The 57,671-nt window shown below is 42.1% G+C and carries 49 protein-coding genes and 2 pseudogenes (1 of these 51 running past the window's edge); 47 read left to right on the top strand and 4 right to left on the bottom strand.

Annotated elements, in window-relative coordinates:
- The 28 genes and pseudogenes from ABHC48_RS16005 to ABHC48_RS15870 all read left to right on the top strand — a co-directional run.
- Positions 1 to 3,624: the 3' portion of a SpaA isopeptide-forming pilin-related protein gene (locus tag ABHC48_RS16005; RefSeq protein WP_195700046.1), read on the top strand. Its footprint begins 1,638 nt before the window's first position; 3,624 of the gene's 5,262 nt are visible here — the last part of the coding sequence; the start codon falls outside the window, past its left edge; the stop codon is at positions 3,622 to 3,624.
- Positions 3,625 to 3,692: 68 nt separating this feature from the next.
- Complete coding sequence (locus tag ABHC48_RS16000) at positions 3,693 to 3,836, top strand: hypothetical protein (RefSeq protein WP_181975997.1); 144 nt, start codon at positions 3,693 to 3,695, stop codon at positions 3,834 to 3,836.
- Positions 3,826 to 4,104, top strand: a complete 279-nt coding sequence (locus ABHC48_RS15995; RefSeq protein WP_117639995.1) for a hypothetical protein — start codon at positions 3,826 to 3,828, stop codon at positions 4,102 to 4,104. Before ABHC48_RS16000 ends, ABHC48_RS15995 begins: the two co-directional genes overlap by 11 nt.
- Complete coding sequence (locus tag ABHC48_RS15990) at positions 4,105 to 4,668, top strand: PcfB family protein (protein WP_117639997.1); 564 nt, start codon at positions 4,105 to 4,107, stop codon at positions 4,666 to 4,668.
- Entirely contained in the window at positions 4,665 to 7,616 is a 2,952-nt protein-coding gene (locus ABHC48_RS15985) for a DUF4368 domain-containing protein (protein WP_195700045.1), read from the top strand. The genes ABHC48_RS15990 and ABHC48_RS15985 overlap by 4 nt, the downstream gene beginning before the upstream one ends.
- Positions 7,613 to 7,957, top strand: a complete 345-nt coding sequence (locus tag ABHC48_RS15980; RefSeq protein ID WP_117814583.1) for a TnpV protein — start codon at positions 7,613 to 7,615, stop codon at positions 7,955 to 7,957. Before ABHC48_RS15985 ends, ABHC48_RS15980 begins: the two co-directional genes overlap by 4 nt.
- Before the next feature lie 157 nt (positions 7,958 to 8,114).
- Positions 8,115 to 8,474, top strand: coding sequence for a PadR family transcriptional regulator (locus ABHC48_RS15975; protein ID WP_117805437.1), 360 nt, complete (start codon positions 8,115 to 8,117; stop codon positions 8,472 to 8,474).
- Positions 8,471 to 8,929: a DUF1700 domain-containing protein gene (locus ABHC48_RS15970; protein WP_117814584.1), complete on the top strand. Its 459-nt coding sequence runs from the start codon at positions 8,471 to 8,473 to the stop codon at positions 8,927 to 8,929. Before ABHC48_RS15975 ends, ABHC48_RS15970 begins: the two co-directional genes overlap by 4 nt.
- A gap of 2 nt (positions 8,930 to 8,931) precedes the next feature.
- Positions 8,932 to 9,372 (top strand): hypothetical protein, encoded by a 441-nt coding sequence (locus ABHC48_RS15965; protein WP_117814585.1) that lies wholly within the window; start codon positions 8,932 to 8,934, stop codon positions 9,370 to 9,372.
- Positions 9,373 to 9,724: 352 nt separating this feature from the next.
- Complete coding sequence (locus ABHC48_RS15960; protein WP_117814586.1) at positions 9,725 to 10,084, top strand: DUF3847 domain-containing protein; 360 nt, start codon at positions 9,725 to 9,727, stop codon at positions 10,082 to 10,084.
- Positions 10,050 to 11,546 carry a MobQ family relaxase gene (gene mobQ / locus ABHC48_RS15955; RefSeq protein ID WP_117950457.1) on the top strand — a complete coding sequence of 499 codons (1,497 nt, stop codon included), beginning with the start codon at positions 10,050 to 10,052 and terminating at the stop codon, positions 11,544 to 11,546. The genes ABHC48_RS15960 and mobQ overlap by 35 nt, the downstream gene beginning before the upstream one ends.
- On the top strand, positions 11,543 to 13,414 hold the full coding sequence (locus tag ABHC48_RS15950) for an AAA family ATPase (protein ID WP_117814655.1): 1,872 nt from the start codon (positions 11,543 to 11,545) through the stop codon (positions 13,412 to 13,414). The genes mobQ and ABHC48_RS15950 overlap by 4 nt, the downstream gene beginning before the upstream one ends.
- 142 nt (positions 13,415 to 13,556) lie before the next feature.
- Positions 13,557 to 13,715 (top strand): transposon-encoded TnpW family protein, encoded by a 159-nt coding sequence (locus ABHC48_RS15945; protein ID WP_006428300.1) that lies wholly within the window; start codon positions 13,557 to 13,559, stop codon positions 13,713 to 13,715.
- A gap of 41 nt (positions 13,716 to 13,756) precedes the next feature.
- Positions 13,757 to 14,608, top strand: a pseudogene (locus tag ABHC48_RS15940) (TraG/TraD/VirD4 family protein); the annotation flags it as partial.
- A gap of 127 nt (positions 14,609 to 14,735) precedes the next feature.
- Positions 14,736 to 14,951 (top strand): Maff2 family mobile element protein, encoded by a 216-nt coding sequence (locus ABHC48_RS15935; RefSeq protein WP_005334815.1) that lies wholly within the window; start codon positions 14,736 to 14,738, stop codon positions 14,949 to 14,951.
- A gap of 19 nt (positions 14,952 to 14,970) precedes the next feature.
- Positions 14,971 to 15,843, top strand: a complete 873-nt coding sequence (locus ABHC48_RS15930; protein ID WP_055055578.1) for a VirB6/TrbL-like conjugal transfer protein, CD1112 family — start codon at positions 14,971 to 14,973, stop codon at positions 15,841 to 15,843.
- 22 nt (positions 15,844 to 15,865) lie between these two features.
- The gene (locus ABHC48_RS15925; protein WP_005334813.1) at positions 15,866 to 16,255 is read left to right on the top strand and encodes a PrgI family protein; all 390 of its coding nucleotides are present in this window, start codon (positions 15,866 to 15,868) and stop codon (positions 16,253 to 16,255) included.
- Positions 16,170 to 18,677: a DUF87 domain-containing protein gene (locus ABHC48_RS15920; protein ID WP_347505821.1), complete on the top strand. Its 2,508-nt coding sequence runs from the start codon at positions 16,170 to 16,172 to the stop codon at positions 18,675 to 18,677. Before ABHC48_RS15925 ends, ABHC48_RS15920 begins: the two co-directional genes overlap by 86 nt.
- Positions 18,661 to 19,119, top strand: coding sequence for a hypothetical protein (locus tag ABHC48_RS15915; RefSeq protein WP_003864573.1), 459 nt, complete (start codon positions 18,661 to 18,663; stop codon positions 19,117 to 19,119). Before ABHC48_RS15920 ends, ABHC48_RS15915 begins: the two co-directional genes overlap by 17 nt.
- Positions 19,120 to 19,170: 51 nt before the next feature.
- Complete coding sequence (locus tag ABHC48_RS15910) at positions 19,171 to 21,414, top strand: CD1108 family mobile element protein (protein WP_195700324.1); 2,244 nt, start codon at positions 19,171 to 19,173, stop codon at positions 21,412 to 21,414.
- A gap of 26 nt (positions 21,415 to 21,440) precedes the next feature.
- Entirely contained in the window at positions 21,441 to 21,749 is a 309-nt protein-coding gene (locus ABHC48_RS15905; RefSeq protein ID WP_117698765.1) for a DUF4315 family protein, read from the top strand.
- A complete protein-coding gene (locus ABHC48_RS15900; RefSeq protein ID WP_117698766.1) occupies positions 21,724 to 22,458 on the top strand; it encodes a CD1107 family mobile element protein in 735 nt (244 codons plus the stop codon). The genes ABHC48_RS15905 and ABHC48_RS15900 overlap by 26 nt, the downstream gene beginning before the upstream one ends.
- A 72-nt stretch (positions 22,459 to 22,530) precedes the next feature.
- The gene (locus ABHC48_RS15895; RefSeq protein WP_195700323.1) at positions 22,531 to 24,642 is read left to right on the top strand and encodes a DNA topoisomerase 3; all 2,112 of its coding nucleotides are present in this window, start codon (positions 22,531 to 22,533) and stop codon (positions 24,640 to 24,642) included.
- 28 nt (positions 24,643 to 24,670) lie between these two features.
- Positions 24,671 to 25,720 carry a DUF5688 family protein gene (locus tag ABHC48_RS15890; protein ID WP_117698768.1) on the top strand — a complete coding sequence of 350 codons (1,050 nt, stop codon included), beginning with the start codon at positions 24,671 to 24,673 and terminating at the stop codon, positions 25,718 to 25,720.
- 82 nt (positions 25,721 to 25,802) lie between these two features.
- Positions 25,803 to 27,824: a YodL domain-containing protein gene (locus ABHC48_RS15885; protein ID WP_195700322.1), complete on the top strand. Its 2,022-nt coding sequence runs from the start codon at positions 25,803 to 25,805 to the stop codon at positions 27,822 to 27,824.
- The gene (locus ABHC48_RS15880; RefSeq protein ID WP_055055570.1) at positions 27,821 to 28,081 is read left to right on the top strand and encodes a transposon-transfer assisting family protein; all 261 of its coding nucleotides are present in this window, start codon (positions 27,821 to 27,823) and stop codon (positions 28,079 to 28,081) included. The genes ABHC48_RS15885 and ABHC48_RS15880 overlap by 4 nt, the downstream gene beginning before the upstream one ends.
- A complete protein-coding gene (locus ABHC48_RS15875) occupies positions 28,071 to 28,955 on the top strand; it encodes a YodL domain-containing protein (RefSeq protein WP_117528490.1) in 885 nt (294 codons plus the stop codon). The genes ABHC48_RS15880 and ABHC48_RS15875 overlap by 11 nt, the downstream gene beginning before the upstream one ends.
- A 3-nt stretch (positions 28,956 to 28,958) precedes the next feature.
- Positions 28,959 to 29,234, top strand: a complete 276-nt coding sequence (locus ABHC48_RS15870) for a molecular chaperone (protein ID WP_148463081.1) — start codon at positions 28,959 to 28,961, stop codon at positions 29,232 to 29,234.
- Between the two features lie 198 nt (positions 29,235 to 29,432).
- Here ABHC48_RS15870 and ABHC48_RS15865 read toward each other — a convergent pair whose 3' ends face one another.
- Positions 29,433 to 29,606 carry a hypothetical protein gene (locus ABHC48_RS15865; protein WP_178090696.1) on the bottom strand — a complete coding sequence of 58 codons (174 nt, stop codon included), beginning with the start codon at positions 29,604 to 29,606 and terminating at the stop codon, positions 29,433 to 29,435.
- A 57-nt stretch (positions 29,607 to 29,663) separates the two neighbouring features.
- Here ABHC48_RS15865 and ABHC48_RS15860 point away from each other — a divergent pair, with 57 nt between their 5' ends.
- Both ABHC48_RS15860 and ABHC48_RS15855 read left to right on the top strand, forming a co-directional pair.
- Entirely contained in the window at positions 29,664 to 29,867 is a 204-nt protein-coding gene (locus tag ABHC48_RS15860) for a hypothetical protein (RefSeq protein WP_178090698.1), read from the top strand.
- Between the two features lie 381 nt (positions 29,868 to 30,248).
- Complete coding sequence (locus tag ABHC48_RS15855) at positions 30,249 to 30,509, top strand: hypothetical protein (protein ID WP_347505809.1); 261 nt, start codon at positions 30,249 to 30,251, stop codon at positions 30,507 to 30,509.
- A 267-nt stretch (positions 30,510 to 30,776) separates the two neighbouring features.
- On the opposite strand, the pseudogene ABHC48_RS15850 reads toward ABHC48_RS15855, so the two are convergent.
- Positions 30,777 to 30,929: pseudogene (locus tag ABHC48_RS15850) on the bottom strand (IS5/IS1182 family transposase); the annotation flags it as partial.
- Between the two features lie 432 nt (positions 30,930 to 31,361).
- On the opposite strand from ABHC48_RS15850, the gene ABHC48_RS15845 reads away from it, so the two are divergent.
- The 17 genes from ABHC48_RS15845 (at position 31,362) to ABHC48_RS15765 (ending at position 55,575) form a co-directional block, all read left to right on the top strand.
- Complete coding sequence (locus ABHC48_RS15845) at positions 31,362 to 32,858, top strand: sugar ABC transporter ATP-binding protein (RefSeq protein ID WP_178090702.1); 1,497 nt, start codon at positions 31,362 to 31,364, stop codon at positions 32,856 to 32,858.
- On the top strand, positions 32,858 to 33,847 hold the full coding sequence (locus ABHC48_RS15840) for an ABC transporter permease (protein ID WP_195700321.1): 990 nt from the start codon (positions 32,858 to 32,860) through the stop codon (positions 33,845 to 33,847). Before ABHC48_RS15845 ends, ABHC48_RS15840 begins: the two co-directional genes overlap by 1 nt.
- Before the next feature lie 62 nt (positions 33,848 to 33,909).
- Positions 33,910 to 34,902: a sugar ABC transporter substrate-binding protein gene (locus ABHC48_RS15835; RefSeq protein WP_148463708.1), complete on the top strand. Its 993-nt coding sequence runs from the start codon at positions 33,910 to 33,912 to the stop codon at positions 34,900 to 34,902.
- A gap of 95 nt (positions 34,903 to 34,997) precedes the next feature.
- Positions 34,998 to 36,035 carry an ABC transporter permease gene (locus ABHC48_RS15830; RefSeq protein ID WP_148463709.1) on the top strand — a complete coding sequence of 346 codons (1,038 nt, stop codon included), beginning with the start codon at positions 34,998 to 35,000 and terminating at the stop codon, positions 36,033 to 36,035.
- Positions 36,036 to 36,062: 27 nt separating this feature from the next.
- Positions 36,063 to 36,890, top strand: coding sequence for a sugar phosphate isomerase/epimerase family protein (locus tag ABHC48_RS15825; protein ID WP_148463710.1), 828 nt, complete (start codon positions 36,063 to 36,065; stop codon positions 36,888 to 36,890).
- Positions 36,891 to 36,898: 8 nt separating this feature from the next.
- On the top strand, positions 36,899 to 38,425 hold the full coding sequence (gene xylB, locus ABHC48_RS15820; protein WP_148463711.1) for a xylulokinase: 1,527 nt from the start codon (positions 36,899 to 36,901) through the stop codon (positions 38,423 to 38,425).
- 21 nt (positions 38,426 to 38,446) lie between these two features.
- Entirely contained in the window at positions 38,447 to 39,457 is a 1,011-nt protein-coding gene (locus tag ABHC48_RS15815; protein WP_148463712.1) for a dihydroxyacetone kinase subunit DhaK, read from the top strand.
- 14 nt (positions 39,458 to 39,471) lie between these two features.
- Complete coding sequence (locus ABHC48_RS15810) at positions 39,472 to 40,086, top strand: dihydroxyacetone kinase subunit L (RefSeq protein ID WP_148463713.1); 615 nt, start codon at positions 39,472 to 39,474, stop codon at positions 40,084 to 40,086.
- Positions 40,087 to 40,092: 6 nt separating this feature from the next.
- Positions 40,093 to 40,767, top strand: a complete 675-nt coding sequence (locus ABHC48_RS15805; protein ID WP_148463714.1) for a class II aldolase/adducin family protein — start codon at positions 40,093 to 40,095, stop codon at positions 40,765 to 40,767.
- 2 nt (positions 40,768 to 40,769) lie between these two features.
- On the top strand, positions 40,770 to 42,293 hold the full coding sequence (locus ABHC48_RS15800) for an FGGY-family carbohydrate kinase (RefSeq protein WP_178090777.1): 1,524 nt from the start codon (positions 40,770 to 40,772) through the stop codon (positions 42,291 to 42,293).
- A 13-nt stretch (positions 42,294 to 42,306) separates the two neighbouring features.
- Entirely contained in the window at positions 42,307 to 43,752 is a 1,446-nt protein-coding gene (locus ABHC48_RS15795) for a hypothetical protein (protein WP_148463716.1), read from the top strand.
- 68 nt (positions 43,753 to 43,820) lie between these two features.
- Positions 43,821 to 44,717: a MurR/RpiR family transcriptional regulator gene (locus ABHC48_RS15790; protein ID WP_178090778.1), complete on the top strand. Its 897-nt coding sequence runs from the start codon at positions 43,821 to 43,823 to the stop codon at positions 44,715 to 44,717.
- 68 nt (positions 44,718 to 44,785) lie between these two features.
- A complete protein-coding gene (locus ABHC48_RS15785) occupies positions 44,786 to 45,229 on the top strand; it encodes an RpiB/LacA/LacB family sugar-phosphate isomerase (RefSeq protein WP_148463718.1) in 444 nt (147 codons plus the stop codon).
- A 3-nt stretch (positions 45,230 to 45,232) separates the two neighbouring features.
- Positions 45,233 to 46,003, top strand: coding sequence for a triose-phosphate isomerase (tpiA, locus tag ABHC48_RS15780; RefSeq protein ID WP_148463719.1), 771 nt, complete (start codon positions 45,233 to 45,235; stop codon positions 46,001 to 46,003).
- Positions 46,004 to 46,207: 204 nt separating this feature from the next.
- Positions 46,208 to 47,197 (top strand): site-specific integrase, encoded by a 990-nt coding sequence (locus ABHC48_RS15775; RefSeq protein WP_148463720.1) that lies wholly within the window; start codon positions 46,208 to 46,210, stop codon positions 47,195 to 47,197.
- 867 nt (positions 47,198 to 48,064) lie between these two features.
- Positions 48,065 to 53,086, top strand: a complete 5,022-nt coding sequence (locus tag ABHC48_RS15770; protein ID WP_243284595.1) for a DEAD/DEAH box helicase family protein — start codon at positions 48,065 to 48,067, stop codon at positions 53,084 to 53,086.
- Positions 53,087 to 53,154: 68 nt separating this feature from the next.
- Entirely contained in the window at positions 53,155 to 55,575 is a 2,421-nt protein-coding gene (locus ABHC48_RS15765; protein WP_195700320.1) for a YodL domain-containing protein, read from the top strand.
- A gap of 74 nt (positions 55,576 to 55,649) precedes the next feature.
- Here ABHC48_RS15765 and ABHC48_RS15760 read toward each other — a convergent pair whose 3' ends face one another.
- The gene (locus ABHC48_RS15760) at positions 55,650 to 57,017 is read right to left on the bottom strand and encodes a relaxase/mobilization nuclease domain-containing protein (protein ID WP_195700319.1); all 1,368 of its coding nucleotides are present in this window, start codon (positions 57,015 to 57,017) and stop codon (positions 55,650 to 55,652) included.
- Positions 56,978 to 57,307 carry a MobC family plasmid mobilization relaxosome protein gene (locus tag ABHC48_RS15755; protein WP_147598859.1) on the bottom strand — a complete coding sequence of 110 codons (330 nt, stop codon included), beginning with the start codon at positions 57,305 to 57,307 and terminating at the stop codon, positions 56,978 to 56,980. The genes ABHC48_RS15760 and ABHC48_RS15755 overlap by 40 nt, the downstream gene beginning before the upstream one ends.
- Between the last annotated feature and the right edge of the window lie 364 nt (positions 57,308 to 57,671).

Below are 57,671 nucleotides of genomic sequence, written 5' to 3'. Positions count from 1 at the left end.
ACAAAGCTGATCGCAGAGATGCCTGCAACTGATCAGAATGGTGCTTCACAGCTCACAATGGAAAAGACACAGGAAGTTGTTTATCTGAAAGAAATCTCTGTTCCAACAGGGTATCAGATCGATACAAAGTCTTATAATGTGACTCTTGCTATCGGAAAGACAACGACTAAAAATGTAACAGACAAACGTGTAAATGCAAAGCTCAACATTGCAAAACAGGATGCTGAGACAGGCAATGAAGCCCAGGGTGATGCAACACTGGAAGGTGCGGTATATGGTCTTTATGCAAGGGAAGATATTGTTCATCCGGATGGAAGAACCGGAACAATCCATAAGAAAGACAGCCTGATCACATCTCTGACAACGGATAAGAATGGCGAGGCTTCTGTATCGGATCTCTATCTTGGAAAGTATTATCTGAAAGAGCTTAGTGCTCCGGTTGGATACGTACTGGATCCGACAGAACATGATGTGGACTGTACTTATGAAGGTGCTACTGTTCCGACAGTAGAAAGAACTTCTGTATGCAAAGAAACTGTCATCAAGCAGCCGTTCCAGATCATCAAGGCAGCAAACAACGGAAAGACCGATGCAGATCTACTTAAGGGAGTCGGTTTTTCAGCATGGCTTGTCAGTGATCTGAAAGTAAAAGCAGATGGAAGTTACGATTTTGACTCAGCCAGACCAGTTGTACTGACTGCAGATGGCCAGGCAGAAATGTTTACCGATGAAAAAGGATATGCAAGATCGATTCCGCTTCCATATGGAACTTATGTGGTAAGAGAAACCACAAGCAAACACAACTATGCACCGGTCGATGATTTTGTAGTGAAGATCACAGAGAATCATCCGGATACACCACAGACATGGCGAGTGCTTCTGGATAAGGAATTCAAAGCAAAATTAAAGATCATCAAAAAGGATGCAGAAACACAGAAATCTGTACTCCTGGCGAATACTGAATTCAAGGTATATGACCTGGATAATCAGAAATATGTGGAACAGACAACATCCTATCCAAAGCCAACGGTACACAAATCTTATTTCACAAATGAAGAAGGATACCTGGTACTGCCAAAGAATCTGAAACCTGGTAACTACAGGATTGAGGAAGTGACGGCACCCGATGGGTACACAATATCCAAAAACTATGTGACAGTTGCAGTTGATACAGATACTGCTTATCTGACCGATCCTGTCACAGGAGATGCAGTCATTGATGTGGAATATACCAATGCCCCGGTCAAAGGTCAGTTAAAGATCTATAAACAGGGTGAAGTGTTAAAGGGATTTGATAAGGAATTCCAGTTTGAAATGGCTGGACTTGCAGGTGCTGAATTTGAAGTCTATGCGGCAGAGGATATTTATACTGCCGATCATCAGGTAGGTGCAGATGGACAGAGAACTCTGTATTTTGCAAAGGATGCACTGGTAGCAACCGTCACAACGGATGCAGATGGTTATGCAACCGTAAAGAATCTTCCACTTGGCAGGTACTATGTTAAAGAGAAGAATGCACCGGACACTTATGTGTTAAATACTGTGCCGGAAAATGTCGAATTTGCTTATGCGGATCAGGATACTGCAGTGATCGAGAAAGAAATCTCTGTCACAGATGAACGACAGAAAGTGTCGATTACGGTCGAAAAACAGGATGCTGAGACAGGCAATACAGTAGCCGGAGCAGTGTTCGGTATTTACAATGCAAAAGACATTCAGACGAAAGATGGAAAAGTGATCGTTAAAGCAGATACTCTTTTACAGGAAATGACTTCTGATGAAAAAGGTCAGGCAGCATGTACACTGGATCTTCCACTTGGAAGCTATTATGTAAAAGAACTGAAAGCACCAGATGGATTCGTATCTTCGGATGAAGTACTGAGATTTGATGCTTCTTATCAGGGGCAGGATGTACAGACAGTAACATTAAAATCCGTAAAGAAGAACCAGCCGACAACTGTTGAGATCACAAAATCAGATGCAACAACCGGTGTAGAACTGGATGGAGCTTATCTGAAAGTAACGGATAAAGATGGAAATGTAGTAGACAGCTGGACATCTTCCAAAGATGCACCGCATGTGATCAAATATCTGAAAGTGGGTGAGACTTATACCCTACATGAAGAGTTTGCACCGCATGGTTATCTGGTAGCCAATGATGTGACATTCACAGTCAAAGATACCGGAGAGGTTCAGAAAGTGGAAATGAAGGACGAGGTACCGGTTGGTGAACTCATCATCAACAAAAAGGGAGAATTCCTGGATTCTGTTACACTGGCCGATAAGGTCAAAGGTGTGGTGGAACACATTTTCAACTATGTAACCGGAAAACTGACAGATGTTACGTTTGAAGTCTATGCTGAGGAAGACATTAAGGCTGCCGATGGCGTCAGTGACGATTACTATAAAAAGGATGAACTGATCGCAACGATCAAGACAGATGAAACCGGTATTGCAAAACTGGAAAATCTTCCACTTGGTAAATACTATGTGAAAGAAACAGGAACTGCTTACGGTCATGTACTGGATGGTGAGATCCGTCATGTAGAGCTGACTTACGTGGATCAGAATACACCAGTTGTAGTCTATGACAAAGACTGGCAGAACAACCGCCAGAGAGTAGAAGTCAGTGTACTTAAGAAAGAAAAAGATTCTGACCGTACATTGGAAGGCGCTATCTTTGGATTATTTGCCAAGGAAGACATTAAGTCTGAGACAACTGGTAAAGTCCTGATTGAAGCCGATGAGATCATTGAACTGAAATCTACGGATGAAGAAGGAAAGATCACATTTGTTGCAGATCTTCCAATAGGAGCAACTTACTATGTAAAAGAGCTCTATGCACCGGACGGATTCGTAACCAACGATGAAGGAAAAGAATTTACGTTTGAGTATGCAGGTGAGGATCAGCCGACAGTCACTTATGATTTTACCTTTGATAATCAGCCAACCGTCGTTGAATTTACCAAATCCAGTCTGACAACAGGAAAAGAACTTCCAGGATGTAAGCTGAAGGTGGTAGATGCTGATGGAAATACCGTGGATGAATGGACTTCCGGTAAAGAAGCACACGTGATTCGTGAGCTGACTGTCGGAAAAGAATACACACTGGTTGAAACAAAACCGACCGACGGTTATGTAACAGCTGAAAGTGTGAAGTTCACGATCAAAGATACTGCCGATGTGCAGAAAGTTGAGATGAAGGATGATGTGACGAAGGTGAAAATCTCCAAACAGGATATCGCCGGAAAAGAACTTCCGGGAGCGAAACTCACAATCCTTGATCAGGATGGAAAAGTTGTGGAAAGCTGGACCAGTACAGAGAAAGCACATTACATCGAAATGCTTCCAATCGGAAAATACACTCTCCGTGAAGAAACAGCACCGGATGGCTATCTGGTTGCAAAAGATGTGGAATTCGAAGTAAAGGATACCAGTGTAGTACAGCATGTAACCATGGTGGATGAGGAAAAACCGGCAGAAAAGACACCGGAAGGTGGAAAACCTGTCAGTGATTCACCAAAGACTGGGGATAACACCAATCTGTGGCTGTGGTATATGCTTCTCGGCATTGGTGCGACTGGTACAGGAGCCCTTGCATTTATGAGAAAAAAGAAACACTAATTAAATAAGAATGAGCGTTCATGGAAACCGAAAGGAATCTGTGGACGCTTTTTTAGATGGGAGAAACCATGAGAAATATCATTATTTTTGTTGCTCTTCTGGGAGTAGCGGCAATATTTACAGTTTTGTATTGTCTCATTGCTGCCGGAAGTCAGGCAGAGAAAAAACTGACAGAAATCATGAGAAAAGAGGAAGAACAGAATGAAGACTAATAAAGATCTGATCATAGAACCAAATGCAGCTATTGAGGGAAGAAAGTACAGCGAAGAAAAGCCATGGTCCTGCAAGTACTGTTACTGGTGGGGAGGCAAAAAGAAAGGCTGTAGCTTGAAACAGTGCCACTATCTGCTTCCGGAAAAGAAAAAAGCAGTAAAAACGACACCATGTAGTGGCTGTCCGTATGGAAAACATGTTCCATGTATCGGATATTGTATTGCCCGTCTTTATTCTGAGATGAAAGGAAAGAAAGGACGTGGGTAATTGCAGGAAGAAGTAAATCAGAAAGTGATCAGCCTGAGCATCCAGGGAGTCAAGATCACTGCCAGTGTGCTAAAAGCAGCCCTTCGGAAGTTCCTGGAAATGGACAACCGTAGGAAACAGAAAGCAACGCAGGTGAAAATGGCTGAAAAGACCGGACGAGCTCAGGAGAAAGGAAGGGAAAAAGCCCGAAAAAAGATTGAAAAGAAAAAGCCACATGGAAAGCAGACCATCAAGCAGCTGAATGCACAGGGAGTACAGCTTTCCAACTTAAAGATCACAGATGAAAATATCAAATCTTTTGATCGTGTGGCAAGAAAATACGGCATTGATTACAGCCTGAAAAAAGAGGTTGGTGCGGATCCACCGAAATTTCTGGTCTTCTTTAAGGCCAAAGATGTGGATGTGATGACAGCGGCTTTCCGGGAATATGCCGGAGTAGAACTGAAAAAGAAACAGTCGAAGAAACCATCCGTCAGAAAGAAACTGCAGAAATCTGTAGAAAGAAAAGCAAAGCACCGCCAGCGTGTGAAGCAGAGACAAAAATCCAGAGGTCAGGAACGATGATCCGGGAAAAATTACAGAAGATCCAGGTCAAACGGCTGGTGATCTTAAATCTCCCATATTTCTTTATTTTCTATGTAGCAGATAAAGGATCCTGGCTGTACCGGCATTGCCTGGGAGAAAGCATGGTCCAGAGACTTGGCGTGATGTTAGTCAATTTCCGACTGGCATTTTTAAGCTGGCTGCCAAGTGTCGCTTTGCAGGACCTTGCAGTAGGTGTTCTGGTTGCAGGTGCATTAAAACTGGTGGTCTACTATCGTTCAAAAAATGCAAAGAAGTTCCGACAAGGTGTGGAGTATGGATCGGCCAGATGGGGAAATAGAAAAGATATCGAACCCTTCATGGATCCGGTCTTTGAAAACAATGTCATCCTCACAGAAACGGAACGTCTGACCATGAACAGCCGACCAAAAGCTCCGAAGTATGCCAGAAATAAGAATGTGATCGTTATCGGTGGTTCCGGATCTGGTAAGACAAGATTCTATGTGAAGCCCAACCTTATGCAGATGACGGATCACGTATCCTATGTGGTCACTGATCCGAAGGGTACGATCATCGTCGAATGCGGGAAGATGCTGGTAAATGGAGGATACCGGATCAAGGTATTAAATACGATCAACTTTAAAAAGTCCATGCATTACAATCCGTTCCATTATATCCGGAGTGAAAAAGACATCTTGAAGCTGGTCAATACCATTATCGCAAATACCAAGGGTGAAGGCGAAAAATCAACTGAAGATTTCTGGGTGAAGGCCGAACGTCTTTTGTATTCTGCACTGATCGGATACATCTGGTATGAGGCACCAGAGGAAGAACAGAACTTTTCTACTCTGTTGGAATTTATCAATGCCAGTGAGACCAGGGAGGATGATGAAGAATTTAAAAATGCAGTGGATGAATTGTTTGAAGAGCTGGAAGCAGAAAATCCAGAACACTTTGCAGTAAGGCAATATCGCAAGTACAAGCTTGCTGCCGGTGTTGTATGCTCTAAAAGACTTCTTAATCAAGCGGTTGGGAAGTCTCTTAGAACACACAACCTAAAACCGAAGAAAAGAGCGCAAGTTATGAGAAAAAACGAGAAAATCACTGCTCTGTACGAACGACTGAGCCGTGATGACTTTGGCAAAGATGATGACCAGCAGCGTGAGAGCAACTCCATATCCAATCAAAAAGCAATGTTGGAGGACTTCGCCGCACGGCAGGGCTTTACAAACATTGTCCATTTCACGGACGATGGCATTAGTGGTACTTGTTTTGACCGTCCCGGATTTTTGGCAATGATGAAAGAAGTGGAAGCCGGGAATGTGGAGTACCTTTGTATCAAGGACATGAGCCGCATGGGTCGTGACTATCTGAAAGTCGGTCAGATTATGGAAATCCTGCGTCAGCGTGGCGTTCGCCTTATCGCCATCAATGACGGCGTGGACAGTGCCAGAGGTGATGATGATTTTACCCCTTTCCGCAACATTATGAACGAGTATTACGCCAGAGATACCAGCCGTAAAATCCGTTCCACTTTCCAGTCCAAAGGCAAGTCCGGCAAGCACCTCACAGGCACGGTCATTTACGGCTATCTTTGGAACGAAGCAAGAGACCAATGGTTGGTTGACCCCGAAGCCGCCGAGGTGGTCAAGCGCATCTTTGCCATGACGATTGACGGCTACGGTCCGTATCAGATCGCCAGCAGGCTGAAAGAAGAAAAAGTCCTCATTCCGTCCGCTTACCTTGCCCAGCACGGCGAGGGCGTGAACAAAAACAAGACTTTCAAAGATGTGTACGGCTGGGGTTCTTCCACCATTTGCAACATTCTTGAAAAGCGTGAGTATCTGGGACATACCATCAACTTCAAGACCCGAAAGCACTTCAAGGACAAGAAAAGCCATTATGTCCCGGAGGACGAATGGACAATTTTCGAGAATACCCATGAGCCTATCATTGACCAGCAGACCTTTGACCTTGTGCAGAAAATCCGTGGGAATGTCAGACGCTACCCGGACGGCTGGGGCGAAGCAGCTCCACTTACTGGCTTGCTTTATTGTGCCGATTGCGGCGGTAAAATGTATGTCCACCGTACCAACAACGGCAAGCGTATTTCTCAATATACCTGTTCCCAATACAGCAAAGTCCCAGTTGGAAAGCTCTGCACGACACAGCACCGTATCAATGAAGATGTGGTACTGTCCCTTGTTTCCGAAATGCTCAAAGCTATTGCCGAGTATGCCAAGCATGACCGAGCCGAGTTTGTCCGTGTGGTGCAGGAAGCGCAGTCCAGCCAGCAGACGGCAGAGGTCAGAAAACAGCGCACACGCCTTGCCACAGCAAAGCAGAGAGTTTCCGAGCTGGAAGTCCTGCTCTGCAAAATCTATGAGGACAACATTTTAGGCAAGCTGTCCGACAGCAGATACGCCACTCTGGACGCTCAATACGAAAAGGAACAGTCCGAGCTTACCGCTGAAATCTCTGTTCTGGAAAAGGCTGTCAAGAGCTATGAGAAGCACGAAAAGGACGCTGACCGTTTTATCGCTCTGATTGACAAATATGAGAACTTCGACAAGCTGACCATTGCCATGCTCAACGAGTTTATCGAGAAAATCCTTGTGCATGAGCGTGACCGCAAGGGCAGTATACAGACCACACAGGAGGTCGAGATTTACTTCAATTTTGTCGGGCGATTCGTTCCCCCGGCGTTTGGCGAAGTGGAGCTGACACCGGAAGAATTAGAGGAAATCCGCAAGCGTGAGGAACGAAAGGACAGACTTCATCAGAACTACTTGAAGCGGAAAGCCAGCGGAGCGCAGAAGCGATACGAGGACAAAATCAAGGGGAGAAAAAAGGCAGAAATCGAAGCCAAGAAAGCCGCCATTCGTGCGGAGGACATTGCAAAGGGCGTGTTCGTCCCTGTCAGCAGCTTACCGCAGAGAGAGCCGATGAAAGGAGTACAAACAGCATGAATATCACTTACACACAGAACGGCGATTATCTTATCCCGAACATCGTTATCCGCAAGACAAAGCCCCTCAGACACTACGGCAGACTTCGCAAGGCGTATCTGGAAATGCACCGCCCGATACTGTTCAATGAGCTGGCGCTATCCGACAAGCTCTTTGAGCATTGCGCCGAGATTGACGAAGCGGCACGAAGCCGCATGGAGCTGATCGTGCGGTCACTGGCAGAGCAAAACGGCGTGACAGAGCAACTGAAAGCTGAAAACCAAATGGAATGGGTGCGGCAGATGAACGCTTGCAAGGCACAGGCAGAGGAGATTGTGAAGTTTGAGCTGATTTATGACTGATACTGAGAGCGCCCGGACGAAAAATGTTCGGGCGCTCAAACGCTTGAACAAACTGTAACTTTTTCAAGGAGTCTATTGACTAAGGCACCGAGTATGAGTATAATTAGTTCTGCTACTTAGCAACGCTAATCAGCAGAACTAAAGTGTGGTGAAGATTATGGATAACAAATATGTGCAACAATTCAAAAAAGGCTCTCTTGAAATGATACTATTATCCTTAATCGGGCGCAAAGAGACCTATGGCTATGAAATAATCACAGAGTTAAATAGCAGTGCATCTGTCTTAGGATATGCAAAAGAGGGAACGATTTACCCTATTCTGTATCGCTTACAAGAAGCGGAACTAATTCAATGTCGTTTAGCACCAGCGGCTGCTAATGGCGGATCAAAAAAATATTACTCCCTTACTCTTAAAGGAAAGGAAGTTTTACAGGAATTGATTACGTTTTGGTCCAGCTATACGGATTGTGTAAATAGCTTTATCGCCACCTATCAACAAACGGAGGTCTCAGAATGAAGGAGCAATACATAAGGCAGGTTGAAAAGGAATTAAATTTATCACGCAAAGCAAAAACCGAGGTTGTGCGTGACTTGAATGAAATATTTAATTCTGCCGTGGAGCATGGAGAAACTGAACAACAGGTAATCGAAAGGCTTGGAACGCCGCAAGAATTTGCTAACAGCACAGCAGAACAGTTTGGAATTGATAATTCCGTCCCAAAGAAACGGAAATGGATCATTTCAAGTGTCATTTCCCTTGTGGTAGCTATTGTTGCTTTTTTAATTTATGCTACTGCAAAGTCTGGTAAAGTGCCGGAAGGAGCAATCGGGCAAGCAGACGCAATGACAAACATTCAGGTTAATGGTGATTTTATTTTTGATGCTTCTCAAATTATTTTATTGGTTGGCATAATCGCTTTTGCATTTGCCACAATTCAGATTATCAGAGCTGTCCACAACAATAGGAGGTAACTATGAAAAGATTTATTCCGGGAATTGCAATTTTGCTTATATTGTCATTGACTGCTTGCTCCGCCCCAAAAACACCACCCAAAGACACAGGAGACGCAAGCAATTCGCAATCTGAAGGTATTATTAGGCTTGATGAGGGAGAATGGCCAGTCAATGAATATACTGAGGGACTTCCCGTTCCAACTGGCACAGTTGCATGGGCTATGCTTGATACAGAACACGGAAATTTCAGTATCAGTATTGCAGGTATAGACGAAAAAGGCTATGATAACTACATGGAGCTTTTGATACAAGAGGGCTTTTCAGTAGTTGAGAATGTGTCAGAGAAAATCAAAGGAGAAAACTATGTTTCTGTCGGGACACTCCTATCAAATGGAGAAAAAGGTTTAAGTATCAGCTACATACCTGATAATTTAACAATTTATGTTTCATTTGAAAAATGAGAGCGTGCAATAAACAGCGAAGCAAAATCCCTTTAGGAACTAAAGGGCGCACTTCTATACTCTCTATCGAGAGTAGTGCGTCCTGCGGAGCTTCATTCCCGGTCAGCAGAAGAAAACTGCCTGACCGAGAATGTTGCGTCACTTCGTTCCGTCAAGGTGGCTACACCCCCTTGCGCCGCTAAAGCGGCTATCCCCTGTGGACTTGCCGTCCGCAAACAGCATGAAATGCTGTTCGCCGCCAGCAAGTTTGAAAAAACCGAATACCGAAAATCAGACCGTTGACTGGTCGCAATCTGCGAAAAGTTGACGGTCTTTTTTTATTCCCAAAATCAAAAAAAGGAGGTCAAGCACAATGACAAAACCGAAAACCCTTGAACAACTCCGAGCTGAAAAAGAACGAGCCGAGACAAGGCTTGCACAGGAACAGCACAAGCTGGAGCGTCTGGAAAACCGAAAGAAATTTCTGGAACAAGGCGAAAGAAAGAAACGCACCCACCGCCTTTGCAATCTGGGCGGCACGATTGAGAGCCTTGCCCCGGAGGTCAAAGATCTCACACGCACCGAAATGACAGAGCTGATGGAACAAATCTTTTCTTTGTCCGAAGTCCAGCGAGCCGTCCGTCACATGACGATTACCCACATCAGCCAAGCAAACAGAGAAAAGGAGTTGAAAGCCGATGGCACTATTTCATCTGAGCGTCACGCAGACTAAGCGAAGCGCAGGACAGTCCGCTATCGCTTCTGCTGCCTACCGAGCCGGGGAGCGATTGTATAGCGAGTATTACGGCGAATACAGCGACTACACCCGCAAGGGCGGCGTGATCTGCTCCGACATTCTCCTGCCGTCCCATGCACCGCCCGAATACGCAGACCGCCAGACCCTATGGAACGCCGTGGAAAAAGCCGAGCGTGGAAAGAACGCCCAGCTTGCATACAGCTTTGACATTGCCTTGCAGAATGAATTTTCCCTTGAGGAAAACATCGCTCTTGCAAGGCAATTTTTATTGGAGAACTTTGTGAGCCGGGGCATGGTGGTTGACTTCGCCGTACACCAGCCAGACCGGGAGGACGGCGGCATACCCAATCCACATTTTCATGTGCTTTGCCCTATCCGCCCCATCGAGCAGAACGGCAAATGGGGGCTAAAGCAACGCCGGGTGTATGAGCTGGACGAGGACGGCAACCGTATCCGGGACCAGAACGGCGAGTTTGTTTTCAACGCCGTTCCCACTACCGACTGGGGCAGTCCCGAAACGCTGGAATACTGGCGGCAGACATGGGCAGAGTTATGCAACGCCAAGTTTGCGGAAAAGGGGCTTGACGTTCGTATCGACCACCGAAGCTATGAGCGTCAGGGCGTAGAGCTTCTTCCCACCGTCCATGAGGGCGCAACCGTCCGGGCAATGGAGAAGAAAGGTATACGCACCGAGAAAGGCGAGTTCAATCGCTGGATCAGAGCGACCAATGCCGTTATCCAGGACATTAAGAAGAAAATCGCTCTCCTGTTTGATTGGATTGCCGAAGCAAAAGCGGAGCTTGCCAAGCCGCAGGCACCCGACCTTGTTTCTCTGCTGAACGCCTATTACACCCAGCGCAGAGCCGGGGCTTATTCGCAGAAAGGCAAGGTCAGCAACCTAAAGGAGATGAACGAAACTTTCAATTATCTCCGGGCAAACGGCATTTACTCCCTTGAAGATTTGGAACACCGTGTCAGCGAACACAGTGCTGCCACAGAGAGCTTGAAGAAAACGCTGGACGAACAGACCGCCCGAATGAAAGCAATTAAGCAGCTCTATGACAGCTCCGCTGCTTTCCAGAGCTTGAAGCCTGTCTATGACGGCTTGCAGAAAATCAAGTTTGAGAAGCCCAGAGCCAAGTACAAGGCAGAGCATGAAGCGGAACTGAAACAGTTCTACGCCGCCAGACGAAAGCTGACCGGGGAGTTCCCAGACGGCAAGGTGGATATGAAAAAGCTGTCCGACGAGTATGACGAGCTGGAACAGGCGCACAACACCACCTATGGCGAGTTTAAGACCGTCAGAGACGATTTACACCGCCTTTGGAAGGTCAAGTCATGTGTAGATACTGCCGCCCGATTTAACGAGCGTACAGAGGAACAAAAGCTCCAAAATCGACCCCAAACACGACAGAAAAAGGAGGAACTATCCCGATGAATTACACCCAAGCACAGATTGACCGGGCAAACGCCGTCAGTCTGGAAGATTTTCTCCGCACACAGGGAGAGACACTTATCAAAAGCGGACGGGAATACCGTTGGAAAGAACATGACAGCCTGACCGTCCGGGGAAACAAGTGGTTTCGCCACAGCCAGAGCAAGGGCGGCTATCCCATTGATTTCGTCATGGAGTTTTACGGCAAGTCCTTTCCCGAAGCTGTTCAGATGTTGACAGGCGAAAACGGCGAGGGACAGACCGAAGCCACCACAGCACCGCCCACAGCGTTTCACTTGCCCTTGCACAACAGGACAGCCGACAGAGCAATCCAATATCTCACAGAAAGCCGAGGTCTCAACAAAACGCTTGTTGAGGCTTTTCTTCTTTCCGGGGATATTTACGAGGACGCAAAGCGGCACAATGTTGTGTTTGTCGGCAGAGACCGAAGCGGTACACCGAGATACGCCCATGTGCGAGGAACGGCAGACCCATTCAGACAGGACATTGCCGGGTCTGACAAATCCTATCCGTTCCGACACGAGGGTAATGGCAATCAGCTCTTTGTCTTTGAAGCGCCGATTGACCTGTTATCGTTTATCTGCCTTTATCCGCAGGATTGGCAGACAAGAAATTATCTTGCCCTGGGCGGCGTTTCTGGCAAAGCCCTTGACCGTTTTCTTTCTGAGCGCAAGGACACCCAAAAAGTGTTCCTCTGCCTTGACAGCGACACCGCAGGAAATGAAGCCTGCACACGACTGGCACAGTCCATTCCCGGCGAGATCGCCGTCATTCGCCTTGTCCCGGCAAGGAAAGACTGGAACGATGTTCTCCGTCAGCAAGCGGATATTCCAAACCGCAAATTCATAGCCGAGACAATCACGCTGCGAGAGCTGCCCACCGCCCAGCCTGTCCCAATGCTCCGTATGGCTGATGTGGAGCTGACGAGCGTGGAATGGCTATGGTTTCCCTATATCCCATTTGGAAAGCTGACAATTATCCAGGGCAATCCCGGCGAGGGCAAGACCTACTTTGCCATGCGCCTTGCGGCGGCTTGCACCAATCGAAAGCCTTTGCCCGGTATGGAGACACTTGAGCCTTTCAATATCATCTATCAAACTGCCGAGGACGGTCTGGGCGATACCGTCAAGCCCCGACTGATAGAAGCGGACGCAGACCTTGAACGAGTGCTTGTCATTGATGACAGGGACGCACCTCTGACCCTTGCCGATGAGCGCATAGCAAGGGCAATCCGTGAGAACAACGCAAGGCTTGTTATCATTGACCCGGTACAGGCGTTTCTGGGCGCAGATGTGGACATGAACCGGGCAAATGAAGTCCGTCCCATCTTCCGCAGTCTGGGAGACATTGCACAGGCTACTGGGTGCGCTATCGTGCTGATCGGACACCTGAACAAAGCCGCAGGAACGCAAAGCACCTACCGGGGATTGGGGTCTATCGACATTACGGCGGCAGTCCGCAGTCTGCTGTTTATTGGCAAGCTGAAGGACATTCCGACAACGAGGGTGCTTATCCATGAGAAAAGCTCCCTTGCGCCGCCCGGACAGTCCCTTGCCTTTTCTCTGGGAGATGAGAAAGGTTTTGAGTGGATAGGGGCTTATGACATTACCGCTGACGAGCTTCTTGCCGGGACAGACACCGCCAAGACCGAGAGCAAGACCGCACAGGCGCAAATGCTCATTCTGGAACTGCTTGCGGACGGAAAGCGTATGCCAAGCGCAGAGTTGGAAAAGGCAGTCAATGAGCGTGGGATTTCTTCACGCACCATGAGAACGGCAAAGAGCCGTATCGGGGACAGACTTGTGACCGAGAAAGACGGCACAGCATGGGTCTGCTATCTCCGAAACTGACAACAGGAACACGGCAAGCGTGGCAAAGAGGGCAAGGTTTTTATAGATACCTTAATGTTGCCGCCTTGCCTTGTTCCCTCATACTGACACCGCCCGATGATGAACAGTCACCGGGCATTTTTCATTTACAGGAGGATTTTGAATGAACAATACCGCAACTAACACCGCCACTTGCCCGACTGTCAGAAAGCAGATCGGCAAGACAACCTATATCGTCCGTGTCCATTTCAGCCAGACCGCAAAAGAGACGATGGAGGACAAAATCAAGCGTCTGCTCCGTGAGGAAGTCCGCAAAATGTGACTTCTTTGTGAATTTGATGAAAAAGTCCTTGACTTTTCGTCTCTGGCAAAACTGCAAAATCGATTTTGATTTCCTGTGGTGCCAGACTTGCACCATTTGATATTCAGGAACTAAGAGAAATCATGTCCTATGACGAGATGGAACTGGATATGATCGGTGATCAGAGAACAGCTATGTTTGTCATCATCAGTGATACAGATGACACATTCAACTTTGTGGTAGCAATCATGTACACCCAGCTCTTTAACCTGCTTTGTGATAAAGCGGATGATGAGCATGGAGGCAGGCTTCCCTATCATGTACGACTGCTTCTTGATGAGTTCAGCAATATCGGACAGATCCCAAAATTCGACAAATTGATTGCTACGATCCGAAGCAGGGAAATCTCCGCTTCTATCATTCTGCAGTCACAATCTCAGCTGAAAACAATCTATAAGGATGCGGCTGAGACGATCACGGGTAACTGTGACACCGTTCTTTTCCTGGGTGGAAAGGAAAGTTCCACACTGAAAGAAATATCAGAAACCCTGGGAAAGGAAACCATAGATCTTTACAACACATCAGACACCAGAGGTAGCAACCGGTCCTATGGGCTGAATTATCAAAAGACTGGAAAAGAACTGATGAGTAGAGATGAGCTGGCGGTCATGGATGGAGAAAAATGTATCTTACAGCTTCGTGGAGTCCGGCCGTTTTTAAGCAACAAATATGACATCACAAAGCATAAACGGTACAAAGAGCTTGCCGATTTTAATAAGAATAATGCGTTTGATGTCGAAAAGTATCTGGCACACCGACTGGTGATGTCCGAAGATACAGAATTTGAAATGTATGAAGTAACTGTAACACAAGAAGACGTATCAGCGATTGAAGCTGAGGAAGGTGAGGACTGATATGAAAGAAAGAATTCGAGCACCCTGCTACTACTGATAAGGATACAAAAAGGTCTGAATAAAAGGGAAAGGAGTAGAGCCAAACGCTTACAGACCATAAGAAAAGCGTTTGTTCATACATTTGATTATGGCTTTTTTTAGCAGTGCAATCAATATCCTTCAGACACTGGTCGTTGCAATCGGTGCTGGTCTTGGTGTCTGGGGCGTAATCAACCTGATGGAAGGTTATGGAAACGACAACCCGGGTGCAAAATCCCAGGGAATTAAGCAGCTGATGAGCGGTGGTGGTGTTATCCTGATCGGAACACAGCTGATCCCGCTTCTGAGTGGATTATTTGGTTAAGAGAAAGGAGTAGAGATCCATGTTCAGTCAGATTTTTGATGCGATTGAGGAATGGATGAGGGAACTCTTAACCGGGATGATCACTTCCAACTTGGACACGATGTTTACTGATGTCAATCAAAAGACCGGTGAGATCGCTACCCAGGTTGGACAGACCCCGCAAGGGTGGAACGGCAGCATATTCAGTATGATCCGGAACTTATCAGATTCCGTGATCATGCCGATCGCAGGTATTATTATTACACTCGTACTCTGCTACGAATTGATTTCTATGCTGACCGAGCGTAACAACATGCATGATATTGATACCTGGATGTTTTTCAAGTACTTCGTAAAAATGTGGATCGCTGTGTATCTGGTGAGTAACACATTTACGATTACAATGGCGGTATTCGATGTGGGTCAGCACGTAGTTAATTCTGCGGCCGGTGTTATCACAGGAAGTACCGCCATTGATATTTCTTCGGCATTGACGGATCTTTCCACAACACTGGAAAGTATGGAAATCGGAGAACTTGTTGTATTGGCGCTGGAAACCCTTATCGTCGGCTTCTGTATGAAGATCTTGTCTGTACTGATCACAGTGATCATGTATGGACGTATGATAGAGATTTACCTATATACCTCAGTTGCGCCGATTCCATTCGCAACTATGAGTAACAGAGAATGGGGACAGATCGGCACGAATTATTTCAGAGGACTCTTTGCCCTGGCTTTCCAGGCATTTCTGATGATGGTATGCGTTGCAATCTATGCAGTGCTTGTTGCAGGTATCCAGTATTCAGATAATCTGAGTTCTTCATTATTTGGCGTTATGGCTTACACAGTAATCTTATGCTATAGCCTCTTTAAGACGGCATCCTTAAGTAAGTCGATATTTAACGCGCACTAAAATACAGGAAGGAGTGAAAATCATGGCATATGTCAGCGTACCGAAAGATTTAACGAAGGTAAAGAATAAAGTAGCATTTAACCTGACCAAAAGACAGTTGATCTGTATCGGGATAGGTGCTGCAATGGGAATTCCAAGCTATTTCCTCTTGCGTAATGTGATGGGAAACAGTAATGCAGCAACGGTCATGGTGCTTTTGATGTTACCGGCATTTTTATTTGCCATGTACGAAAAAGACGGGATGCATCTGGAAGATGTTCTGATGCATATGATCCGGGTGAAGTTTCTTCGTCCACCCGTCAGAAAATATGAAACTGAAAACTATTATGAAACAGATCCGGAACAGATCAGACAGTCTCCGGATGCAGGAAAACCGAAAGGAGGAAAAACGGTTGCGAAAAAAGAAAAATAAGAAAACTGTCGCAGATACCGGGTACAAAAAAGTAGACAGAAAAGAGAAAAAGAAAAAAGAAAAGCAGGAAGAAAAACGCAGGCAGAAAAAACTGTCCGTCCAGCAGTCGATCGCTTATAAGGAAATGGGAAGAGATGGGATCTGCAGGGTACAGGGAAAAACGTATTCTAAGTGTATCCGCTTTTATGACATCAACTACCAGCTGGCTCAGAACGAAGATAAAAATGCAATCTTTGAAAACTGGTGCGATTTCCTCAATTACTTTGATGCCAGTATCCATTTTCAGCTGAGCTTTATCAATCATAAAAGCAGCATGAAAGAATTTGAACAGGTCATCCGGATTCGTCCTCAGGATGATGCCTTTGACGATGTTCGTATGGAATATGCCAAGATGCTGAAACAGCAGCTGGCGAAAGGAAATAATGGACTGGTGAAATCAAAATATATCACCTTCTCCATCGAAGCAGATAATATCCGGGAAGCAAAGCCAAAGCTGGAACGTATTGAGTCAGATATCCTGAATAATTTCAAGATCCTTGGAGTTCCGGCATATCCGCTGAATGGCGTGGAACGTCTGCAGATACTGTATGAGACTTTCAATCCGGATATCATGACAGACTTCCAGTTTGATTATGGTTCCATGATCCGGACAGGACTCAATACAAAGGATTATGTGGCACCGACCAGTTTTGTATTCCGAGACAGAAATACGTTCCAGATGGGAAATACTATCGGGGCTGTCTCTTATCTGCAGATCCTGGCACCGGAGCTTACAGATAAAATGCTTGCAGAATTTCTGGATATTGATAAGAATCTCATCGTCAATCTGCATGTTCAGTCTGTGGATCAGATGAAAGCAATCAAGCTTGTAAAAAGCAAGGTCACAGATATCAACAGAATGAAAATTGAAGAGCAGAAAAAGGCGGTAAGATCTGGATACGACATGGATATCATCCCATCGGATCTGAATACTTATGGCGGAGAAGCCAAACGTCTTTTGGAAGATCTGCAGTCACGAAATGAGCGTATGTTCCTTGTAACAGCGCTCTTTTTAAATACTGCAAAGACAAAACAGGCACTGGATAATGCCATCTTCCAGACGGCCGGTATTGCACAGAAATATAACTGTGTGCTGAAACGTCTGGATTATCAGCAGGAAGAAGGATTGATGAGCAGTGTTCCGTTGGGAGTAAATCATATCCCAATCAAGCGGGCTCTTACGACTACCAGTACAGCAATCTTTGTTCCGTTTACGACACAGGAACTTTTTATGGCAGGAGAATCCTTATATTACGGATTGAATGCACTCAGTAACAACATGATCATGGTGGATCGTAAAAAGCTGAAAAACCCGAATGGATTGATCCTTGGTACGCCTGGATCCGGTAAATCCTTTGCAGCAAAAAGAGAAATCACCAATGCGTTCTTTGTTACGAAGGATGACATTATCATCGGAGATCCGGAGGGCGAGTATTATCCACTGGTCCATGCACTTGGCGGACAGGTAGTACACATTTCACCGACCAGTAAGGATTATATCAATCCAATGGATATCAATATGGATTATTCCGATGATGACAATCCACTTGGTGTAAAATCCGATTTTGTCCTGTCCTTATGTGAGCTGATCATGGGAAGCAGGGATGGTATTGAAGCAGAGGAAAAATCAGTGATCGACCGTTGTCTTCCACTGGTGTATCAGAAGTACTTTGCAGATCCAAAACCGGAAAATATGCCGGTCCTTGGTGACCTGTATGATTGCCTCAGAAAGCAGAAAGAACCCCAGGCCCAGAGAATTGCAACAGCACTGGAAATCTATGTAAATGGATCACTGAAAGTATTCAACCATAGAACCAATGTGGAACTGAATAACCGTATTGTCTGCTTTGATATCAAGGAACTTGGAAAGCAGCTGAAAAAAATCGGAATGCTCATCGTCCAGGATCAGGTATGGAACAGAGTTACAATCAACCGTGGCATCAAATCTACCAGGTACTATATCGATGAATTCCACCTTCTGCTCAAAGAAGAACAGACAGCAGCTTATTCCGTAGAAATCTGGAAGAGATTCCGTAAATGGGGAGGTGTACCGACTGGAATCACACAGAATATCAAAGATCTTCTTGCCAGCAGGGAAATTGAAAATATCTTTGAGAACAGTGATTTTATCCTGATGCTGAACCAGGCGGCAGGTGACAGACAGATCCTTGCAAAACAGTTGAATATTTCCCCATATCAGTTGTCTTATGTGACGAATTCCGGGGAAGGAGAAGGACTTCTTTTCTATGGAACAACAATTATTCCATTTAAGGACAAGTTCGATAAGAACTTGAAGCTGTACAGTTTGATGACTACAAAACCGGAAGAAGTTGAAAAACGAGAGAAAGAAATGGAGGCGGAAAAGCATGAAGGAAATCGATAAGATCCGAATCAGGCAGTGGAACCAGGATAATCCTTACATTCAGATGAAAAATCTGGAAAATGCACAGCCTGGATACCGTGTTCATACAGTCAATGATGATCATCATCTGTATGAACTTCCGCTGGAAACACAGAACATTATCCTTGACTGGGTATTCTGGAATTTTTATCCGGCACAGAAAATCTATCCGCATCTTACCAGTGATGATCTGAAAGAAGTTCTGTATAAACGTACCCAGATCCATCTGCACAACAATCAGTTCAAGGAGGCTATGCTGATCAATGGTTTCTGGCCGAGAGATCCGAGTGAATTGAACTGGGTATTTCATATCCAGGCGAGCTCCCCAGCAATCAGGACACAGGCAGATGGTTATCCTGGTATCCCGATTATAGGACGCCAGGAACTGAATGAGTACAGAAAGAAAAGTTGTGCCAGGAGGTGATGACCTATAGCCGGAAAAGAATTTAAAGGCAAAGATAAAAAGGTCGCAAAGATGACCAGGGATGGTCTGACAGAAGAAAATCTTCGTGATGGTAGTGTAAAAGATATCAGTCACAGGAGTCGAGGACGACCGGAAAATAAGGAAGAATTTGTTCCTGAACGGGAACGGAAAAAGGCTGAGAATGAAGATTCAAAATCGGGAAAAGGTAAACGACTGCAGATGGAAAAGATCCGGAAATCTTCTGTCCGGCAGGAAGCTGTTGAGGATACAGTTGAAGTCACACCGGAAGAAAAAGTATCCGGATATCGAAAGAAACTGCATCGTCATGAAAAAATCCCGGATGATGATAATAATCTGAACAGCCAAAAGAAATCCATTCGGAAGAAGCAGCTGCAAAAACAGATGACCAAAGAACAGGCAAAAGCCGGAAGATTATCTTTTGATGATGAAGGAAATCAGATGGTGAAAGGTGCTGGCATGAAACCGGGAGGGACAGCCGGGAAGTACATTGCCACACAAGCTGTTATATCTGGCATGAAAGCAGTCACTTCCGAAGAGGAAGAAACAGATGAAAATGCAGGTGTGGAAAGTGCCAGACTTGCAGAGCGTGAAACAGAAACTGCGTTACGTGGCCTACGTCATGCTCAGATCCGCAGCAAACGAACGGATGTGAAAACCCATCGCAGAGGTTATCGTGAGGCTACTGTAGAAAAAAAACTGAAATTTGGTTCTGCAGAAAGTATGGAAGGAGTCAAACATGCAGAATCTGTAAAGAACGCTGAGCAAAAGAGACATTTCTATAATCGATTCTTCCAGAAAAAACGGTATAAGGATGCTTACCGGGCAGCCCGAGCTGGAAAATCCGCTGGCAGTCTGGGTGGAGCAACAACCATTGCCGGTGTCGAGAACATGACGGTAAAAGCAAAGATCGCCTTGAAAGAGATCATAAAGCGTAGTCGTGCCATGTTCGTAGGCATCGGTATTTTTGCGCTTCTTTTTCTTGTCATAGCAGTATCTCTGGGGAGCTGCAGTGCTTCTATCGAGGGTGCTGGATCTGTGATCGGTATTACAACGTATCCAAGTTCAGACGAGGATATCTATGCTGCCGAAAACAGATATGCTGCTTTGGAAAGTGCCTTGAACCAGCAGATTAATGAGATGGAACGAAGACATCCAAATTATGACGAGTATCAGTACAACATTGCTGAGATTGGTCATAATCCATACCATCTTATCTCGTATCTTACCGCAAAATATGGGGACTGGACGTACTCAGATGTTGAAAATGAACTGCAAGCTCTTTTTGAAGCACAATATCATCTGAATACAGAAGGTCGAACAGAAACGGTGACAGAAACCAGAAATGTTCGAGTCGGAGAATCATTAGGACAGGTAGTGACCAGCGGATATTGTAACTGTCGAATCTGTTGTGGTGTATGGTCCGGAGGTCCAACTGCTAGTGGTGCATATCCAACTGCAAACCATACCATTGCTGTAGATGCTTCCAATCCATTTGTGCCGATTGGCACTAAGGTAGTAATGAATGGTGTGGAATACACAGTTGAGGATACCGGAGCCTTTGCACGATATGGTGTGCAGTTTGACGTTTACTATGATAACCATGCTGCCGCTTCTGCTCATGGACATCAGACCTGGGAAGCCTATATCGCAGATGACAATGGCAGTCAGGAAGTAACGGTTACCAGTACAAGCACTAAGAAGATTCTATATGTGACACTGACAAATGGAAGCTTTGACGCTGTGGCAAGAGCCAATCTGAATGCGGAGCAGCTAATCATCTATAATGCATTAAATACGACCTATGGAAACAGAAATTATCTGTGGGATGTAAACAATGTGACCAGTGGATCAGGCGGTAATGGAATGAGCTATGAGATTCCACCAGAAGCACTGCAGGATGAAGAATTTGCCCGGATGATCCGAGAAGCGGAAAAATATTTGGGAGTACCTTATGTATGGGGTGGTTACTCTCCGTCCGGATTTGACTGCTCAGGATTCGTATCCTATGTCATTAACCACTGTGGTAATGGCTGGAACTATGGACGATTGACCGCAGATGGATTAAGAGGCGTATGTACTTATGTATCACCGCAAGAAGCAAAACCAGGAGATCTGATCTTCTTCCAGGGAACGTATAACACATCCGGTGCAAGCCATGTGGGTATCTATGTCGGTAACAATATGATGATCCATTGTGGTGATCCGATCCATTACTCAAATATCAGCACATCCTACTGGCAGCAACACTTCATGTGCTTTGGAAGACTGCCATAAATGGGTGATTGAAGGGAGGTGAAAGTTTGAATAAAAAGATAAAAAAATATCTGGATGAAATTGCCAAGACAGAGAAAAAGATCGCGGATCTGCAGCAATATCTTAGGGGTGTCCAGGCTGCATTAAAGCAGGAAGAGGACAATGAGATGATCAGGTGCATCCGTGGTATGAAGATGGAGAATGGTCAGTTGTATGATCTTTTGGATGGTATCCAGAATGGAACAGTTAAATTTCAGGTAAGCAGGGAGTCTGACGAAGAAGGTTCAGGCACCTTTGTATTCACAGAAGAAAATAAGGAGGAATATCAGAATGGTGAAATGGAAGAAAATGAATAAGAAAATGGCAGGACTGCTGTTAGGAGTCATGATGCTTTTTACTGCATCAACCACAGCATTTGCCTATGTGGATGAATCAGCAGAGGCATCCAAAGTAGAGACAACTCAGACAGATCAATCAACAGACAAAGAAGAGAAAAAGGATGAGGCGGCAAGTACAAATGAGGTGCTGCCGGAAGATGGAACAGATAAAGGAACTGCATTTACGACACCTGGCAATGGTGAAGTCAAGGATGACATTACCGACGATTCCACAAAGGAGTTTCTTACAGTTACAACGAAGAATAATAATACTTTCTATATCGTGATCGACCGCAGTGCCACATCCCAGAATGTCTATATGTTATCCCAGATTGATGAAAATGATCTTTCAGAGTTTCTGGATAAAGACAGCACTGCTACTGTCGTAACACCACAGCAAGATACATCAAAGGTTGTGCTGGATGAAACAAATAATGAGGATGTAGACAAGGAAGCTACCGTTGATCCGGAGAAAACAGCATCTACCAAAACCAATATGGGTGCAATGGCAACAATCCTGATCCTAGCTCTCGGCGGTGTAGCAGCATACTACTACTTCAAGATCTATAAGCCAAAGAAAGAGGAAGACGAGGATGATCAGCCGGAAGGGTTGGAAACAGGTGGACTGGAAGAAATTCCGGATGAGGAAGAGTCTGAAGACGAAGATTTTGAAGAAAATGAAAAATAAATAAACTTTTTTAGCGGAGGGGGCTGTAAAACATGCTCTCTCCGTTTCGTTATATGAAGGAGGTTATACATCATGTATTTAGTAATTGCAGAAAAACCAAGTGTATCAAGAGCAATCGCAGAAGTGATTGGAGCACAGGAACGAGAAGACGGATATTTAAGAGGAACCGACTGTATGGTCAGCTGGTGCTTCGGACATCTGGTCGAGTATGTTTCACCGGATGTCTACGATGAGAAATTTAGCCAGTGGAGATATGAAGATCTCCCGATCATCCCGAAAGACTGGAAAGTTACAGTCTCAGAAGATAAGAAAGATCAGTTCTATATCTTAAAAAGACTGCTCAACAGTCCGGAAATTGAATACGTCGTAAATGCCTGTGATGCCGGACGTGAAGGAGAATTAATCTTCAAACATGTCTATGACTTATCCGGAAGTAAAAAGCCGGTGAAACGATTATGGATCAGTTCTCTGGAAGATTCCGCAATCCTTGATGGAATGCAGCATCTGAGATCCGCAGAGGAATACCGACATCTGGCCGAAGCTGCTGTATGCCGTTCTCAGGCTGACTGGCTGGTAGGAATGAATGCAACCAGAGCTTACACCACAAAGTACTTCAAAAAGCTGACCGTTGGAAGGGTTCAGACACCGACACTTGCTATGTTGGTGGAACGTGCCGGACAGATCAGCAATTTCCAGAAAGAAAAGTATTTCAATGTGGAACTCGATTGTGATGGAATTCCGGCTGTAAAGCCAAAAATCTTTGATCCGGATGAGGCGGAACAGTTAAGAAGTAGATGCCAGGGAAGTGAAGCTATTGTCACAGCAGTAAAAGAAACGGAAAAGAAAGTAAAAGCACCAAAGCTTTATGATCTGACCACACTGCAGAGAGAAGCAAACCGTATCTACGGAATGACAGCCAAACAGACACTGGATACCGCTCAGAGCCTGTATGAAAAGAAACTGATCACTTATCCAAGAACGGACAGCCAGTATCTGACCGAAGATATGGAGCAGACCGCAAGAAATGTGGTTCGTCAGATTTATGAGAAATATCAACTGACAGGTCCGTTTGATCAGCCGGAGCAGCCAGATGTGAAGAAAGTCATGAATAACAGTAAAGTGACAGATCACCATGCAATCATCCCAACGATGGAGCTTGCATCCTGTCATCTGGGTGAACTGAAATCCTGGGAAGAAAAGATACTGTTTCTAATCGCAGTCCATGCAGTCATGGCAATGAGTAAGGATCACATTTACCAGGAGACAGAGATTGAAGTGGAATGCCAGGAAGAAATCTTCAAAGCAAAAGGAAAAATTGTCCTGCAGGACGGATGGAAACTCTTTGAAAACTGCTTCAAAAATAAGGATCGCATGGCAATCGTAGATCCGGATCAGGAAATGAAAGAGAGGATGCCGAAAGTAACCCAGGGACAGACTTTCTATGCTGTAGCTGCAGAAAAGACAGAACATTTTACATCGCCACCAAAACCATACAGCGAAGATACTCTCCTTGCGGCAATGGAAACAGCTGGAAATAAGGAATTCGATGAAGATACGGAAAAGAAAGGATTAGGAACTCCGGCAACAAGAGCCGGTATCATCGAGAAACTGATCTATTCCCAATATGCCACCCGAAAAGGAAAACAGATTCTTCCAACAGATGATGGAAAAGTCCTTGTGGAGATCCTGCCAGACTTTCTGAAATCTGCAAGTATGACTGCAGAATGGGAAAATCAGCTGCTCTTGATGGAGCATGGAGAGATTGCACTGGAACAGTTTATGACCGGGATCAAAAACATGCTGACCATGATGCTGAATGGATGCGATGCGATTTCCGAAGAAGAAACAAGAAGATTTCAGACCAGAGAAAGCATTGGAACATGTCCGGTATGTGGAAGCCTGGTATATGAAAGCAAAACCAACTTCTATTGTAGCAACCATGATTGTCACTTTGCTCTCTGGAAAGATAACCGCTATCTGCAGAGCATGGAAAAAACCATGGATAAAAAGATGGCTGCAGAACTTCTGAAAAGTGGATGTGTGCATGTAAAAGACCTGTATTCTAGAAAGAAGAATATGTACTTTGAGGCAGATCTTCACATGGATACAGATGAAACCGGAAAGGTGAATTTTTCTTTATCCTTTCCCAAAAAGAAACCAAAAAACAAAAGCAAAAAGAAATAAGAAAACAGATTAGAGGAGGAAACGAAGAATGAATTTTAATGAATTTGTAAGTGAAGTAAAGGACAATATCAGACTCTTTTTACCGAAGGATTATGAGAATGCAGAAGTATCAACGATGGAGTGTCAGAAACTGAACCGTGCCTATACGGGGCTGATGGTGAGAAAAGAAGGTGAGATGCTTACCCCGACGATCAATCTTAACCAGCTGTATGAAGCATATAAAGCACAGCCTGGCGTAACAATGGAAACTGTATGCAGAAAGATTGCAGATATAGTTATTGAGGCACCGATACAGGTTGATCTGAAATCCATTTTAAATTATGAAGACGTGAAGGACAAGCTGTTTATCCGTGTATCATCAGCCGAAGCAAATAAGGAAGTCCTCGAAAATGCGCCGCATCAGCTGAAGGAAGACCTCGCAATAACCTATCATGTGGCAGTAGGCAAGGATCAGGATGGATTAAGTTCCATGTTTATCAAGAATGATCTGCTTGAACAGTATGGAATATCGGCAGAACAGCTTCATGAAGACGCGATGAAAAGTTCACCGCATGTCATGATCCCGGAGGTATCAAGTATAGGTGCACTGATAGATGAAATGTACCAGAAAAATATTCTCATGCTGACACCGGATGAACGTGAAATGCTGCAGGAAACATTGCAGGAATCAAGCGAGATGCCGACATTCTTTGTTGTTACGAATACAGACAGAATTGATGGAGCCGGTGTGATCTTTTATCCGGAATTCATGGATAGCATGGGGGAACTTCTTGGAAATGATTTCTTCATTTTGCCATCATCCATCCATGAAATGCTGGTCTTGCCAGATGACGGGCAAGTGGATGCAGAAATGTTAAGAGATATGGTAAAAGAAGTCAATGCCACTCAGGTAGCCCCTGCAGAACGCCTTACCAATGATGTATATCACTTTGATACAAAGGATCATGTCTTTGAAAAGGCAGATAGATTCACAGAACGTCAGAAAGAAAAAGAAGCGCAGGCTGCAAAAACAGAGAAAGCAGGAAAAGAACAGCCGGATCAGAAACCGAAAACAAAGAAGCACGATATGGAACTCTAATAAAAAATAATCATCTCGTCAACTAATAAAAAGCCCTGCGGCATAAACACAATGTCGTGGGGCGTTTTTGGAAAGGAGTATTATGACAGAACAAAATAAAACTACTACTATTCCACTGCCGGTCCAGGGAAAAGATATGGACAGCATTATGCAGTCACTGGAATCCGGTGTGGAAGAACTTTTTACAAGTAACCGCTATCAGGAATTTCTTAAAACCATGGCAAAGTTTCACAATTATTCCTTTAATAATACAATGCTGATCGCCATGCAACGACCGGATGCCACACTTGTTACCAGCTACAAAAACTGGCAGTCCATGGGTAGACAGGTCATGAAAGGGGAAAAAGGAATTACAATCATTGCACCGGCACCATATAAGAAAATGAAGGAAAAAGAGGTTCTGGATGAAAATCAGCGACCGATCATGGGAACTGATGGAAAACCTAAGACTGAACAGGTGGAAGTTACAGTTCCGCATTTTAAAGCAGTTACGGTATTTGATATTGCTCAGACATCCGGAGAACCGATCCAGACACTGGCACCAGAATTACTGACTGCAGCTGTACAGGATTTTGATTCTTTCATGCAGGCTATTCAGAAAATATCCCCAGTGCCGATTCGATTCGATGAGATCGATGGCAATGCCAATGGATATTATCACAATGCAGACAAGGAAATCGTGATCAAAAAAGGGCTCAGTGAAAGTCAGACCTTAAAGACTGCTATTCATGAAACCGCCCATGCTAAACTGCATGACAAGGAAATCATGGAAAGCCTGGGTGTAGAAAAAGACCGTCTGACAAAAGAGGTTGAAGCAGAATCCATTGCTTACTGTGTGTGTTCTTCCTTGGGTTTGGATACATCGGATTACAGTTTTCCTTATATTGCAGGTTGGAGCAGCAGCCGGGAAATGAAGGAAATGAAAGCATCTATGGATGTGATCCGCAAGACAGCCGGTGAAATGATCGATCAGCTTACAGAAGAACTGGAAATCATTCTTGAAGAAAAACAAAAAACAGAATTACATGAAAAATACGGCATTCTGGTAGATGCACTGGAAGCAGCCGGATACCGCTATGATTATCGGGAAAGCGAACCGGGACATATTGTACTGGCACCGGATGGGACACATGAAATTGCTGGGTATTTGCAGTTTGAATCATGGGGAGATATCAAAGATTGGCTGGAAGATACGATTGCAGAAGGGACGGATATTTCGGAAAGAGTTAATCGGGCTTTGTATCCATTTAAGTTTGATTATACCCTAGCGGAAGAAATGTTCAGAGGTAATGGTGACCGCTATGCAATTTACCATGTGGATGAAGGCACACCGGGAAAACAACATTTATTTATGAATAAGGCAATGGTCAAAGAAGATGGCATTACAATCGATGCAGCAAATTATAAATGTGTCTATTCTGGCAGATTACATGAAAATGAAAAGCTGGATGATTTGTACGCCATATTCAACGATAATCCACCGGCAGATTATAAAGCACATTCTATGTCGGTCAGTGATGTGATCATTACAAATCGTGAAGGTAATATGCAGGCATATTACGTGGATCGATTTGGATTTGCAGAACTTCCAGACTTTACAGTCCAAAGAGAAAAAATACTCGATATTGTCCCGGAAATAGAAAATGTGGATTATGAAAATGATCTTACATGTATCAGCTTTTATGCGGCTGAATGTACTGAATTTCCTGTAATGGGTGAAGTACATTATGACCTGACATTACCAGAAGCCTTGGAAGCTTATGAGAAAATCCCATCAGAACGTATGCATGGACTGAAATGTGTTGGCTTTGATCTGAAAGACGGAAGTGATTATGAAGGAATGCAGAGTCTGATGATTGAAGGAAAAATACAGAAAGAATTTTTAAATTCGATTCCTGGATTTAGAGAAAATTCTTATGTGCAAAATGCAATCAGTCGTGTGGAAAAGTACTTGGAAGAAAGACATCCAAATGTGGAAAATCCTCTGGAATCCAATAAGAAAGTGGATAACGAAAAAAATATAAGCGAAGAAAAAAACGAGAAGGAGCTGAATATACAGATGAAACCAATACCGAAAAAGAAAAGGGGGGAAATGAGCCTATGAGAAATGTAAACCTGGAAGAAAACGAACTGACTATTACTGCTATCTTCCAGCAGCACACAAAGGAAGAAACAATCCAAACACTGAAAGAAGCTTTGGAAGTTTTGGAACAGGAAGAAAGTGATACTGAGAATGATGAAATGATGGAGATCATCAATTCTACAGTTGGAAAATTACAGCAGATCGAAGACAAATACTACTATTCTCTGGATCTGAATTATTATCTGAATAACTTGGAGGACGATGCCTATGAAGCTTAATCAATTTGCAGTCTACCGAGTAGATCAGCAGACAGCAGGAAAAGCACTGTGGCATCTGCCATATCAAGAAGCAAGACAGCAGAATGTGTCGATTACTGTCGAAAATTACCGATTAGTCTCGATTCATGAAATGCAGGAAAATGAAAAAGTCGCTGACATCTGGAAACGGATGAAAAAGCAATGCGAAGTCAGTGACGTGCTCGTATTGAACAAGAACGGAGAAATCAGTTGCTACTATGTAGATGAAAACTATCCACAGTATCTGGCCGGATTCATTCGTATCAACACATCCGGAGCACTGATCACTATGGAAACTGAGAATTATCAGATTGATGGAAAAAAAGGAAACTGGATTGCGACAGACACCATCATCATCAATGGAAAGCAGTTTTATCTGATGGAGCATCAGGTATACCGGGATCAGGCGCAGGGGGTTATCCTAGATGCCTATGGAAAAATGGTTGTCGAAGAATGCGAGAAATTTGACGAAAAGACAAAACAAAAGATCCATGATTACATCCAACAGCAGGTACCGCTAAATCCAGTCGAACAGCTAAAACACAATGGCAAAATGCGTCTGGAACATTACCAGAAGTTCTACCAGAACGGCACTTATGAACGGAGCCGAGAATCCGGTACCGAAGCCAATTATGATATGGTGGACGGTCTGGTGAATAATCAGAAGAAGAATCAGGAAAAGACCTCTGATGCTAGCAGCAACAATCAGACCTCCCGAAATCAACAGGATGGAAAACCTAAGAAACGAAGATCTGTGATCAAACGACTCCATCAAAAACAGATTGCTATTGCTCGCCGGTCCGGAAAGCCGATACCAAAGTACCTGGATCAGGAAATGGAAAGAAAGCGGGGGTAGAATATGCGAAGGTTAAAGTGTGAAAAAGAAACGATTATTCTGACCAATGAAGATGATGGATTCTATGATGTGTATACCTTCAACCAGAGTCTGCAGAAACGGTTACGGTCCTTTGCTGAGAAGTATCCGGATGATTGCTGGTTGAAAGGATCTTCGGAGGATGGCAGTGAAACGTATATGATCAAAAAGGGACGATTATCTTTAAAACTGGTTCCGCCCTATAGTACTTCAAGAAAAATGCAGGCAAAGGATATCAGCAAGATGAAAGGACTATTATAGAATGCGATTTAAGAGAAAAATGTCATGTGTAGACATGGAAAAATGAAAGCAAAATACGTTGGTTGATAAAGTGTATAGGCTCAAAAGGGAAAGTGCCCTTTTGGGCCTTTTTTGCTTTATAGGAAAGACCGCCTTCGGCGCTCTCTTGAATTAAAATAGCCCGCGCGAAGGCGGGCATGACAAAACGATGATCATGAATCAGAACAGGAAAAAACCTTCTTCTGCAAATTCATCATCAAAAATATCTTCATTTAGGAAATAGTCCATATCCAGAAGTTCCTCCTCGCTCATATGGCGGATGTCCGCAGAGGTCATACCTTCTGGTGGATTATTTATATATTTTTTGCGTAGTTTCTCTATATCAGGTTTCATAAGCACACAATCCTCCTTTTCGAGAATTGTACCATAAAACGAGGAAATGAGGAAACTATGCAGAAGAACTTTTTTTACGAGAACGGGACATTGCTTTCTCGTACAATTCTTCAAGAGAAACACGCTCATGAACATAATAGAGTTCCAGAAACTCCATTTTATGCTTACAGACAGGGCATTCCAGAGGATCATAGCCAAAAGAAAGAAGAATGGATGTGCTCTATTGATGGAAACTTCGGTAAATACGATGCTTTTCTTTGAAAATGGATCTGCGAAGTTTTTTCAATATCCCGGTGCCTTGCATATATATCGCCGTAACGTAGCGTTTTGGAATGTTTTTAGAGATATGCTTGATAAGATGTTGAATAAATTCTATGACAGGAATGGTTCCTTCCACATACTTGTTATCTTCATGACGGTTATAATGGAAAGTCACATACTTCCCATCATAGCGGTCGATGCGTGAAGTAGCAATTACAGGCCGTCCAAGGTAATGACCGATATGTTTTGTAACGATTTTTGGGTTACATTTGTTTGGCTTGGCGTAGACATAGAAGCCCTTTTGCGCTTGTCATAGCACCTGGCTTTCTGCTTTTTGAAAGAGAAAGCTGTAACAGCCTGCATTTCATTAAGAAGGGCAGTGTGAAAAGCGTTACGGAGGAAAGCGTAATCAAAATGGGAATCATTACGTCAGAAATCGTCATTGATATAGTCGTCTTCAGAGATAAGGCAGTGAATATGCAGATTCCATTTCCAATCCCTGCCAAAAGTATGAAGAACCATAATAAATCCAGGAGTAAAATTTGGGGATTTATTGAGTTTGTGGAACATACGGCAGATCACACTGGCAACAGAGTGGAAAAGGCAGTGAAGAAGATCAGGATAGTCGAGAAAAATGCCTGAGGTCTTCATCAATAGTAAAAACGCAGTGCCGGTGCTGAACCGGAATAAGCTTAAAGGACATACTGGTAGCACGTTCCATAGAGTATTTGTTCCCACAGGTAGGACAGGGACGGCTGTGACAGTGGAAAGGGACAAATTTCATGTTGCCACAGTGGGGACAACCGTACATGGCACTGCCAAAAGCGGGATCACTGCAATGAATCATTTTATCTACGTTTTCTACAACTGAATGACGTGGATGTAATGTATAAATCATTCTTTATAATAGTTATCAAGACAATATTTATCAAGCAATTCATCATAAACAAATTCAAAATCAACTAGTTCTTTTATCTAACGAAGCAGATTGTCTTTTGGAACCACCAGTTCATATATTTCCATGTAAGGACTAAGTACGAAATTCTGTTGTTGTTCAATCATAAAAAACGCCGCCTATACTTGATATTTATATTATATCAAACATAGGCGGTACTATCTACTTTTTCAGTGCCCTCGATTGAAGGGGAGGGGATTTGAAGTGTCGAAGACGCCTTTTTATATTTATAATGAGCAAATAACAAATCTATGTTTAAGTCTAAAATAGTTTCTTTGACATTGTTATAAATAATTTAGAATGAAATTTGGTTAAAACTGATAAATGAATAAAATATTCATATTTAATATTGATAAAATGAAAATAAATATGTATATTTATAAATACAAAGACGAAAATAAGGAAAAACAAAACAAAAATGCACAATAAACAAAGGAAATATATCAAATGTTAGATAAAATCGACCAATTAACCATTGGGAGATTAAGAGTGAACAAATTGTTTTTTGATGGAGAAAAATGAAAGGAGTGGGAGCTGATATGGGACAAGTAATTTTGGAAACAAAAGGATTGTCAAAGGCTTTTTCCGGGAAAAAGGTTGTCTCAAATATTGATTTTCAGTTGTGCGAGGGAGAGATTTGTGCTTTGCTTGGTGAAAATGGAGCAGGAAAATCAACTTTTAAAAATATGATTGTTGGACTTTTGGAGCCTACAGAAGGAACCATATCCTTTGACGGGAAAACGGTTGAAGATACGAAAAAAGAAAAGTTTCCGATTGCTGCTGTACATCAGGAGTTGTCATTGTTTTTGAATCTTTCTGTAGCAGAGAATATATGCATAGAGAATTTTCCGGGGAAAAATAATCTAGTTGATTGGAAAGAATGCCGGGCAAAAGCATTGAAATACATGAAGATCATGGATATTAACTTGGATCCAGATGCAATTGTAGGAACTCTTGGACCGGGAGAACAACAGTTGGTAGAGATTGCAAAGGCACTGAGCCATGAACCAAGAGTTTTGATTCTGGATGAACCAACTGCATCTCTTACAGCTCCAGAAAGAGAACACCTTTTTGAAGTAATGAACAAATTGAAAAAACAGAATATTGGCATGATTTTTATTACCCATTTTCTTGATGAGGTATTTCAGGTATGCGACCGAGTAGTGGTTTTGAGAAACTCAGAAAAGGTATGTGATGAAAAAGTAAAAAATGTCAATAAACGTCAGGTAGAAGAACTGATGATAGGACATTCTGTAAATGATGGAAAGTTTGAGCTTGGCGAAGTTCGGGCGGAGACAGCTTTAAAGGTTTGTAATTTGGAATCGGAAAGTTTTATAAATATTAATTTTGAAGTGAAAAAAGGAGAGATTCTTGGTATTGCAGGACTGATTGGTGCAGGACGTACAGAACTATTAGAATCGATTTTTGGTTTAAGAAAATGTACGGGGGAGATAGAGTTCTTAGGTAAAAAGTATAAACGGTGGAATACGCAGAAGCTTATTAAAGAAGGTATTGTAATGATACCAGAAGACCGGAAAAATTGCGGTATTTTCCCGAAAAGAGATCTTAAAGAGAACATTACCGCAGCAGAAATTGACAAATTTGTGGATCGCCGTGTATCATTTTTCGGATTCAAAAATGAGAGGAAAAATGCTGAAGATGTGCTTAAGAGATACCGGGTAAAGTGCCCTGGAATTGACGCATATATTCATGAACTGTCAGGGGGAAATCAGCAGAAAGTCATTGTGGGAAGATGGATTTCCCATGAACCTAAATTATGTATGTTTGATGATCCAACTCGAGGTGTTGATGTTGGATCCCGAGCTGAGATTGGTGATTTTATTGTAGATCTGGCAAAAAAAGGAGCAGCAGTTATTCTGGTATCATCTGATCTCAATGAGCTTGTGCAACTGGCTCATAGGATTATTATTATGAGACGAGGCAGATTTGTCGGAGAGGTTGAAAAAGATGAATTTGATGTTCGAAAAATTCTGTCAGTATCTTCATCTCAGGAAAAAGAAGAGGAGGTGATTTGATGAGTAAGAATTTTTCTATAAAAAAGTTATTTCAACAACAATGGATTGCTGTAGCAATAGGTAATATCCTCCTTTTTATTATTTTAGCAATTTCGCAGCCTGTTTTTTTGCAGATGACTAATATAATGAATATTTTGTCTCAGTGTTCTTTGTATGGAATAATGTCGGTGGGAATGACATTTGTAATTTCCACTGGAGGAATCGATATTTCAGTTGGTATGGCGGCGTTCTTTACAATGACACTTATGTGGAGACTTTCCAATTTTTTACCAGCATGGCTAATCTTTATTATTGCGATTTTGTTTGGATGCATTATTGGATTGTGTAATGGGATTATGGCAGCTGTGCTAAACTTTCCGGACATGATTGCCACACTTGCCAGTATGTCCATTCTTCGTGGTGTTGGATATTTATTAATCGGAAGTGCCCAGAAATTTGTTCCAGATAATCTTCGCGTGATCGGAGTATCAAGAATAGGAATTGTACCAGTTCCTATGGTTATTATGTTGGTTATTGCTTTTATTGGAACCTTTTTAATGAATAATACAAGATTTGGGCGTTATGTGCTGGCAGTTGGTGGAAATAAAAATTCAGCAGTATTTTCCGGACTGAATGTTGTAAAAATTCGAACTGGTGCCTATGTATTGTGTGGAGCTTGTGCAGCAATAGGTGGAATTGTTTATGCTGGGCGTGTTGGATCAATATCCCCAAATTCTTGCAATGGATATGAATTTACAGTAATCACAGCGGTGGTTCTGGGGGGGACAAAGATGAGCGGCGGAAAATCTTCGGTTGGAGGCTCTGTACTTGGATGTGTGTTCCTGTATTTGGTGGAAAATGCGATGACGATGTTAAATATTTCCAGTTATTATCAAACTTTGGCAAGAGCACTTCTGATGTTGTTTGCAATCAGTATTGATACATTTACCGCATACAGAAATGATATTAGTGTGAGAAAAGAAAGAAGAAGAAGATTTTTGGAATTCTAAGGAGATCTGTTGTTACAAGCAACTATAAATAAAAAATTAAAATGAAAGGGAAGGTGTAATTTATGAGAAAAAACTTGTTTTTAACAACAATTGCAGCTGTAGCAATTGTAGCATTGACAACAACGTCAGTAATGGCAGAGGAAACTGATAAAATTGTAGTTGGTGTTTCTACAGATACAGCAACAACTGTATTCCGTCAGGTTGAGTTGATGGGACTCTATGATATGGCAGAAACAAATGGAGATATGGAAATTATCGAACTTAACGCAGATTCAGACACAACAACACAGGCAACGCAGTTTAAATCTTTGATAGATCAGGGTGTAGACGTTATTGTTTGTTGTGCAATTGACCAGGATGCGATTCTTAGTTCTTATGACTATGCGCTTTCCAAGGGCGTTCCAATCATCAACTATGACAGAAAGGTTGAACATGAAGGCGTTGCATTCACGGCAATGTATGACTCTTATAGTGATGCGAAGCAGCTGGCAGAATACCTTCTCTCCGTGGATGATGGTGAAGAACATACAATTTTCCTGACAGTTGGATCTCTTGCAGATCCAAATGGTATTGCAAGACGTGAAGGATTTGAGGAAACCATTGCAAATTCTGGTCATGACAATCTTAAGGTTACAGAGATTATGACAGATTGGGATGTTGATAAAGCACTTACAAATATGCAGAACGCGCTTCAAGTTGAAACTCCGTGGGCAGTAGCAAATGTTTCTGCACATATGGATGGCTCCTGTTATCAGGCTCTAGAAGAAGCTGGACTGAAAATTAAGCGTGGCGAAGAAGGTCATGTTTATTATACTTCTCTTTCTGGAGAACCACCTGCAGTTGCTTATATGGAAGAAGGCTATACAGATAAGATTTTTGTTATTCCGGCAGATACGGCTGGTGAGCAGATCTATAATGCAGCGAAAGCATTGGCTAATGGTGAAGAACTTGAAAGTGATGTATTTTATATGCCGACATTTGGAGTAGCTCCAGATGAACTGGAAGAAAAGGCCGATGAAATCTGGACAATTAAATATGCGGATCTTCTTGGATAATCTTCAAAATTGAATTTGTATGCTTGTAACAGGACTTATTTCCCCGGTCGGGTAAAATCGGTCGGGGAATTTTAGAGAAAAAGAGGAATTGGATTATGAAAAAGGATACAAATAATCTCACTGTTGAAAGGCGGGATTTTACGGCAGTAATGAAACATATTTCACTGGATTATCCGGTTATCTACATGATTATTGTATTGTGCATTTTTATGGCTTTCCGGAATCCTAATTTCTTCTCATTACAGAGTGTTATTTCAATGTTTACATCTTATGCGTACTTTACGGTAGGCGCAATTGGTCTCGTTTTTGTATTTATTTCGGGTAATTCAGGCATTGATCTTAGTATAGGAAATGTAGCTGCTTTTTCAGCGGTTATTTCAACTAGTGTAATGTCTATGCTAAAAGATTTGGGGACAATGAATTCTTGGATGATTATTTTAATTGGGCTTTTGATTTCGGTTGGAATTGGAATGGCATTTGGTTTTTTTAATGGTATTGCGATTGCAAAATTTCATATTGCACCATTTATCATCACACTTGCAACCCAGCTTCTTTCACTTGGTCTCAGTTATGTATACACAAATGGTTATACAGTATCAGGAGCACCTAGAGAGTTATCAAAATTATCGACACTTACCGGTATTCATATTGGAAACAATATTATTCCGGTAGCTGCAATTCTTCCATTTATCATTATTATCATAATGGGATTGGTTTTAGGAAAAACCTCATTTGGACGCCAGGTAATCCTGACGGGAAGCAATCCATCCAGTGCAGATCATGCTGGGATTTCGCCAGGAAAGATGTATTTAATTGTATATGTAATGTCGGGATTCTTTGCAGGATTGACTGGTATGTTTATTCCAATGTGCATCGGTGCTGTTAATCCGGATGTTGGAACAACATTTTTAATGCCGATGGTTGCCGCTGTGACAATTGGCGGAGTTAGTCAAACTGGTGGGTATGGAAATATGCTTCAGGCATTTCTTGGAATAGTATTTATTATTTTGCTGATGAGTGCTATGACGTTTCTTGGATTTGGGTTACCTATTCAGCAGCTTGCGTATGGAATAGTAATTGTATTTACAATGACATTACTTGGTTATTTGGAAAAAAAGAGATTTCGTAGTTAAAATATAAAAAAGAAAAGGAGAAAAATCATGAAATTAGGAATTGGTTCATTTGCTTATCGGTGGTCAGTGGGAAGACCTTATTATAGACCAGAAAATCCAATGTCAGCGGATGATCTGATTGATCGTTGTGTAGAGTATGGGGTTAAGGCATTGCTTTATTGTAATAATATGGAGCTGGAAAATTATTCGGATGAAAAATTGCATCAGTTACATGATCGTTTGGAAAAAGAAGGAATTACTATTGAAACAGGTTCGCGTGGAACCGATAGGGATTATTTTATTCGAATGCTAAATGTTTCAAAAATTCTGGGTGCCAAAACAATGCGTATTGGATGGGATATGGATCGTACTGAAGATGTAGAAGATTTAAAGAAGCAGGTTCAGAATGGTATCAATACGATCAAATCATTAATGCCATTGGCACATGAATATGGAATTGAAATTGGAATTGAAAATGGAAAAGGAAATTTGGTAAATGAAGTCAGGACCATTATCGAAGGCGTGAATGACCCGGCTCTTGGGGCAGTTGTAGATACCTGCAATTCCACAGTGTTTATTACGCCTACGGAAGAAGCGGTTCGCGTTTTAGCACCGTATGCAAAATCTGTTCATATTAAGGATTATGTTGTGACCTTGAATCCTCGTGGAGATGTTATCACCGGCGTCGCATTGGGAAAAGGATATGTAGATTTTCCTAAAATGTTAAAAATTCTGGAAGAAAATGGATACGAAGGAAATTGTTTTATTGAACTTTATATAGACCGTTGTGATACTCATGAAGAGACGGTAAAGAGAGAGTGGAAACTGGTAAAAGAAAGCATTGATTATGCGCAGAATGTTCTGAATCTTAAATGAGGTAGATTATGAATATATACGTGGGATTGGATCTTGGTTGTACAGGATGTAAGGCAATAGCAATGGACGAGAACAGAAATCTATTGGCAACAGCTTCACATCGATATGAGGGAACACTGATAGCTGTAGAAAATAACGCTTATGATCAGGATCCTCTGATTCTGCGTAATGCGGGTATGTTGTGCATGAAGAATGTGATCTCCAAAGTGGATGGAAATGAGATAAAAGCTATTGGAATTACTGCACAGATGCATTCTCTGGTGGCATTGGATTCTGAAAGAAATATTCTTCGCCCGATGATCAGCTGTGTGGATGCTAGAAATAATGCACAGATACAGGAAATTTATGAAAAATGTGGCGGACTTGTTCAATTCCTTTCTATGACTAATAATCGTATGGTGGCATCCTGTACGGGTGGGAAAATTTTATGGATGAAGGAAAATGAACCAGATTTGTTTAAACAGATAGATGTGGTTATTACACCAAAAGATTATTTTCGCTTGATTTTGACGGGAGAAGTGGCAACTGATGAGTCTGATGCCAGCGGTTATGGTTTATATGATGTACAGAATAGGTGTTGGAATAGTAAGTTACTTGATCTGATTGGGATTCCTAAAAAGATTTTGCCAGAAGTAAGGCAATCCAATTCTTGTGCAGGAACTGTTTTACCGGAAATTGCAGCGGAATTGCATATTATGTCAGATACAAGGGTTGTTATGGGGGGCGGAGATGCAATCGTTCAGACAGCAGGAGCAGGTGCTGTGGAAGAGGGCGTATACAGTGTCGTGCTTGGATCAGGAGGCAATGTTTCAGCTGTGTCAGATGTTTATTATGACAACAGGGAGGGGCGGATTCAGTTTTATGCTTCTTCTATTCCTGATATGTGGGTCGCATATGCGGGAATCATGAGTGTGGGAAATACGACAAACTGGTTTCGCAGCACATTTATGGAAAATAACAGTGAAGCATTTAAATATTTGGAGAAATGTGCGACAAATACCCCACCAGGTAGCAATGGCCTAATCTTTTTTCCTTCTATGCTTGGTCAGAGAAATCCTGTGGAGGATACAAATGCAAAGGGAATTTTTTTAGGACTGGATATTGAGCACCACAAGGGACATATGTTCCGCGCTATCTTGGAAGGAATTGCATTCGGAATGAGAGAGGTTTCGGAAACGATTACTCCTGCCTGTGGTGAGCCAGAATTATTGGTTTTATCTGGCGGAGGGGCTGAAAATGATCTCTGGTGTCAGATTTTTGCAGATGTATTTCAAGTCCCTGTAAAACGAGCGAAGAATGCTCCTTATTGTGGAGCAAAAGGAGCTGCGATTCTGGCAATGGGATGTGATCTGGATAAGAGAGAACTTCAGAAACTTTTTAAAAGTAACAAAGTAGAACTGATGTGGGAACCAAAAAGAGAAAATGCATCTTTATACCAAGAGCTGTTTGAGATATATAAAACTGTTTATGAGGCGAATAAAGAAGAATTTATAATGCTTCGGTCATTCAGAGAAAAATATAATAATAGTAAATAGAATTTGAATGGAGATGACACTATGAAAAAGATCATAAATGACCCTAAAAACTATGTAGATGAAGCAATGGAAGGAATTCTTGCTGCTTATGGTGATAAAGTGACATTTTTTGAAGGAGACAAGAGGGTTCTTGTAAGAAAAGGAGAAAAAAGAAACGGAAAAGTAGGAATTGTGACTGGCGGCGGTTTTGGACATCTTCCATTGTTTTTGGGATATGTAGGGCAAGGAATGCTTGATGCATGTATTGTAGGAAATGTATTTGCATCTCCAGCCTATACAAAGATGGAAGCTGGAATTCGTGCCGCTGATGCAGGGGCAGGTGTTTTATGTCTGTATGGAAATTATGGCGGTGACAAAATGAATTTCCGTCAGGCTATGGAAGATTGCAAAGAGCTGGACGATATCCAATGTGTGGAACTTCTGGGAACAGATGATATTGCATCTGCACCAATTGATCTTGCAGATACCAGAAGAGGAGTTGCGGGAATTGTATACGCATATAAAATAGCAGGAGCGGCAGCAGAGGAAATGCGTAGTCTGGAGGAGGTTGTAAGTGTTACCCAAAAAGCACTTCAGAATATCCGGACAATGGGAGTTGCATTGACTCCGTGTGTGGTTCCTGAAGTTGGAAAACCAACATTTTCTATTGAAGAAAACGAAATGGAAATTGGAATGGGAATACATGGAGAACCAGGTATTTCAAAATCCAAAATTCTGACAGCAGATGAAGTGGCAAATATGATCATTGAAAAGATTGATGCAGAGCTTCATTTGAGTTCTGGAAGTGAGGTATCAGTAATGGTGAATGGTCTTGGCGCGACCTCGGTAGAAGAGCAACTGATTGTATATAGAAGAGTTGCTCAGATTATGAAAGAAAAGAATATTACAATTATATCTCCGCATATTGGAGAATATGCAACTTCCATGGAAATGACAGGGCTTTCGATAACAGTATTTGCCTTGGATGAAGAATTGAAAAAACTTCTTCTTGTTCCTGCATCTACACCTTTTTATACAAATGCAAACAAATAGTAAGAGGACAAAAAATGATTGATAAAAAATGTATTATAAAGGGTTTCCAATATATATCAAAAGAGATTGAAGAAAATAAAGAACAGTTGACATATCTTGATCAGCAAAATGGCGATGGAGACCTTGGTATCTCTATGAGTGATGGATTTCACGCAGTATGCGATTATTTGGAAAATACAGAAGAAACCACATTGACACAATTGTTTTCAAGAGCAGGTAATTCATTTAATGAAGCAGCTCCCAGTTCTTTGGGAACGATCCTTTCTTTCTTTATGAAAGGAATTGCCAAGGGATTGAAAGGAAAAGAAAGTTGCAATACAAAAGAAATGGCAGCAGCCATGAAACTTGGGCTTCAAAATGTAATGGAAAAAGCTGGATCAAAAGTTGGAGAAAAAACAATTTTAGATGCACTTGATCCGGCAATTACCGTTTTAAGTGCTACTGAAACAAATCCATGGACATTGGCAGCAAAGGCTGCTTTGAAGGGCAGTGAGGCTACCAGACAGATGAGAGCTGTTTGGGGGAGAGCTGCATATTATGGAGATAGCAGCATTGGATTGCTGGATGGAGGCTCTTATGTAGGTGCTTTGATATTTAAGGCATTAGAACAAACAAGTAAGGAGGGATGAGACATTATGACATATGATGAGTTTGTTTTTAATCAGGCAATCAGACAGACAAAGACAGACATGATAAGTGTTGGAAAAAGACTGGCAGACAGAGGCCTGCTGGTGGGAAAAGGAGGAAACTACAGTGTAAGAATCGGTGAAAACCGTATTCTTCTTACTGCATCTGGATTTGATAAATCAGCTATTAATGAAACGCAGATAAGTTTGATTGATTTGGAGGGCAATGTTCTGGAAGGATTAAAACCGGCTCTGGATATCCGTATGCATCTTGAAGTTTATCGAAATATGCCGGAAATCCGTGCTATTGTACATTCACATCCGCCTATTTCTACGGGGTTTGCCATGTCTAATTATCATGTGGAAGATTTTATGATGCCGGAAGCTATTTTGGATATAGGAGGAATTGACACAACAGAGTTTGCAGTTCCTACAACCATAGAGGTTCCTCAGTGTGTGGAAACGTGTATCAAAAAGAATCCAAAGGTAAGAGCAATTGTCCTTCGAGGACATGGTGTTCTTTGTTTTTCAGAGAAGGATGTAATGGATGCGTGTTATAAGCTGGAATGTCTGGAAGCGGTATGCAACGCTGTGTTGACTACAAAGATACTGGGCGGAGCATATGAATTAGATGAGAGAGAACTGAATGGTGTGAACCGCGTTTTAAACGGAGAGAGATGGTAAAGATGTTATTCATAGGTTTGGACATTGGCACTACAGGGTGCAAATCAGCAGTATACGATGAATCGGGAAAAAGTCTTGGAAAATCGTACCAGGAATTCAATGTTCTTCATCCGCAGCATGGGTGGTCAGAACAGGATCCGGAAGTTGTGTGGAATTCTGTATTGACAGTACTTTTGAAGTCCGTGAATGAAGCAAAGAGTGCGGGTGCGAAGGCAGAAGAATTTGCGGCTCTCTGCACCTCTGTGTTGGGTGAAGAGATCATGCCGGTTGACCGAGACTTTAATCCGCTGAGAACTTCTATTCTTGGTATGGATTATCGGGCAAATTTGGAAACAGAGTATCTTTGCGATATTTTAGGTAAAAGGTGGATCTATGATACTACTGGATTTCCACCACATCCCATGGGATCACTTCCAACGATCATGTGGATGAGAAAACATCAGCCCGAGCTTTCGGAAAAGACTTATAAATATGTGACTTTTACAGAATTTATAATGAAACGTTTGGGAGCTGAACAGGGGGCTATTGATTATCCACAGGCTGGCAGAACCATGATGTTTGATATTGAAAACAAAGAGTGGTCCAAAGAACTTATCAAGGAAGCAGGATTGGAGATGGATATGTTGTGTCCTGTCTTTGAATCTGGTGAGATAGTAGGTCACTTAAGTGCAAAAATGGCAAAAGTGTTAGGATTGACGGAAAAAGTAGATCTGGTAGCGGGGGGACAGGATCAGACTTGTTCTGCGTTAGGTGCTGGATTGATAGATAGTTCTATTGCCATGGATTCTCATGGAACGATTGAAGGTTTGGGGGTTGTAACTGATAAAAAATATACGGGAGATAAGGCTTTTGATGCAGCGATATCCTGTTATATTTATACAATTCGTGACAAATTTTTTTTAATGTCGGCGTCTCAGGTTGGGGGCCTGCTTCTTAAATGGTTTAAAAACAATTTCTCTCAAGCGGAAATTGAAGAAGCAGCCAACAGAGGGATAAACGTTTATGATGTGATGTCCGAACATGCGCCAAATGGTCCTGTAAACGAAATGGTTCTGCCTCACTTCATTGGAAGCGGACCACCGTGGAATGATCTGGATTCCAGAGGCGCTATGGTAGGGCTTTCTATAGATACGACCAGACATGATCTTGTGAAAGCGATAATGGATTCTCTTACATATGAATTTAGAATCAATATGGAATATTATGAGAAACTGGGATTTGATTTTAAAGAAGTGCGAGTTGTAGGAGGGGTGTCAAAATCACCTTTCTGGATGCAGATTAAGGCGGATATACTGAATCGTGATGTGGTCAATGTTGTTGAGAAAGATTCTGCGTGTCTTGGAGCAGCCATGATTGCAATGAAAGCAAAAGGTGTTTATAAAACTGTTGAAGATGCTGTTCGCGTTTGTGTAAAAGTGGATCAGGTATATCATCCCAACGAAGAGATTATTGCTATGTATGATAAGAAATACCAGAAATATACGAAGTTGTATGAAAGTTTGAGAGAGTTTAATAAAATTCAGTGATAGGAGGCAAAAAATGGGAAAACATAATTATCATGCAAAACCCAAACTGGGAATTATTCCCATTGGAAAAATTAATCAGTACCAAGGGAATATATGGAAGTATGTAGATGTGGCAAAAAATACTTTCGGACAGGATCCAGACATGGAGAGTATGATTCCAGATGAACCGTTATTTGACTATGATGATGTGCAGAAAACCACTATTGAGATGGAAAAAGCAGACTGCGATATGTTTCTCTTTGTCATTGGTTCATGGATGTATACATCTATTGTAACAACGGCAATTAATGAAATTAACGGAAAACCGGCAATCGTATATGGTCTTTGCGATGAGATCGCAAATGGATCTCTTGGAGTTTCTGTACAGATCAGATATGTGCTGGAGGAGATGAAACTACCGTTTGTTTATTTGTACGGAAAAATTGATGATAAGGAACGGGCTGCGGATATTAAAGCTGCATTAAATGCAGCTTGGGCAAAAAATAATCTTCGTGGCAGAAATATCGCGCTTATTGGCGGTAAGTGTATGATGATGTACCAGACGCAGGTAAATGAATTTAACTGGAAAAAAGTTTTTGGTATTGATTTTCCACAGTATGACCATGTTGAAATATTTAAAGAACTGGAAAATATTGATGAAGAAGAAGCAAAATGTCTGGCTGAAAAATTTATTAAAAACTGTAAACAGGTAAATTGGAATCTTGCAAACGGTGAAAAGATTAATCCAGATGCAATAGTATCACAGATGAGACTATATCTGGCATATAAACGATTCCAACAACTCTACGATGTGGATATGTTTGCTACCAAATGTATGCCAGAACTGGTAAATAAATGTTACGGTTACAGTTATGGTGCGTGTCTGGCAACTGCGCTTCTTAATGAAGAGGATTCAACAATAGCAGCTTGTGAAGGTGATATTCCGGCAGGGATCTCCATGTATATTTTGAAAGAGTTGGCTCACGAATCGGTAATGTTTGCAGATATTTCCAGACTGAATGTAGAAGAAGGAGTTATAAATTTCTTTAACTGTGGTTCCGGACCTGTATCTATGGCAAACAGCAGAGGCTATCGTTTATGGCCGATTCCGCGACTTGTTCCGGATGAAGCAGTGGCTAAGCCTTATTTAAATGGAGATTCCGGAGGTGCCTGTATTGAATTTGAATTTGAGGGAGATAAAACGGTTACCCTGCTTCGGCTTGGCGGAAATAATGATACACTGAGATTTCATGTGGCAGTAGCAAAAACGACACTTCGTGTTAATAATAATGAAGAAGATCCGAATAATCAGTTTGCAGGAGGAACGCGTTGGCCAGGATGTGGAATAACTCTGAAAAATCCGGACTCATTTCTGAGAAATGCAACTGGACATCATTATGCAATTGTGTATGGGGATTACACGAAAGAATTGGAATACATGTGCAATTTCTATGGAATTAAATATGTTCTTGATAATTGAACGGAACCTTCCTTTACGGTATAATAAAATAGTAAATAATGGCTAAAACGGTCATTAAAGGAGGAGATATGGAAATACGTGAAGTACTGGAGCACAAACTGGAATTTATGATACCAACACTTCCAAAGGGAGAAAAAGCAGCAGCTTTATTTATTACAGATAATCTTAGCCAGGTGCCATTTATGACGCTGGATATGGTTGCAAAAGAATCTGGATGCAGCAGTGCTACCATAACAAGATTGTGTAAACGCATGGACTATAACGGATTTCTGGAATTTCGAAATGCAATTCGAAATGAATCCCTCGACGCCAAATACTGTGAGGTATCCGAAGAAGATCATGAGAAAGATCAGTTTAAAAAATTAATGCAAAATGTTATAGATTCAGATCGGGAAACAATGGAAAGTACATTGAGTCTGATTTCTGCTCAGTACAAAAGTGCGGGGGATGCGATCCTGAATGCAAATAGAGTGTTTATGTTCGGAAACGGAGATGCGATCATTCCGTGTGAGTCATTTTCATTAAAAATGGCTAAGATCGGAAGATTGTGTATGTCTTACAGTGATCAGGACATTCAAATTTTTGCAGCTGGTACGGCTGGCGAGGGGGATGTGGTGATTGTAGTTTCTCATACAGGCAGATCATGTTCAGTGGTTAATGCAGCAAAGATTGCTTATGAGCAGGGTGCTACAGTAATTGGGATTACAGCTGCATTAAAATCTCCACTACAAAGATACTGTACATATACGCTGTATGTGGGAACGAAAGATCTGACAGATACCAAAGATATTGTCTCCAGGCGTATTGGTGAACATCTTGTCCTTGAAACGCTGTATTTATACTATAATGTGAATGTTGACCATAAAGCACAGGATCATAGACGTAAGAGTGCTGACGTAATCTATAGCTTAAAAATGAACGATAGTGATGAATCACTGGATAATTCAGATTTAGAGGAAACTTGAATTAATGTGATGAATGGTTCTCTCTGAAAAATGGATGAGAGAACCATTTCCATTTTACGGAGGAAAAAATGAAAATAGCTATAGGATGCGATCCGAATGCGCAGAAAGCGAAAGAAGAACTAATTGCGTACATCAATAAAAAGCAGTATGGAGATATTACAGATTTTGGAAGTGAAGATGTTATTTATGCTCATGTGGCAATAAAAGTGGCTGAGGAGGTTGCAGCAAAAAATTATGACTGTGGAATATTAATCTGTGGAACTGGAATTGGTGTATCTTTGGCGGCAAATAAAGTAAAGGGGGCTTATGCGGCACTGGCCTACGATGTTTATACAGCTCAGAGAGCAAGATTAAGTAATGATGCAAATATTTTATGTATGGGAGCTTTTACTACTGGCTCAAAGGTTAGGGAGATGATGGTCGATGAGTTCTTAACAAAGAAATTTATTCCTGGATGTGCATCTCAGCCCAAAGTTGATTCTTTTGTAAATTACGACCAGAAAAGAGGATAATTTATGAAAAAAATATATTTTGGTAGTAATCTTAAAATGTACAAAAATATTCAGGATACTGTGACGTATTTAAAGGAGCTGGATTTACTTACGGCTGATATCAGTAGAGAGAAAATGGAATTATTTATTATTCCTTCGTTTACAGCATTGGAAAGTGCCGTTAAATGTGTGAGAAATATTCGGCTCGGAGCGCAGAATATGTGTTGGGAAGACGAAGGACAGTTTACTGGAGAAATATCTCCACTTATGTTAAAAGAACTGGGAATAGATCTTGTTATGATTGGTCATTCCGAAAGACGTCATGTATTCGGCGAAGATAGTTTTGAAGAAAATAAAAAAGTTATTGCCGGATTAAAACATGGAATGAAAACACTGTTATGCATTGGTGAGACAGCAGAAGAAAAAGAGTATGGAATTGGGGCAGAAACATTGCGTAGACAGTTGATTGTAGGGCTTCATGGAGTATCAGCAGATATGATTGGAGATATATGGGTGGCTTATGAACCGGTATGGTCTATTGGTGTTCATGGAAAACCAGCTTCTCCGAAATATGCCAGAGAAATGCATAAAATTATAAAATGCTGCCTTATTGAAATATTTGGCGACGCAGCGAAAGATATTCCTGTGCTGTATGGTGGAAGTGTAAATTCAGACAATGCAACCGAACTTATTGTCCAGGATACCATTGACGGATTATTTGTTGGACGGGCTGCATGGGAAGCAAATAAGTTTAATGGGTTGATTCGTGAGGCAATGGACCAGATAAAAAATTAAGCTTGGAATGTTTTGAAAGAGACAGACGACGAAATTTGGGGGCTGTCTCTTTTTCTGTGTTTTTAATGAGCATTAATCATATAAATTAAACAATTAAAAAGAGCAAACGATTGCGCAAATTAAAATGCAACGTGACAAAAACAGTAATTATAACGGTAAAATAATTACATATGCGCGGCTTGAAAAGAATATCAGGAGGAAAGAATGATGAAGAAATCCGTGAAAAAAGTAATGCTTCAGGTAATGGCAACAGCAATGGCAGTATCCTTTGGAGCACTGGTAAGTGCAGAGGATGAAACAATCAGTTTAACTGTATGGGGAGCAGAAGAAGATCAGACTTTATTAAAGGAACTGATAGATAATTTCCAGGCAGCTTATCCGGATCAGACATTCGATATTCAGATCGGTGTAGAATCTGAATCCACAGCCAAGGATACCGTTTTAACTGACGTAGAAGCAGCTGCTGATGTCTATGCATTTGCAGATGACCAGATTACTGATCTGGTAAAAGCAGGTGCACTTCTGAAACTGGATGATTGCGCAGAAGTACTTCAGATGGCAGGAAAAACTCTTGATGATGTGTTGTTGGTATTTCCGACAAATCATAAGAAGAATTCTACGGTCCGTATTCTGAAAACACCGAAGACAGAAAGCAGTGTGCGTAAAATATTCTTACCGAAGAGTGTTGCTAATATGTTGGTAGACTGGAAGGTTGAGCAAGATGAAATGAAAGAAATTCTTGGTGATGAATATATGGACTATAACCTGGTTATGGCAAGTACCTTTGGTCTTCCTCTCGGAGATGGAGCAATCCGTGGTCCTTTAAAAAAACTGATCGAGGACTATAATCTCCCACCGGTTGTATTTCACAGTTTTCGTCATAGCAGCGTTACTTATAAGCTGAAATTGAATGGTGGAGACATCAAAGCGGTACAGGGTGATTCCGGTCATGCTCAGGTCAATATGGTTACGGATGTGTACTCTCATATTCTGGATGATGACAGAAGGAAAAATGCAGAGCTTTTTGAAGAAGCATTTTATGAGAAAAAGAATCTGGATCCACAGATGCATGTACAGCAGGAAAATAATAATGCAACTGTTGCTGATGAAGTCGATCTGGAACTTCTGGCAAAAGTGTTGGCAAATCCAGAGATGCGGGCATTGCTCAATTCACTGGCGAAGACGATGAAGTAATTAGTCTATCTCCATCATATCTATTGGAATCTTCATCATTTGATGATGGAATGATGGAGATTCAGTTACAAAAAGGTTACAGATATTTTTACTGAATAAAATTTGCCAGTCAAAAACGCATGGACAAACCGTCTCGTATGCGTTATATTATTTATAGACAAGAAAATATCTTGTGCTTTCGATAGGAAGTTTAATTGAATACTGTTTACCATGATCGAACGTACGAAGCATGGTGGTCATATAACAGATGTCGATGGTAATATCAAGGCATTCCCCAATTATTAGCTGGAGCAAACAATCAGCTAACTTTCAGAGCTTTACAGAACTTGACAGAGGGGGTATTCAGAATAACTCAAATTGAATCGGAAACAGTTTTTAATAGTGTCCCATATGGGTTTACCTTACCTCAGATTGACAGAGAGTGACAATAGGTTGGAGCTCTCCTAAGCACTAGATGTGGGTTCGATTCCCGCACGGGACGTCCTATCAAAAGCGGAATGTATTAGAAAAATATCTAATATGATTTCCGCTTTTTTGTTTTTTTCAGAGGGGAAATGGAATGGAATATCAGCTAATACGGAAAGAATCCTATTAGCCGCTGTCTAATAAAACACACTGCTGGAATAATAGCTGGAAATAAATCGAAATTCTAATAAAAGAGAAAAGCCAGCTGTTTATTTGAGAAAGTGGATGTAAATTCAAGCTCAGATAAGAAAAAAGAGGAAGGGAAGTATCCGGCGGTAAGTTATTAGGTGTGAATACAATAAAATCTTTGCTTAGTGAAAACTAAGGTCAACAGTAAGCCTGTTTGGATCAGATTTCAAAAAGAAATCTATCTGGACAGGCTTTTTCTGTTACAGATAAGAAATGGAGGAAAGATATCAGGAAAGAGAAGAGGCACAGCAGTTGGCAGATATGCAGGAGCTTCAGAGCCAGTTACCGGATGTTGAATTGCCAGAAGATGCAGAAACGGAAGAACCATTATTTCCTGATCAGCAGGCAATGACAAACGAATTGCCTGCTCAAGAGGATTCAGAAATATCAGAACCAATACAGGTGGTTAATTTTCACATTACAGACGATGCTCTTGGGCGGGGGACTGCAAAAGAAAAATTCCGTGCAAACATCATGGCTATTCAGTTGCTTAAAAAATGCGAAAGTGAAAACCGTCATGCAACAGCAGAAGAACAGGAGATTTTATCCCGGTATGTTGGTTGGGGCGGATTGGCAGATGCTTTTGACGAAAGCAAGCCTGCCTGGGAAACCGAATATCTGGAACTGAAGATAGTATTAACACCGGAAGAATATGCTGCCGCAAGAGCATCTACCCTGAATGCCCATTATACACAGCCCATTGTCATTGAGAGTATGTATCAGGCACTGGAAAATATGGGATTTGAAAAAGGAAATATTCTTGAGCCTGCAATGGGCGTGGGCAATTTCTTTGGTATGATTCCAGAGAAAATGGAAAATTCAAAGCTGTATGGTGTCGAACTGGACAGCATCAGCGGAAGAATCGCCAGTCTGTTATATCCAGATGCCAATATCCAGATTAAAGGATTTGAGAAAACAGATTACCCGAATGACTTTTTTGACGTGGTAATCGGAAACGTACCTTTCGGAGCCTATAAAGTAAATGACAGGCAGTATGAAAAGTACAATTTCTTTATTCATGATTATTTCCTCGCAAAATCCTTAGATCAACTTCGACCGGGTGGTGTAACTGCACTGATTACCACAAAAGGAACGATGGACAAAGCATCACCGGAAGTGAGAAGATATCTTGCTGAGCGGGCAGAACTGCTTGGGGCAATCAGACTTCCCAATACCGCATTTTCAGCCAATGCAGGAACAGAAGTAACGGCGGACATCCTGTTTTTTCAGAAGAGAGAAAGTATTTCCCATGAAGAGCCGGAATGGGTTCAGCTTGGTAGTGACGCAAACGGAATAAAGGTAAATCAATATTTTGCAGAGCATCCGGAAATGATTCTTGGAAAAATGGAAGAGGTTTCAGGTCCATATGGTATGGAAACAACCTGTTCACCGATAGAAGAAGCAGATCTGGAAATTCAGCTGTCAGAAGCAATTAGACATATTCAGGGAACTATGACACCTGCACTTGACCGGGAATCAGAACTGGATGAAATGATAGAAAGTATCCCAGCTGATCCGAACGTAAGAAATTACAGCTTTACAGTGGTTGATGATCAGATCTATTATCGGATCAATTCCCTTATGAATCCGGTTAAAATGCCGGCAATGACAGCAGAGCGTGTAAAAGGAATGATTGGTGTCAGAGATACCGTAAGAGAATTGATTGCCATGCAGATGGATGAATATTCCAGTGATGAGGACATTGCTGCTCTTCAGAAACGTTTAAATGAAGTTTATGATGCTTATACGGAAAAGTATGGTGTCATTGGAAGTAATGCCAATAAAAGGGCATTTTCGGACGATTCATCTTACTGTCTGCTGTGTTCTCTGGAAGATCTGAATGAAGATGGAACCTTGAAGCGTAAAGCGGATATGTTCTATAAGAGAACCATTAAACGTGCGGTAGCAGTGACAAGCGTGGAAACATCCAGTGAGGCACTTGCGGTATCCATGAACGAAAAGGCAAGGGTTGATCTTCCTTATATGGCACAGATTACCGGAAAGACCGAAGAAAAAATAGAAGAAGAACTGACAGGAGTAATCTTTAAAAATCCTTTGACAGACCAGTGGGAAAATGGGGATGAGTACCTGTCTGGAAATGTCAGAGAGAAACTTCGGATTGCAAAGACATTTGCTGAAAGTCACCCGGAATATGAGAGCAATGTCAGGGCATTGGAACAGGTACAGCCGAAAGAACTGGAGGCTTCTGAAATTGAGGTGCGGATAGGAGCAACCTGGATAGAGCCGGAAGACTATCAGGATTTTATGAAGGAACTGCTTCATACCCCGTGGTATCTGCTAAAGGATAATGGGATTAAAGTACAATATTCCAATGTCAGCGGAGAATGGAGAATCAGCGGAAAAAATGCAGACAGCACTTCAAATTCACTGGTTTATGCTACCTATGGAACTGAGAGGGCAAATGCTTATCGCATATTGGAAGATTCCCTGAATCTGAAAGATGTGAGGATTTATGATAAAGTAGTAGATGATGATGGAAATGAAATTAGAGTATTAAACAAAAAGGAAACTATGCTTGCAACACAGAAGCAGGACGCCATGAAAGCCGCTTTTCAGGACTGGATTTTTAAAGACCAGGATCGCCGTGAGAGGTTGGTAAAGGTATATAATGAGCGCTTTAACAGCATCCGTCCCCGTGAATATGATGGAAGCCATTTGACATTTCCTGGCATGAACCCAGAAATAGAATTGCGGCCACACCAGAAAAATGCAGTTGCTCATCAGCTGTATGGTGATAATGTATTACTGGCACATGTAGTAGGTGCCGGAAAGACTTATGAAATGGTGGCTGCAGCTATGGAGAGTAAGCGATTGGGGCTGGCACAAAAAAGCCTTTTTGTAGTACCTAATCATCTTACCGAGCAGTGGGGAGCGGAGTTCTTACAGCTGTATCCAGGAGCAAATATTCTGGTTGCAACCAAAAAGGATTTTGAACCGGCAAACCGGAAAAAATTCTGCGCCAGGATTGCAATGGGAAATTATGATGCTGTGATTATCGGACATTCTCAGTTTGAGAGAATCCCTATTTCAGATGAACGTCAGGAAATGATGATACGCAGGCAGATAGATGAACTGAAGATAGCGATTCAAAGTGCAAATGAAGAGGATGGTGGGCGTTATACCGTAAAACAGATTGAGAAGACACGAAAATCTCTGGAAGTCCGGTTGGAAAAGCTGAATCAGAAAGATAGAAAAGACAGGGTTATTACATTTGAAGAGCTGGGAGTTGACCATCTATATGTAGATGAAGCACATAGCTACAAGAATGCTTTTCTTTATACAAAAATGCGGAACGTTGCTGGTATCGCACAGAATGAGGCACAGAAGTCTGCGGATATGTTCAATAAGTGTCAGTACCTGGATGAGATTACCGGTGGCAAAGGCATTACATTTGCTACGGGCACACCGATCAGCAACAGTATGACGGAGCTTTATGTGATGCAGAGATACCTGCAGTATAACAAGCTGCAGAACATGGGGCTTGGATTATTTGATGCCTGGGCTTCTACATTTGGTGAAGTGATTACCAGTATTGAATTATCACCGGAAGGAAGCGGATACCGGGCGAAGTCCAGATTTTCCAGATTCTATAATATCCCGGAATTGATGAGCATGTTTAAAGAGATTGCGGATATTAAAACAGCCGATCAACTGAAGCTCCCAGTACCGGAAGCGGAATATGAAACGGTTGTATTGAAACCATCGGATTATCAGCGGGATATAGTGAAAAGCCTTGCAGAGCGTGCAGAAAAGGTTAGAAATGGATTTGTAGACCCATCGGTTGACAATATGCTGAAGATCACAAATGACGGACGTAAGCTAGCACTGGATCAGCGTCTGGTGAGTGATCTTTTACCGGATAATCCAGAAAGCAAAGTAACTATCTGTGCTGAAAAGAGTTTTCAGATCTGGCAGGAAACAGCCAGTCAGAAATCAGCCCAGTTGATTTTCTGCGATCTCAGCACACCAAAGGGGGATGGGACATTTAATGTGTATGACGATCTGAAGCAGAAGCTGTTGGAGAAAGGTGTTCCAGAAAAAGAAATTGCATTTATTCATGATGCCAATACAGAAACAAAGAAAGCGGAGCTGTTTAGCAAAGTAAAAGCTGGACAGGTTCGTTTTTTATTAGGTTCCACAGCAAAGATGGGAGCCGGTACCAATGTGCAGGATCGTCTGATTGCACTTCATCATTTGGATGTTGGGTGGAAGCCATCAGATCTGGAGCAGCGAGAAGGCCGTATCATCCGTCAGGGAAACCATAACAAGAAGGTAAAAATTTTTCGGTATGTAACAGAATCAACATTCGACAGCTATATGTGGCAGCTGATTGAGAATAAGCAGAAGTTCATTTCTCAGATCATGACCAGTAAAGCACCGGTCAGAAGCTGCGAGGATGTGGATGAAGCAGCACTCTCTTATGCTGAGGTAAAAGCACTTGCAACCGGTAATCCGGCTGTAAAAGAAAAAATGTCACTGGATGTGGAAGTGGCAAAACTGAAACTGTTGAAAGCAAACCACCTGAATAACGTGTACCGCATGGAAGCGGATATTTCCAGAAATCTTCCACAGAAGATAGCGAAGCTGACGGAGATTATCGAGGGATATCGGGAAGACATTGCACACTATGAAGCACATAAGATCACAGATCCGGAGGCATTTGAGATGGAAATTGGTGGAAAAATATTTACAGAAAAGAAAGAAGCAGGTGCGGCATTGCTGGCTGTCTGTAAGCAGATTCAGTCTGTAAATGAGGCAAAGGACGTGGGAAATTATCAAGGCTTCCATATGATGGCACGTTTCGACAGCTGGAATAAAGAATTTATTCTTTCAGTGAAACACACAGCAGTATCTTCGCTTCCATTAGGTTCAGATCCACTTGGAAACATTGCCCGTATTAACAATTTATTGGAAAGTTATCCGAAGAAACTGGCAGATGCGGAGCAGAAACTAGAAACAGTAAAAGAACAGCTGGAAAATGCAAAACAGGAAGTGGTAAAGCCATTTCCAAAAGAGAAGGAGCTGAATCAGATGATGGAACGTCTGTCAGAGTTAAATGCACTCTTAAATATGGACGAGCAGGGAAGTTCCGAAGAGCCTGAGAACAGCGGAAAGCAGAGCATTCACGATAAACTGAATGCAATAAAACAAAAAGGTCAACAGGAACATGATCATGATAAACCAGCAAAGGGAAATGATATTGATCGTAGTTGACAATAGAGAAAAATAACTGGAACCGGTGGAAGAAAACTGCCGGTTCTTTTGATATGGAGGAAATACAAATGGCATTAAGAAATTATAATACAAGAGAAGAAAACGAAATGCAGGATCTGACTCAAAAGCAGATTGATCTGGCAGGCTTCAGCGAAAAAGGATTTTCACAAGAACAGATCAATCAGATCTATGAGTATGCTCAGATGGTGGGGGATGAGTTGAAAGTCCGTAATCTGATATGGAGTATTGCTGGGGCAAATGACCAATCAGATCAGGAACGAATTGTACAGCTTATGGATGATGCCAGAAAGGAAATGGAGATTTATCCGGATTCCGAAGTAACGATGAGTGCGTTGCATGGATATGGATATCTGGCTGACGATATGTATCCGCTTAGCAAAGAAGCAGCATTGGATTTGCACATGCGAGGACTGAAAATCTATTGCCTTCAAACAGATGGAACAAAGAGCGAGTACGCCAGTAGAGAAATGATTCAGGAGCATGAAGGGCTTTTCGGTGTCGAAAAAAGAGTATGGGATGCTTTGGAAGAAGATGAACCAGTTTATACAGAAGATATTGAGCCATTGCATGATCCTATGACAGTGATTGATAAAGGTATTGCTTTAAAATATTATGATGCAGGTGCAACGATTTATCTCATTACACCATTTTCACAGCTGATAGCGGCAAGCGAACGGATGGAAATTGAGAGAGGGGCTGATCATTTTCAGCTGTCAGTATATGAGCAGACATTGTTACAGGATTTGGAAACTGAGATGGAGAATCATCCGCAGTTGCAGTCATTAAAAGAAGCAAGGCTGTTACTTGGAAATGAGCATCGCTATGGCATTTACCAGTTTAAGGAAGGCTCTTTTGCAGAGACGTATGCTTTTATGAATATGAACTACATCATGGATCATAATATTACGATTCATAAAGAAGATTATAATCTTGTTTACAGCGCAGAAATGCTTCCAAGTGATTCACTGGACGGGCTGTATGAGCGATTCAATATCGACAGGCCAAGAGATTTTACAGGGCATTCTATGTCAGTGGGAGATATTATCGTTGTAAATGAAGAAGGAAATCTGAAGGCATATTTTGTTGACAGTATCAGTTTTAAAGAGTTGGATCAGTTCATTAATTTTGAAAAAGTTTTGCCGGAGAAGGAATCAGAAATACCGCAAAAAGAAGAATATAAGCCACTGACAAAAGTGGAAGAACTGGAGGAGCAGAATTATAATATGGTTGATAATGTGTTGAACAACGGATTTGGAGAGAAAGAGCGGAGAGAAGAAATCAGAAAAGCAGCAGAAAGCTATCAGCAGAAAACGGGAGCAACTATCACATTCTTTGCAGCTGTATGTGAGGAGTTTCCGTCTATGGGAAATTATTTTGACGGGCTTACCGTTGAACAGGTCACGGACAGATATAAGCAGATCTTGGCAGATCCGAGATTAAGCTATATGGGAAATGGAATGGGATTTGAGTTACACGATTCATTCCTTCCGGATTATCTGGATGGTCCGATGACCTTAATAAAAGGGCATACGATTTATGCGGATAACATTGATTCAATTTCATATTACCGTGAGCATCCATTGGTTCTGGAAGCAATACAGGAGCTTAGAGAGCGGTTCCCGGACTTCAAATATTTTATGACAGCCCAGGAAAAGCAGGATATTTATCCGGAGCATATGACAGCGGAAGCAATCGCTTATGCGCTGGTAGACCTGGCAGAAGACTTTGATACTTATGAGTTCCGGGATAACGTTGATGATAAGGAAACACTGGTCAAAGAAGTAGAATATGATCTGTATGCAGGACGTGGGAAAAAAGAATATTCCGGATTTTTAAAAGATGTGATGGACGAAAGTGATGAACTAAGTACAAAGGCACAGGTTCTTTTGCAGAGAATCAACGATTATTCCATTCCTGAAAAAAAGGATTTAGAGCCAATGGTAAAAATTGTATTTAGTGAATACAGAGAAATGGAAACTGGAAAGTATTTGCCGTTTAAAGAAGCAAACGAAAAACTTGGAGCATTGGATCAGACTTTTTTGAAGGAAAATCAGGCAAGTGATAAATGGGATGACTTGTATTCGGTTGGATATATGGTGCTTTGTTCTATAGATTCAGAGATTCACAAGGTAACAGGAAAGATCATGCTGGGTACCGGTGAGGGCGATATCATTGAACATATGAAAGGAATCGAAGATCAGCGAGATGTCCAGGAACATATCTTACCTTACCTGTATGAATATTGTGGGCTGGTGGAAAAATCTCCTGATATAGCTACAGAAATAAATGAGAAAGAGTCAGCAGCTAATCATAAAGAGGTACAGTCAGAAGCCGTTACTGTAAAAAGCTCCGATAGATCAGTAGGAGAAAAAAAGAAATCCATCCATGATCGTCTGAAAGAGAACAAAGAAAAACTTGGTCAGAAGTCGGGAAAAGATAATCCACAGAAAGGGGTTGAGCTGACGTGAAGGCCGAAAGGTAGATAGATGAGAGGATACCAAACTTGAGAAAATCGAGTACAGGTATCCTCTTATTTTTTTGCTTAAATGGATTGCTCCGGATTTTCAGAGGATAATTCTGGAAGAATATCGGTGTCCTGGAGCATAGCAGAAAAGTTGCTTTGCACAATATGCAGGGTTCGCTGATTAGCTTGAAGCTGCGTGAGTTCTTTCTGGGTAGCTGCCAGTTCTGTTTCCAGTTGCTGAAGCTGCTTCTGCAATTTTTCCTGTGAGGGCAGTTTCTTTATCCCAAGATCAGATAATTCCTGAAGGGTAGTATCATGCAGCTGGTACTCTGCCTGATGTTGTTTCTGATATGCTTTTTTATCTGGAGCATCTTTTTCAGCAAGTAAAACAGTTCTGCAATGGCGGTAAACATCACAGCGTTTTTGGAGCAGCCGTTGTGCATCCAGCTGTTTATTCAGAGACTGTATTTTGGATTCTGTAGCTTGAATTGCATCAGCGGAATCAGCTACATGATTTTTAAAATCTTCATAATTCAGTAGATTATGTTCAGATAGATAGTTGAAAGTCCGGGCAGTTTCTTTCAGATTATTCAACTTTGCCCAGTGTTCAAATCCTGCTTTATTATGATCGGACAGGTAAGTGGTCATTTCGACAAAAAGCCGGACACGGTTAATTTTTTTCTGCGGAGTACGAGCCTTGCAACGATTTTTTTTAAGACGAACCAGTAAATGATCATCTGCATAATAGGTTCCCAGTGTCTTCACATTGATAAAGTTGACAGCTCCTGGCGCACGGAACGCCAGGTACTTTCCCTGACGAGTTTCATAACCGGCTTCTTTCATCTTCAAAAGAAATTCATCGTAAGTCACCGATGTCCAGATGGCACGGTCAATCTGATATTTTAGTTTTGCCTTCCAGCTCTGTCCTCGCTTATATTCCATATCTTCTTTATAGGAACGTCCGGCTTCAGAAGTTGGCATAGAAGTAGACAGCCCATGTTCTTTGCAGATGCGGTTACTGATCTGGCAGAGTTTGTGGTAGGTGCGCTTGTTGGAAACATACTTATGATAATCTGTAAAGCTGGTGGCATTAAAAATCAAGTGGCTGTGAATATGTTTTTTATCTGTATGCGTGGTAAGCACATATTCATATTTTCCCTTCAGAACAGAATCTGCGATTTTGGTGCTGACCTCATGGGCAAGTTTGGGATCGGTGAGGTCATTGGGATGATAGGAGATGATCATGTGCCAGGTAAGGTTATCCCCCTTTTCCATGACATTATTTTTTCCCATTTCTGCTGTCATGGCAAATTCCAGATCTGCAGTTTCCGGAGAACAGCCAAACGAAGAGACGAGTTTTTGTTCATCCGTCTTATCTGGATTCGTGATATAGGCCACAGCCTTTTTCACTGTAGATTTGATTGGAAAGATCTTAATGTAAGCCATATCTTTTTCACCATTTCTTTCAGCTCTTCTATATCTTGCGGTGTGGCAGTACCTACGGTGTTTGCAACTTTGGCAAGCTGGTTGATGTTCACACCAATCTTGTGCATTTCCTGATACATTGCTTTCAAATAAGTGGTATCTGTATTGACAATCATGCCATCAATCGCCATCTTACGCAGATACACGCTCATGTTAGAGGTCTTGGATAGAATCATCCTCTTGCGGATCATCTTCTTTTCCTCCGGAGTAACCCAGAGCAGTATCTGTACATCTCTTTTTCTGTTTGCCATATAAAAATCTCCTTTATGTTTTCATAAAATCGAGCGAAGCGAAGATTCCAAAAGTGGGGAGGGTCCCGCTTTTGAGGCGAATGCCCGGCAGTGTATATACACTGCCTGTCCCTGCTATTCTTAGCTCTCAGATATTAAATACAAAAAATCAAAGAAATGTTTATCTTCAGAAAAAAATTATGATCCGTATGATGCCGAAGAATATGATAATGCAGATGATTTCGCAGAAGAATTTGGGGATGGAGATTACGATGAGGGGTATGACGATGCTTATGATTACTGGGAAGAAAGAGATTAGGTGAAAATGGAGAACGAACAGATAGTAATAGAATTAAAAGAACTTTTGTATATGGAATTCAGGCGA

This window comes from Ruminococcus sp. 1001136sp1 (assembly GCF_039841815.1).
GTDB lineage: Bacteria > Bacillota > Clostridia > Lachnospirales > Lachnospiraceae > Blautia_A > Blautia_A faecis.
Note: the sequence above shows the minus strand (reverse complement) of the source record. Positions and strands in the feature narration are given on the sequence as shown.

What these genes read in the sequence shown, in the direction of transcription:
- ABHC48_RS16000 (WP_181975997.1), top strand. Translation starts at nt 3,693, where the DNA reads ATGAGAAATATCATTATTTTTGTTGCTCTTCTGGGAGTAGCGGCAATA.
- ABHC48_RS15995 (WP_117639995.1), top strand. Translation starts at nt 3,826, where the DNA reads ATGAAGACTAATAAAGATCTGATCATAGAACCAAATGCAGCTATTGAG.
- ABHC48_RS15985 (WP_195700045.1), top strand. Translation starts at nt 4,665, where the DNA reads ATGATCCGGGAAAAATTACAGAAGATCCAGGTCAAACGGCTGGTGATC.
- ABHC48_RS15980 (WP_117814583.1), top strand. Translation starts at nt 7,613, where the DNA reads ATGAATATCACTTACACACAGAACGGCGATTATCTTATCCCGAACATC.
- ABHC48_RS15975 (WP_117805437.1), top strand. Translation starts at nt 8,115, where the DNA reads ATGGATAACAAATATGTGCAACAATTCAAAAAAGGCTCTCTTGAAATG.
- ABHC48_RS15970 (WP_117814584.1), top strand. Translation starts at nt 8,471, where the DNA reads ATGAAGGAGCAATACATAAGGCAGGTTGAAAAGGAATTAAATTTATCA.
- ABHC48_RS15965 (WP_117814585.1), top strand. Translation starts at nt 8,932, where the DNA reads ATGAAAAGATTTATTCCGGGAATTGCAATTTTGCTTATATTGTCATTG.
- ABHC48_RS15960 (WP_117814586.1), top strand. Translation starts at nt 9,725, where the DNA reads ATGACAAAACCGAAAACCCTTGAACAACTCCGAGCTGAAAAAGAACGA.
- mobQ (WP_117950457.1), top strand. Translation starts at nt 10,050, where the DNA reads ATGGCACTATTTCATCTGAGCGTCACGCAGACTAAGCGAAGCGCAGGA.
- ABHC48_RS15950 (WP_117814655.1), top strand. Translation starts at nt 11,543, where the DNA reads ATGAATTACACCCAAGCACAGATTGACCGGGCAAACGCCGTCAGTCTG.
- ABHC48_RS15945 (WP_006428300.1), top strand. Translation starts at nt 13,557, where the DNA reads ATGAACAATACCGCAACTAACACCGCCACTTGCCCGACTGTCAGAAAG.
- ABHC48_RS15935 (WP_005334815.1), top strand. Translation starts at nt 14,736, where the DNA reads ATGGCTTTTTTTAGCAGTGCAATCAATATCCTTCAGACACTGGTCGTT.
- ABHC48_RS15930 (WP_055055578.1), top strand. Translation starts at nt 14,971, where the DNA reads ATGTTCAGTCAGATTTTTGATGCGATTGAGGAATGGATGAGGGAACTC.
- ABHC48_RS15925 (WP_005334813.1), top strand. Translation starts at nt 15,866, where the DNA reads ATGGCATATGTCAGCGTACCGAAAGATTTAACGAAGGTAAAGAATAAA.
- ABHC48_RS15920 (WP_347505821.1), top strand. Translation starts at nt 16,170, where the DNA reads ATGAAACAGATCCGGAACAGATCAGACAGTCTCCGGATGCAGGAAAAC.
- ABHC48_RS15915 (WP_003864573.1), top strand. Translation starts at nt 18,661, where the DNA reads ATGAAGGAAATCGATAAGATCCGAATCAGGCAGTGGAACCAGGATAAT.
- ABHC48_RS15910 (WP_195700324.1), top strand. Translation starts at nt 19,171, where the DNA reads ATGACCAGGGATGGTCTGACAGAAGAAAATCTTCGTGATGGTAGTGTA.
- ABHC48_RS15900 (WP_117698766.1), top strand. Translation starts at nt 21,724, where the DNA reads ATGGTGAAATGGAAGAAAATGAATAAGAAAATGGCAGGACTGCTGTTA.
- ABHC48_RS15895 (WP_195700323.1), top strand. Translation starts at nt 22,531, where the DNA reads ATGTATTTAGTAATTGCAGAAAAACCAAGTGTATCAAGAGCAATCGCA.
- ABHC48_RS15890 (WP_117698768.1), top strand. Translation starts at nt 24,671, where the DNA reads ATGAATTTTAATGAATTTGTAAGTGAAGTAAAGGACAATATCAGACTC.
- ABHC48_RS15885 (WP_195700322.1), top strand. Translation starts at nt 25,803, where the DNA reads ATGACAGAACAAAATAAAACTACTACTATTCCACTGCCGGTCCAGGGA.
- ABHC48_RS15880 (WP_055055570.1), top strand. Translation starts at nt 27,821, where the DNA reads ATGAGAAATGTAAACCTGGAAGAAAACGAACTGACTATTACTGCTATC.
- ABHC48_RS15875 (WP_117528490.1), top strand. Translation starts at nt 28,071, where the DNA reads ATGAAGCTTAATCAATTTGCAGTCTACCGAGTAGATCAGCAGACAGCA.
- ABHC48_RS15870 (WP_148463081.1), top strand. Translation starts at nt 28,959, where the DNA reads ATGCGAAGGTTAAAGTGTGAAAAAGAAACGATTATTCTGACCAATGAA.
- ABHC48_RS15865 (WP_178090696.1), bottom strand. Translation starts at nt 29,606, where the DNA reads ATGAAACCTGATATAGAGAAACTACGCAAAAAATATATAAATAATCCA.
- ABHC48_RS15860 (WP_178090698.1), top strand. Translation starts at nt 29,664, where the DNA reads ATGCAGAAGAACTTTTTTTACGAGAACGGGACATTGCTTTCTCGTACA.
- ABHC48_RS15845 (WP_178090702.1), top strand. Translation starts at nt 31,362, where the DNA reads ATGGGACAAGTAATTTTGGAAACAAAAGGATTGTCAAAGGCTTTTTCC.
- ABHC48_RS15840 (WP_195700321.1), top strand. Translation starts at nt 32,858, where the DNA reads ATGAGTAAGAATTTTTCTATAAAAAAGTTATTTCAACAACAATGGATT.
- ABHC48_RS15835 (WP_148463708.1), top strand. Translation starts at nt 33,910, where the DNA reads ATGAGAAAAAACTTGTTTTTAACAACAATTGCAGCTGTAGCAATTGTA.
- ABHC48_RS15830 (WP_148463709.1), top strand. Translation starts at nt 34,998, where the DNA reads ATGAAAAAGGATACAAATAATCTCACTGTTGAAAGGCGGGATTTTACG.
- ABHC48_RS15825 (WP_148463710.1), top strand. Translation starts at nt 36,063, where the DNA reads ATGAAATTAGGAATTGGTTCATTTGCTTATCGGTGGTCAGTGGGAAGA.
- xylB (WP_148463711.1), top strand. Translation starts at nt 36,899, where the DNA reads ATGAATATATACGTGGGATTGGATCTTGGTTGTACAGGATGTAAGGCA.
- ABHC48_RS15815 (WP_148463712.1), top strand. Translation starts at nt 38,447, where the DNA reads ATGAAAAAGATCATAAATGACCCTAAAAACTATGTAGATGAAGCAATG.
- ABHC48_RS15810 (WP_148463713.1), top strand. Translation starts at nt 39,472, where the DNA reads ATGATTGATAAAAAATGTATTATAAAGGGTTTCCAATATATATCAAAA.
- ABHC48_RS15805 (WP_148463714.1), top strand. Translation starts at nt 40,093, where the DNA reads ATGACATATGATGAGTTTGTTTTTAATCAGGCAATCAGACAGACAAAG.
- ABHC48_RS15800 (WP_178090777.1), top strand. Translation starts at nt 40,770, where the DNA reads ATGTTATTCATAGGTTTGGACATTGGCACTACAGGGTGCAAATCAGCA.
- ABHC48_RS15795 (WP_148463716.1), top strand. Translation starts at nt 42,307, where the DNA reads ATGGGAAAACATAATTATCATGCAAAACCCAAACTGGGAATTATTCCC.
- ABHC48_RS15790 (WP_178090778.1), top strand. Translation starts at nt 43,821, where the DNA reads ATGGAAATACGTGAAGTACTGGAGCACAAACTGGAATTTATGATACCA.
- ABHC48_RS15785 (WP_148463718.1), top strand. Translation starts at nt 44,786, where the DNA reads ATGAAAATAGCTATAGGATGCGATCCGAATGCGCAGAAAGCGAAAGAA.
- tpiA (WP_148463719.1), top strand. Translation starts at nt 45,233, where the DNA reads ATGAAAAAAATATATTTTGGTAGTAATCTTAAAATGTACAAAAATATT.
- ABHC48_RS15775 (WP_148463720.1), top strand. Translation starts at nt 46,208, where the DNA reads ATGATGAAGAAATCCGTGAAAAAAGTAATGCTTCAGGTAATGGCAACA.
- ABHC48_RS15770 (WP_243284595.1), top strand. Translation starts at nt 48,065, where the DNA reads ATGGAGGAAAGATATCAGGAAAGAGAAGAGGCACAGCAGTTGGCAGAT.
- ABHC48_RS15765 (WP_195700320.1), top strand. Translation starts at nt 53,155, where the DNA reads ATGGCATTAAGAAATTATAATACAAGAGAAGAAAACGAAATGCAGGAT.
- ABHC48_RS15760 (WP_195700319.1), bottom strand. Translation starts at nt 57,017, where the DNA reads ATGGCTTACATTAAGATCTTTCCAATCAAATCTACAGTGAAAAAGGCT.
- ABHC48_RS15755 (WP_147598859.1), bottom strand. Translation starts at nt 57,307, where the DNA reads ATGGCAAACAGAAAAAGAGATGTACAGATACTGCTCTGGGTTACTCCG.